At 62.8% G+C, this 57,671-nt stretch carries 47 protein-coding genes; 25 read left to right on the forward strand and 22 right to left on the reverse strand.

Annotation, left to right across the window (positions count from 1 at the left end; all coding sequences use genetic code 11):
• Together GM676_RS24260 and cspE are read right to left on the reverse strand one after the other, a co-directional pair.
• Positions 1–214, reverse strand: a 214-nt coding sequence (locus GM676_RS24260) for a GDP-mannose 4,6-dehydratase (RefSeq protein ID WP_155466746.1), incomplete at its 3' end; no start/stop codon positions are given.
• A gap of 181 nt (positions 215–395) precedes the next feature.
• A complete protein-coding gene (cspE, locus tag GM676_RS24265) occupies positions 396–599 on the reverse strand; it encodes a transcription antiterminator/RNA stability regulator CspE (protein WP_008446468.1) in 204 nt (67 codons plus the stop codon).
• Positions 600–923: 324 nt separating this feature from the next.
• Here cspE and clpS point away from each other — a divergent pair, with 324 nt between their 5' ends.
• The 7 genes from clpS to GM676_RS24300 all read left to right on the forward strand — a co-directional run bounded on the left by clpS (position 924) and on the right by GM676_RS24300 (position 15,562).
• Positions 924–1,226, forward strand: a complete 303-nt coding sequence (gene clpS, locus GM676_RS24270; protein ID WP_008446470.1) for an ATP-dependent Clp protease adapter ClpS — start codon at positions 924–926, stop codon at positions 1,224–1,226.
• A complete protein-coding gene (gene clpA / locus GM676_RS24275) occupies positions 1,223–3,529 on the forward strand; it encodes an ATP-dependent Clp protease ATP-binding subunit ClpA (protein WP_155466747.1) in 2,307 nt (768 codons plus the stop codon). Before clpS ends, clpA begins: the two co-directional genes overlap by 4 nt.
• Before the next feature lie 107 nt (positions 3,530–3,636).
• Positions 3,637–5,364 carry a hypothetical protein gene (locus tag GM676_RS24280; RefSeq protein WP_155466748.1) on the forward strand — a complete coding sequence of 576 codons (1,728 nt, stop codon included), beginning with the start codon at positions 3,637–3,639 and terminating at the stop codon, positions 5,362–5,364.
• A gap of 9 nt (positions 5,365–5,373) precedes the next feature.
• Positions 5,374–6,306: a hypothetical protein gene (locus tag GM676_RS24285; RefSeq protein WP_155466749.1), complete on the forward strand. Its 933-nt coding sequence runs from the start codon at positions 5,374–5,376 to the stop codon at positions 6,304–6,306.
• 63 nt (positions 6,307–6,369) lie between these two features.
• Positions 6,370–9,690: a S41 family peptidase gene (locus GM676_RS24290; RefSeq protein WP_170304355.1), complete on the forward strand. Its 3,321-nt coding sequence runs from the start codon at positions 6,370–6,372 to the stop codon at positions 9,688–9,690.
• 9 nt (positions 9,691–9,699) lie between these two features.
• Positions 9,700–13,011, forward strand: a complete 3,312-nt coding sequence (locus tag GM676_RS24295; RefSeq protein ID WP_155466750.1) for a S41 family peptidase — start codon at positions 9,700–9,702, stop codon at positions 13,009–13,011.
• Positions 13,012–13,126: 115 nt separating this feature from the next.
• Positions 13,127–15,562 (forward strand): FtsX-like permease family protein, encoded by a 2,436-nt coding sequence (locus GM676_RS24300; RefSeq protein WP_155466751.1) that lies wholly within the window; start codon positions 13,127–13,129, stop codon positions 15,560–15,562.
• On the opposite strand, the gene GM676_RS32995 is transcribed toward GM676_RS24300, so the two are convergent.
• The 6 genes from GM676_RS32995 to prpR form a co-directional block, all read right to left on the reverse strand.
• Positions 15,559–15,828, reverse strand: coding sequence for a helix-turn-helix domain-containing protein (locus GM676_RS32995; protein WP_155466752.1), 270 nt, complete (start codon positions 15,826–15,828; stop codon positions 15,559–15,561). The genes GM676_RS24300 and GM676_RS32995 overlap by 4 nt on opposite strands.
• Positions 15,809–16,093: a type II toxin-antitoxin system mRNA interferase toxin, RelE/StbE family gene (locus GM676_RS24310; protein ID WP_155466753.1), complete on the reverse strand. Its 285-nt coding sequence runs from the start codon at positions 16,091–16,093 to the stop codon at positions 15,809–15,811. Before GM676_RS24310 ends, GM676_RS32995 begins: the two co-directional genes overlap by 20 nt.
• A 77-nt stretch (positions 16,094–16,170) precedes the next feature.
• Positions 16,171–16,869, reverse strand: coding sequence for a LytR/AlgR family response regulator transcription factor (locus tag GM676_RS24315; protein WP_155466754.1), 699 nt, complete (start codon positions 16,867–16,869; stop codon positions 16,171–16,173).
• Complete coding sequence (locus GM676_RS24320; protein ID WP_155466755.1) at positions 16,869–17,903, reverse strand: sensor histidine kinase; 1,035 nt, start codon at positions 17,901–17,903, stop codon at positions 16,869–16,871. Before GM676_RS24320 ends, GM676_RS24315 begins: the two co-directional genes overlap by 1 nt.
• A gap of 3 nt (positions 17,904–17,906) precedes the next feature.
• Complete coding sequence (locus GM676_RS24325; RefSeq protein ID WP_155466756.1) at positions 17,907–18,770, reverse strand: alpha/beta fold hydrolase; 864 nt, start codon at positions 18,768–18,770, stop codon at positions 17,907–17,909.
• Positions 18,771–18,871: 101 nt separating this feature from the next.
• On the reverse strand, positions 18,872–20,578 hold the full coding sequence (prpR, locus tag GM676_RS24330) for a propionate catabolism operon regulatory protein PrpR (RefSeq protein WP_155466757.1): 1,707 nt from the start codon (positions 20,576–20,578) through the stop codon (positions 18,872–18,874).
• A 145-nt stretch (positions 20,579–20,723) separates the two neighbouring features.
• Here prpR and prpB point away from each other — a divergent pair, with 145 nt between their 5' ends.
• The 8 genes from prpB to GM676_RS24370 all read left to right on the forward strand — a co-directional run bounded on the left by prpB (position 20,724) and on the right by GM676_RS24370 (position 33,897).
• Complete coding sequence (prpB, locus tag GM676_RS24335) at positions 20,724–21,611, forward strand: methylisocitrate lyase (RefSeq protein WP_155466758.1); 888 nt, start codon at positions 20,724–20,726, stop codon at positions 21,609–21,611.
• A 14-nt stretch (positions 21,612–21,625) separates the two neighbouring features.
• Positions 21,626–22,774, forward strand: a complete 1,149-nt coding sequence (gene prpC / locus GM676_RS24340) for a bifunctional 2-methylcitrate synthase/citrate synthase (protein ID WP_155466759.1) — start codon at positions 21,626–21,628, stop codon at positions 22,772–22,774.
• Complete coding sequence (acnD, locus tag GM676_RS24345; RefSeq protein WP_155466760.1) at positions 22,771–25,368, forward strand: Fe/S-dependent 2-methylisocitrate dehydratase AcnD; 2,598 nt, start codon at positions 22,771–22,773, stop codon at positions 25,366–25,368. The genes prpC and acnD overlap by 4 nt, the downstream gene beginning before the upstream one ends.
• Positions 25,369–26,565: a 2-methylaconitate cis-trans isomerase PrpF gene (gene prpF / locus GM676_RS24350; RefSeq protein ID WP_155466761.1), complete on the forward strand. Its 1,197-nt coding sequence runs from the start codon at positions 25,369–25,371 to the stop codon at positions 26,563–26,565. It begins immediately after the preceding gene.
• A gap of 46 nt (positions 26,566–26,611) precedes the next feature.
• Complete coding sequence (locus tag GM676_RS24355; protein WP_155466762.1) at positions 26,612–28,483, forward strand: propionate--CoA ligase; 1,872 nt, start codon at positions 26,612–26,614, stop codon at positions 28,481–28,483.
• Between the two features lie 71 nt (positions 28,484–28,554).
• Positions 28,555–28,863: a DUF485 domain-containing protein gene (locus GM676_RS24360; RefSeq protein WP_155466763.1), complete on the forward strand. Its 309-nt coding sequence runs from the start codon at positions 28,555–28,557 to the stop codon at positions 28,861–28,863.
• Positions 28,860–30,524 (forward strand): cation acetate symporter, encoded by a 1,665-nt coding sequence (locus GM676_RS24365; protein ID WP_155466764.1) that lies wholly within the window; start codon positions 28,860–28,862, stop codon positions 30,522–30,524. The genes GM676_RS24360 and GM676_RS24365 overlap by 4 nt, the downstream gene beginning before the upstream one ends.
• A 133-nt stretch (positions 30,525–30,657) precedes the next feature.
• Positions 30,658–33,897, forward strand: coding sequence for a bifunctional diguanylate cyclase/phosphodiesterase (locus tag GM676_RS24370; RefSeq protein ID WP_371866357.1), 3,240 nt, complete (start codon positions 30,658–30,660; stop codon positions 33,895–33,897).
• Here the strand turns inward: GM676_RS24370 and xth are convergent.
• Positions 33,894–34,658 (reverse strand): exodeoxyribonuclease III, encoded by a 765-nt coding sequence (xth, locus tag GM676_RS24375; protein WP_155466787.1) that lies wholly within the window; start codon positions 34,656–34,658, stop codon positions 33,894–33,896. The genes GM676_RS24370 and xth overlap by 4 nt on opposite strands.
• Positions 34,659–35,051: 393 nt before the next feature.
• On the opposite strand from xth, the gene GM676_RS24380 reads away from it, so the two are divergent.
• The 3 genes from GM676_RS24380 to GM676_RS32830 all read left to right on the forward strand — a co-directional run bounded on the left by GM676_RS24380 (position 35,052) and on the right by GM676_RS32830 (position 37,855).
• Entirely contained in the window at positions 35,052–35,462 is a 411-nt protein-coding gene (locus GM676_RS24380) for a phiTE_015 family protein (protein WP_155466766.1), read from the forward strand.
• Positions 35,463–35,565: 103 nt separating this feature from the next.
• Positions 35,566–36,009, forward strand: a complete 444-nt coding sequence (locus GM676_RS24385) for a hypothetical protein (RefSeq protein WP_155466767.1) — start codon at positions 35,566–35,568, stop codon at positions 36,007–36,009.
• A 136-nt stretch (positions 36,010–36,145) separates the two neighbouring features.
• Complete coding sequence (locus GM676_RS32830; RefSeq protein ID WP_308936700.1) at positions 36,146–37,855, forward strand: methyl-accepting chemotaxis protein; 1,710 nt, start codon at positions 36,146–36,148, stop codon at positions 37,853–37,855.
• 6 nt (positions 37,856–37,861) lie between these two features.
• Here GM676_RS32830 and GM676_RS24395 read toward each other — a convergent pair whose 3' ends face one another.
• Complete coding sequence (locus GM676_RS24395; RefSeq protein ID WP_155466768.1) at positions 37,862–39,355, reverse strand: leucyl aminopeptidase; 1,494 nt, start codon at positions 39,353–39,355, stop codon at positions 37,862–37,864.
• 114 nt (positions 39,356–39,469) lie between these two features.
• Between GM676_RS24395 and lptF the strand changes: the two genes are divergently transcribed.
• Genes lptF through GM676_RS24410 form a run of 3 tightly spaced genes read left to right on the forward strand, consistent with a single transcriptional unit; the run spans position 39,470 to position 42,131 of the window.
• The gene (gene lptF / locus GM676_RS24400) at positions 39,470–40,576 is read left to right on the forward strand and encodes an LPS export ABC transporter permease LptF (protein ID WP_229262847.1); all 1,107 of its coding nucleotides are present in this window, start codon (positions 39,470–39,472) and stop codon (positions 40,574–40,576) included.
• Positions 40,573–41,742, forward strand: a complete 1,170-nt coding sequence (gene lptG / locus GM676_RS24405) for an LPS export ABC transporter permease LptG (protein ID WP_155466770.1) — start codon at positions 40,573–40,575, stop codon at positions 41,740–41,742. The genes lptF and lptG overlap by 4 nt, the downstream gene beginning before the upstream one ends.
• Positions 41,742–42,131, forward strand: a complete 390-nt coding sequence (locus GM676_RS24410; protein WP_155466771.1) for a sirohydrochlorin chelatase — start codon at positions 41,742–41,744, stop codon at positions 42,129–42,131. The genes lptG and GM676_RS24410 overlap by 1 nt, the downstream gene beginning before the upstream one ends.
• Here the strand turns inward: GM676_RS24410 and GM676_RS24415 are convergent.
• Entirely contained in the window at positions 42,108–42,599 is a 492-nt protein-coding gene (locus tag GM676_RS24415) for a lipocalin-like domain-containing protein (RefSeq protein WP_229262848.1), read from the reverse strand. The two genes, GM676_RS24410 and GM676_RS24415, sit on opposite strands and share 24 nt — an antisense overlap.
• A gap of 87 nt (positions 42,600–42,686) precedes the next feature.
• Here GM676_RS24415 and GM676_RS24420 point away from each other — a divergent pair, with 87 nt between their 5' ends.
• Complete coding sequence (locus GM676_RS24420; protein ID WP_155466773.1) at positions 42,687–43,538, forward strand: LysR family transcriptional regulator; 852 nt, start codon at positions 42,687–42,689, stop codon at positions 43,536–43,538.
• On the opposite strand, the gene GM676_RS24425 is transcribed toward GM676_RS24420, so the two are convergent.
• The 8 genes from GM676_RS24425 to GM676_RS24460 all read right to left on the reverse strand — a co-directional run bounded on the left by GM676_RS24425 (position 43,522) and on the right by GM676_RS24460 (position 51,109).
• Positions 43,522–44,289, reverse strand: a complete 768-nt coding sequence (locus tag GM676_RS24425) for a glutaminyl-peptide cyclotransferase (RefSeq protein ID WP_371866358.1) — start codon at positions 44,287–44,289, stop codon at positions 43,522–43,524. The genes GM676_RS24420 and GM676_RS24425 overlap by 17 nt on opposite strands.
• Positions 44,289–44,990 (reverse strand): hypothetical protein, encoded by a 702-nt coding sequence (locus GM676_RS24430; protein WP_155466774.1) that lies wholly within the window; start codon positions 44,988–44,990, stop codon positions 44,289–44,291. The genes GM676_RS24425 and GM676_RS24430 overlap by 1 nt, the downstream gene beginning before the upstream one ends.
• 80 nt (positions 44,991–45,070) lie before the next feature.
• A complete protein-coding gene (gene cobA / locus GM676_RS24435; RefSeq protein WP_155466775.1) occupies positions 45,071–45,790 on the reverse strand; it encodes a uroporphyrinogen-III C-methyltransferase in 720 nt (239 codons plus the stop codon).
• 70 nt (positions 45,791–45,860) lie between these two features.
• Positions 45,861–47,153, reverse strand: a complete 1,293-nt coding sequence (locus GM676_RS24440; protein WP_155466776.1) for a sulfate adenylyltransferase subunit 1 — start codon at positions 47,151–47,153, stop codon at positions 45,861–45,863.
• On the reverse strand, positions 47,153–48,082 hold the full coding sequence (cysD, locus tag GM676_RS24445) for a sulfate adenylyltransferase subunit CysD (RefSeq protein ID WP_155466777.1): 930 nt from the start codon (positions 48,080–48,082) through the stop codon (positions 47,153–47,155). The genes GM676_RS24440 and cysD overlap by 1 nt, the downstream gene beginning before the upstream one ends.
• Before the next feature lie 33 nt (positions 48,083–48,115).
• Entirely contained in the window at positions 48,116–48,832 is a 717-nt protein-coding gene (locus GM676_RS24450; RefSeq protein ID WP_155466778.1) for a phosphoadenylyl-sulfate reductase, read from the reverse strand.
• Between the two features lie 11 nt (positions 48,833–48,843).
• Positions 48,844–49,428, reverse strand: a complete 585-nt coding sequence (locus tag GM676_RS24455) for a DUF934 domain-containing protein (protein WP_211923285.1) — start codon at positions 49,426–49,428, stop codon at positions 48,844–48,846.
• Positions 49,415–51,109, reverse strand: coding sequence for a nitrite/sulfite reductase (locus GM676_RS24460; protein WP_155466780.1), 1,695 nt, complete (start codon positions 51,107–51,109; stop codon positions 49,415–49,417). The genes GM676_RS24455 and GM676_RS24460 overlap by 14 nt, the downstream gene beginning before the upstream one ends.
• A 153-nt stretch (positions 51,110–51,262) precedes the next feature.
• Between GM676_RS24460 and GM676_RS24465 the strand changes: the two genes are divergently transcribed.
• The 3 genes from GM676_RS24465 (at position 51,263) to GM676_RS24475 (ending at position 54,091) form a co-directional block, all read left to right on the forward strand.
• Positions 51,263–52,204, forward strand: a complete 942-nt coding sequence (locus GM676_RS24465) for a CysB family HTH-type transcriptional regulator (RefSeq protein ID WP_155466781.1) — start codon at positions 51,263–51,265, stop codon at positions 52,202–52,204.
• Positions 52,205–52,217: 13 nt separating this feature from the next.
• On the forward strand, positions 52,218–52,871 hold the full coding sequence (locus tag GM676_RS24470) for a class I SAM-dependent methyltransferase (RefSeq protein ID WP_155466782.1): 654 nt from the start codon (positions 52,218–52,220) through the stop codon (positions 52,869–52,871).
• Between the two features lie 134 nt (positions 52,872–53,005).
• Positions 53,006–54,091, forward strand: a complete 1,086-nt coding sequence (locus GM676_RS24475) for a porin (RefSeq protein WP_371866359.1) — start codon at positions 53,006–53,008, stop codon at positions 54,089–54,091.
• Here GM676_RS24475 and GM676_RS24480 read toward each other — a convergent pair.
• The 3 genes from GM676_RS24480 to GM676_RS24490 form a co-directional block, all read right to left on the reverse strand.
• A complete protein-coding gene (locus GM676_RS24480; protein WP_155466783.1) occupies positions 54,079–55,239 on the reverse strand; it encodes a PAS domain-containing sensor histidine kinase in 1,161 nt (386 codons plus the stop codon). The two genes, GM676_RS24475 and GM676_RS24480, sit on opposite strands and share 13 nt — an antisense overlap.
• Positions 55,240–55,308: 69 nt before the next feature.
• Positions 55,309–56,076, reverse strand: coding sequence for a LytR/AlgR family response regulator transcription factor (locus GM676_RS24485; RefSeq protein WP_155466784.1), 768 nt, complete (start codon positions 56,074–56,076; stop codon positions 55,309–55,311).
• Positions 56,077–56,119: 43 nt separating this feature from the next.
• Positions 56,120–57,439, reverse strand: a complete 1,320-nt coding sequence (locus GM676_RS24490) for a sensor histidine kinase (RefSeq protein WP_155466785.1) — start codon at positions 57,437–57,439, stop codon at positions 56,120–56,122.
• Between the last annotated feature and the right edge of the window lie 232 nt (positions 57,440–57,671).

The following is a 57,671-nucleotide window of genomic DNA, read 5'->3' on the forward strand; positions in this document are numbered from 1 at the left end:
TGTGCTGCTGGAACAGGGCCAGCACCTGCGCCTGGTCGCAGATGTCGCCGCGCACAAAGGTGTGGCGCGCGTCCTGCTTGAGCGAGGCCAGGTTGTTCAGATTGCCGGCATAGGTCAGCTTGTCGTAATTCAGCACAGTTTCCTCGGACTGCGCCAACCAGTCGAGGACAAAGTTGGAGCCGATGAAGCCGGCGCCGCCTGTCACAAAGATCATTTGTTATTCCTGCATTAAAGTTGAATTAGTTGTAAGCCTGTGATTTTACGCTAAAGGAATCTTGCGCTGCACAAAAAAATCTTCAGTGCGAGGGGAGGTGAAATTGCAACAGGACAGACGCGGGGCAGGGACGAAAAAAAACCCCGCAGGGCGAGGTTTTTTACATCTGAGGCTTAAACAATTAAGCCGACTGGATGTTGGAAGCTTGCTTGCCTTTAGGGCCTTGCGTGACTTCGAACTGAACTTTTTGACCTTCTTTGAGGGTCTTAAAACCGTTCATGTTGATTGCGGAGAAGTGAGCGAACAAATCTTCGCCGCCGTCATCTGGAGTGATGAAGCCAAAACCTTTGGAATCATTGAACCACTTAACAGTACCAGTTGCCATAAAAAGAACTTTCAAAATTAAAACAGATCACACGAGCCATAAAAGCAAGAAGCTTCTTGCCCCTCTCCTCACGCCCACTTCTTATCAACATGTACATTTCTGCACGCAGCCGATAACGCATTGTTAGCGGACCAAATTTGAAAGTCAAGCAGATTTGTGGGCATTTTGCTACTTTTGAGACGATTGGCGAAAAAGCAACTCTTGATTTCGGGGAAAGGGGCGCCATCTGCGGCAAGTCCAGAAAGCGCGTAAGATGGAAAACAATTGGATATGTGCAGCGAAATGCACATTGCATCAACCCCGAAAGCATTAGAATATAAGCGTATGGCAACCAAGCATGACACCGAAACCCTCCTGGAGCGGCAAACGCTGAAACCGCCACCTCTGTACCAGGTGGCGTTGCTGAATGACGACTATACGCCCATGGAGTTTGTGGTCGCGATCATCCAGGAGTATTTCAACAAGGATCGCGAAACCGCGACGCAGATCATGCTCAGTGTGCACCGCTATGGCAAAGGCGTGTGCGGCGTGTTCTCGAAAGATATAGCCTGTACCAAAGTGGAGTTTGTTTTAACGCATGCGCGCAAGGCAGGCCACCCCCTGCAATGCGTGATGGAGGAAGTATGATTGCGCAGGAATTGGAAGTAAGTTTGCACATGGCGTTTGTCGAAGCCCGACAGGCGCGCCACGAATTCATCACGGTGGAGCACTTGCTGCTGGCCTTGCTGGACAACCCTTCGGCTGCCGAGGTGTTGCGTGCATGCGCCGTCAACATTGAAGATCTGCGCAAAACCCTGACCAATTTTATTGGTGATAACACCCCGACCGTGCCCGGCACGGGCGAGGTCGATACCCAGCCGACGCTCGGCTTCCAGCGCGTGATCCAGCGCGCCATCATGCACGTCCAGTCGGCTTCCAACGGCAAGAAGGAAGTGACCGGCGCCAATGTGCTGGTGGCCATCTTCGGTGAAAAAGATTCGCACGCGGTGTACTACCTGCACCAGCAGGGCGTGACCCGCCTCGACGTGGTCAATTTCATCTCGCACGGCGTGCGCAAGGATCAGCAGTCCGACGCCGCCAAGGCCTCGGAAGGCGTGGAAGAGGGCGCGCCGGCCGGCGAGGGCCAGAGCAAGGAAAGCCCGCTCGACCAGTTCACCCAGAACTTGAACAAGTCGGCCGCCGACGGCAAGATCGATCCGCTGATAGGCCGCGAAGAGGAAGTGGACCGCGTGATCCAGATCCTGTGCCGCCGCCGCAAGAACAATCCGCTGCTGGTGGGCGAAGCCGGGGTCGGCAAGACCGCCATCGCCGAAGGCCTGGCCTACCGCATCACCCAGGGCGACGTGCCGGAAATCCTGCAAAACGCCGTGGTCTACTCGCTGGACATGGGCGCGCTGCTGGCCGGCACCAAGTACCGCGGCGATTTCGAGCAGCGCCTGAAGGCGGTGCTGAAACAGCTCAAGGACAATCCGCACGGCATCCTGTTCATCGACGAGATCCACACCATCATCGGCGCCGGCTCGGCCTCGGGCGGCACGCTGGACGCGTCCAACCTGCTGAAACCGGCCCTGGCCAACGGCCAGCTGAAATGCGTGGGCGCGACCACCTACACCGAGTTCCGTGGCGTGTTCGAGAAGGATCACGCGCTGAGCCGCCGCTTCCAGAAAGTGGACGTCAATGAACCGACCGTCGAGCAGACCGTGCAGATCCTGCGCGGCCTGAAGTCGCGCTTCGAAGAGCACCACGGCGTGAAATACTCGTCGTCGGCGCTGTCGACCGCGGCCGAACTGGCTGCCCGCTTCATCAACGACCGCCATCTGCCGGACAAGGCCATCGACGTGATCGACGAGGCCGGCGCCGCCCAGCGCATCCTGCCGAAGTCGAAGCAGAAGAAAACCATCGGCAAGACCGAGATCGAGGACATCATCTCCAAGATCGCCCGCATCCCGCCGCAAACCGTCAACCAGGACGACCGCAGCAAGCTGCAAACCATCGACCGCGACCTGCGCAACGTGGTGTTCGGCCAGGACCCGGCGATCGAAGCGCTGGCCTCGGCCATCAAGATGGCGCGTGCCGGCCTGGGCAAGACCGACAAGCCGATCGGCTCCTTCCTGTTCTCCGGTCCTACCGGCGTCGGCAAGACCGAGGTGGCCAAGCAGCTGGCCTTCATCCTCGGCATCGAGCTGGTGCGCTTCGACATGTCGGAGTACATGGAGCGTCACGCCGTGTCGCGCCTGATCGGCGCGCCGCCGGGCTACGTTGGTTTCGACCAGGGCGGCCTGCTGACCGAGGCCATCACCAAGAAGCCGCACACCGTGCTGCTGCTGGATGAAATTGAAAAAGCCCATCCGGACATTTTCAACATCCTGCTGCAAGTGATGGACCACGGCACGCTGACCGACAACAACGGCCGCAAGGCGGACTTCCGCAACGTGATCATCATCATGACCACCAACGCGGGCGCCGAGAGCTTGCAGAAGTCGACTATTGGTTTCACCACCAGCAAGCAGGCTGGCGACGAGATGGGCGACATCAAGCGCATGTTCACGCCGGAGTTCCGCAACCGCCTCGACGCCATCATCAGCTTCCGCGCGCTGGACGAGGAAATCATCCTGCGCGTGGTCGACAAGTTCCTGATGCAGCTGGAAGAACAGCTGCACGAGAAGAAAGTCGAAGCGGTGTTCAGCGAAAAACTGCGTGCCTTCCTGGCGAAGAAAGGCTTCGACCCGCTGATGGGCGCGCGGCCGATGTCGCGCCTGATCCAGGACATGATCCGCAAGGCCCTGGCCGACGAGCTGCTGTTCGGCCGCCTGGTCACCGGCGGCAAGGTCATCGTCGATCTGGACGACAAGGACAACGTCAAGCTGGACTTCCCGGAACCGCCGGATGCGGCGCCGAGCCAGCCACCGGAAACCGTCGAAGTCGACTAAACCGAAAACCCGCCCCCGGCGGGTTTTTTTCTGATCCAGATCAATACCTCCGCACCGAGCCGGCGCAAGATAAACAGCGTTGGACCGTTATCAAAGCGGAGGCGGCGATGATCGATTATGTCGGCCACATGGCCGTGCTGGACGAACTGCATGCGCGACTGCGCCTGGCCAGCTACAGCAATCCGGACGAGCACAAGGCGCAGGCGCGCACGCTCGATGCGCTGGCGCAGGACGGCGACCTGGCCCGGCTCGGCGCGCTCACCGACCACCTGCTGGCGCACGCCGCCGGCGACGGCGCCGAGCTGGACATGCTGCAACAGGCCGCCGACCTGTGGCGCGACGGCCTGGACATCTACGACGACGTCGGCAAGGCCCGCGCGGCGCTGGAGTCCTCCCTGACCGATCCCGCGGCGCCGGACGCGCTCGGCAAATTCCAGCAAGCCAACGCGCTGCTGAGCGGGCTGGAGCAGCGTGCCAACCAGGTCATCACCGCCGCCATGGCCTTGCCGGCGCAAATGTCGCCGCCGCATTACCTGGGCCGCCATCCACGCCAGGCCGACAAGAAAACCCCCGACTGGAACTGGGGCGACCTGTTCCTGGCGCGCCGCACCGACGCTTTTGTCCGCAACATCGCCGCCAAAGCCGGGCATGACGGCGGCGCGCGCGCCTTCGCTTTTGGCGTGCTGGCCGGCTACGGCGGCAACGTGGCCGGCAGCGCCTTCCAGACGCGCACCGTGGGCGGTCCGCGCCGTGCCCATCCCTACCGCTATCGCCTGGCGCGCTACGCCGCCGGCGGCTGGCTGCAAGAGCATCGCGCCGATCTGCCGTCACTGAAAAAGCTGGCCCAGTTGCTGCGCTGGGGCGCGCCCGGCTTGCCGCCGCAACTGCCGGCCCAGATCGAACAACTGCTGCAAGACAGCTTGAGCGGCACCTACGATATGCGTGTCACCGCGCCGCTGCCGGACCTCAACGCCGGCTACCAGCGCATGCTGCGCCATATCGATCTGCTGGCCACGTTCGAGATGCCGCCGCTGCCCGCGCCCATGCTGCTGGCACTGGAAATCCGCAAGGCGGCCAAGCCCGATGCCTTCCCGCCGCTGGACACCGGCGTCAAGCCGGCCAGCAGTGGCGGTGCGCCGCCCGGCGGCGCGCCCTCCAAGTCGGACAGCGAGGAGACCAAGAGCAAAACCTGCTGGGCCGGCTTGCTGGTGGCCCTGATCGCCATCGGCATCGTCCTGCTGTGCATCTTCACGCTGGGCGCGGTATGCGGCGGCGGCTCGCCCAAGAAAGATCCCAGCTTCCCCGAGCCGCAGCCCGGCACCAACGGCCAGGCGCTGAGCGCCTTCGCCGCCACCGACGAAGCGGTGCACATCTGCGACGTGCTGGCGCAGTTGCAGATGTATCTGTGGCAGGGCTTTTCCGACGCGGCGGACTATCTGGCGGTGCTCGGCATCATCTACCCGAACGCGCTGCAACTGCTGCAACCGGTGCACGCGCAGTTCACCGTCATGCCGCCGTCGGCGCCATTCCCGCGCCGCGCCAGCGCCCAGCCGAACGCGGGCTACGAAACCGCGCCGCTTACGCCGGTTGAACATGTGGCGGGTGGGCCGCCGCCGCATCCGCCCCTGTCGACGCCGGACCATTACGTCACTGCGGCGGTACGCCTGGCCAACAACATCTGGGAACAGCTGGCGCGCGGCGACTTCGACAGTCCCAACCTCGACATGGATGCCGACCGCGACGCCGGCCACCATTGCTGGGACATCGCCACCGGCTCGATCAACGACGACCCGGTGCCGGAGGTCGCGCTGGCCTATCCGCAAACCGCCTTGTAAGGAGCCGCCATGGACCACGACGATGTCGACACCTCCCACCCGTGGCTGGTGATCCCGTACTTCAACGGCGACGAAGGCCGTGCCTCGCAGCGGCCGCTGACCAAGATCATGCCGCCGGTGACCAGCTGGCTCTGTCCGTCGATACACGTGCAGGGCGTCGACTACAGCACGCCGCCCGGCACCTACCTGCCGGACGAAGCGCTGCAAATTTCCGTCGATGTCGACAACCGCGGCGTGCCCAACGCGCTGGTGACAGTGCGGGTGTACTGGTCCGATCCGGCCACCGGCTTTGCCAGCCCACAGCTGATCCTGAGCGCCACCCGGCCGGTGCCGGGCCGCGCTGTCACCGGTCCCACGCATTTTCCGCCGATGATCTGGACGCCGGAGCAGGCCAGCATTCCCGCGCACTTCTGTCTGCTGGTGCACGCCAGCAGCACGCCGCCCGAGCCCGATCCCGGCCCATCCGCGCCATCGCCGATGAGCGACCGCCACTGGGCGCAGTACAACTTGCAATCGGCTATGCTCAGCGCGGCGGGCCAGCAGGCGTTTGTGTTCTGGGCCGGCAATCCGGCGTTGGAGCAGGGCGCTTATCTGGTCGAGGCGCGGCCGCTCGGCGAGGAGGCCTTGCGCAAGCTGGCGCGCGTGGTGCGTGCCGATCCGGTGCTGGCGCGGCCGCGGCAATTGACGCTGCACCGCGCCATCGCGCCCGCTGCCAATGGGCGTGAAGCGCGCGAGGCCAGCGTGGTGCTGGAACTGGAGCGCGGCCAGCGGCAGGCGCTGGTGCTGAGCGCGCAAGACTTGCATCTCGCACCGCAGCAATTCACCGCCGTCGAAGTGCTGCAAACGCGCATCGGGCAAGAGCGCGAGGGCGAGCCCACCGGCAGCCTGGGCGTGGTGCTGTACGGCCATGCGGAAACAGCCTGTCGAAAACGCCGGCGGTAGCTTTCTGTAAAGGGCAAGCTGTGCCAGAATTGTCGTTCCATTCGACACTACCGACACGGTCTCATGAAACTGTCCCACCCGCTTGCCCTGATGTTGATGTCCGCTGGCCTGCTGTCCTCCGCCGCCGCCGCCGATGCTTACTACCGATTCCCCGCCATCCGTGGCGACAATGTGGTCTTCACCGCCGAAGGCGATCTATGGCGCACCAGCGCCCACGGTGGCCAGGCGCAGCGCCTGACCACCCATCCCTCCGCTGAAACCAACGCCGCCATCTCGCACGACGGCCAGTGGGTGGCCTTCTCGGCTTCTTACGAAGGCGCGCAGGAAGCCTACGTGATGCCGCTGGCCGGCGGCCTGCCCAGGCGCATCACGTTTGAGAACGGCGCCGTGTCCGTGCTGGGCTGGAGCGCCCAGGGCGAGGTGCTGGTCAGCATGGCCAGCGGCACCGGACCGGGCCGCAGCTTTGTGATCGCCGCCATCAAGCCGAACGATCTGCAACGCCGCATCTTCCCGCTGGCCGACGCCAACGACGCCGCGCTCGACGACAGCGGCAAGACGCTGTACTTCACCCGCAACGGCCTGGCGCTGACCAACGATAACGTCAAGGGTTATCGCGGCGGCGCGCACGCGCAGCTGTGGCGCTACGACGTGAATGGCAATGCCGAAGCGGTGCGACTGCTGGCTTCCGACACCGGCAACAACAAGCGCCCCATGTGGTGGCAAGGCCGTCTCTACTTCATCAGCGACCGCGGCGGCTCGGACAATCTGTGGTCCATGGCCGCCGACGGCAGCGACGCGCGCCAACTGACGCAGCACACGGCATGGGGCGTGCGCAACGCCGCCGTCGGCGACGGCCGCATCGTCTACCAGCTGGGCGCCGATCTGCATGTGCTGGACCTGCAAGCCAACAGGGACGAGCAGCTTGCCGTCAGCCTCGTCTCCGACTTCGACCAGACCCGCACGCGCCAGATCCGCTCGCCGTTGGACAGCCTGACCAATGTGCAAATCGCCGGCAGGTCGGAGCGCATTGTGCTGACCGCGCGCGGCCGCGTGAGCGTGGCCGGCACCGGCGCGCAACGCCGCGTGGAGATCGCGATTCCGGAAGGCGCGCGCGCCCGCCAGGCCGTGTTCAGCCACGACGACAAAGCCATCTACGCCATCGTCGACAGCACCGGCGAAAACGAAATCTGGAAATTCGCCGCCGACGGTTCGGGCAAGGGCGAGCAGTTGACCAGGGACGGCAACAACCACCGCTGGGCCTTGTACCCGTCACCGGACGGCCGCTGGTTGGGCCACACCGATAAGAAGGGCCGCTTCTGGTTGCTGGACCTGGCCACCAAGGCCAACACGGTGATCGACGACGCCGGCAAATCGGGCCTGGGCGATTACGACGAAATCCAGTGGTCGCCCGACAGCAAAAACCTGGCGCTGGTGCGCGCCGCCAGCACCGAGCAGCGCAACCAGATCGGCCTTTACAACATCGACAGCAAACAGCTGGCCTTCGTCACCAGCGACCGTTACACCTCGCGCTCACCGGTGTTTTCACCGGACGGCAAATGGTTGTACTTCCTCTCGGCCCGCAACTTCCAGCTGGCCAACGGCTCGCCGTGGGGCGACCGCAATATGGGACCGGTGTTCGACAAGCGTACCGGCATCTACGCGCTGGCGCTGCAATCGGATAATCGCTTCCCCTTCAAGCCGGACGATGAACTGAGCAAGCCGGGCGACAAGCCGGCCGAAGGCGCGACCGAGCAGGCGGCCGAAAAAGCGGCGGAGAAGGCGGTCGCCAAGACGGCGCCGAAAGACGCGGCCAAGGCCACAGGCAAAGCCCTGCCGGCCGTCGTCTACGCCGGGCTGGCGGATCGTCTGTACGAAGTGCCGCTGGCCGCCGGTAACTACCTTGGTCTGCAAATGGACGACAAGCGCCTGTACTTCCTCGACGCCGACGGCAACGACGGCAAGGCCAATCTGAAAACGCTGGCCATCGCCAGCAACGGACCGCAACCCGAGACCTTTGCCACCGGCGTGCGCGAATACGATCTCTCGGCCGACAAGAAACATGTCTACTACCGCACTTTCGCCACCGGTCCGGGAGACATGCTGGTGGTGGATGCCGGCGCCAAGGCGCCAACGGATGTGAGCAAGGCCAAGGTCAAGGTGGACGACTGGACCTTCACCTCCAATCCACGCCTTGAGTGGAAGCAGATGTTCAACGACGCCTGGCGCATGCACCGCGACTTTCTGTACGACGTGAAGATGCGCGGCGCCGACTGGCCGGCCGTGCGCGCCAAATACGCGCCACTGGTGGACCGCGTCACCGATCGCGCGGAGCTGGACGATGTGCTGGGCATGATGATCAGCGAAGTGGGGGCGCTGCATTCGCAGATCCGTCCCGGCGACATCCGCCGTTCGCCGCCGGAAGGCACGCCGGCCGGCCTGGGCGCGCTGCTGTCGCGCACCGCCGAAGGCTATCGCGTGGACCACATCTACGCCAGCGAGCCGGAATTGCCATCGCAACGCGGCCCGCTGGCACAAGCGGGTGTGGACGTGAAAGAGGGTGACGTCATCACCGCCGTCAACGGCAAGCCGGTGCTGGAAGCGCGCGACATCGCCGACCTGCTGCTGAATCAAGCCGATAAACAAGTGCTGCTGCAAGTGAAGCGCAAGACCGAGACGCGTTCCGTGATCGTGCTGCCGGTGAATATGGCGAAGCAGGCCGCGCTGCGCTACAGCGACTGGGAGCAATCGCGCGCGCGCCAGGTGGAAGCTGCGTCGAAGGGCCGCATCGGCTATCTGCACCTGCGTGCCATGGGTCCGAGCGACATCGCTTCGTTCGCGCGCGACTTCTACGCGAATGTGAACCGCGAGGGGCTGATCATCGATGTCCGCCGCAACAATGGCGGCAATATCGACAGCTGGATCATCGAGAAGCTGCTGCGCAAGGCGTGGGCCTTCTGGGCGCCGCCGGGCGTGCAGCCGTCGGGGAATATGCAGAACACCTTCCGTGGCCATCTGGTGGTGCTGATCGACGAATACACCTACTCGGACGGCGAGACCTTCGCGGCCGGCATCAAGTCGCTGGGCCTGGCGCCACTGGTCGGCAAGCGCACCGCTGGCGCCGGCGTCTGGCTGAGCGATAACAATCGCCTCAGCGACAACGGCATGGCGCGCGTGGCGGAGATGGGACAGTTCAACACGCAGGACGGCCAGTGGCTGATCGAAGGCGTGGGCGTATCGCCGGACGTGGTGGTCGACAACCTGCCGCACGCCACTTATCAGGGACAAGACCATCAGCTCGAAACCGCCCTGCAACTGCTGGAAAAAACCTTAAAGGAAAAACCCATCAAGCCCTATCAACCGCAGGTGATCCCTGCACTGAAATAAGGAGGCTGTATGAAGCACGTGAGCGCGCGCGCCGTAGCTGGCGTTCTGCTGGCGCTGGGTGTTACCGCACCTGTACTGGCGCTGCCCAACACCAGCGATACCCGCATGTTGACCGAACCGGCATTGTCCGCGCAGCACCTGGCGTTTATCTACGCCGGCGATGTGTGGCTGGCCAATGCCGACGGCAGTGCGCCGCGCCGCCTCACCGCCGATCCGGGGGAGAAATCGAATCCGATATTCTCGCCGGACGGGAAACTGATCGCCTACAGCGCGCAGGTCGACGGCAATACCGATGTCTATGTGCTGCCGATCGAAGGCGGCGTGCCCAGGCGCCTGACCTGGCATCCGGGCGCGGACGTGGCGCAGGCCTTTACGCCGGACGGCAAGGCGGTGATGTTCACGTCGCCGCGCGCGGCGTTCAATAACCGCTTCCGCAAGTTGTTCACCGTGCCGGTGGCCGGCGGCGTCGAGACCCAGCTGGAAGTGCCGAACGCTGCCCGCGCCGCATGGTCGCCGGATGGCAAGCAGATCGTCTACAACCCGTTCTCGCCGGCCTTCCTGCAATGGAAGCATTATCGCGGTGGCACGCACTCCATCCTGTGGTTGTTCAATCGCGGCGACCAGTCGGCGGTGACTATTCCGCAGCCTGCCGGCGGTTCCAACGATGTCGATCCGGCCTGGATCGGCGACACCATCTACTTCCGTTCCGACCGCGATGGCGAATTCAATCTGTACGCCTACGACGTCAAAACCAGGGTGGTGCGCGCGCTGACGCGGCATACGGACTTTCCGGTGCTGAACGTCTCGGCGTTCGGCAATCGCATCGTCTACGAGCAGGCAGGCTATCTGCATGCGCTGGATCTGGCCAGTGGTCAGGCGCACAAGCTGACCATCGGTGTGAATGCGGACTTGGGGCTGTCGCGCCCACGCTGGGTCAGCGGCGCCAAGTACATCCGCAATGCCTCGATCTCGCCATCCGGCGCGCGCGTGGCTTATGAATTCCGCGGCGAGATCGTCACCATCCCTGCGGATAAAGGCGATGTGCGCAACCTGACGCAGACGCCGGCGGCGCACGAACGCTCGCCGATATGGTCGCCCGACGGCCGCTCAGTGGCTTACTTCTCCGACGAATCCGGCGAGTACGCGCTGCACGTCCGCGCGCAGGATGGCAAAAGCGAGCCGCGAAAATACAAGTTGAACGGCTCCGGCTTCTATCTGAATCCTGTGTGGTCGCCGGACAGCAAGAAGATCGCCTACATCGATAATTCGTGGACACTGTATGTGATGGATGTCGCCTCGGGCGCGATCAGGAAAATCGCATCGGAACCGCTGTATGGCCCGCAAGTCACGCTGCAACCTGCATGGGCGCCGGACTCGCGCTGGGTTGCCTATACGCTCAATTCGATGACGTACACGCGCAGCGCCTACATCTACTCGCTGGAGCAGAACAAATCGTGGCAGGTGACGGACGGCTTGTCCGACGTGGCCGACCCAGTGTTCGACAAGAGCGGCAAGTACCTGTACTTCTTCGCCTCCACCAACGCCGGACCGACCAACAACTGGTTCTCTCAGCAGAATGAAGACAACCGCGTCACCCGCACCATCTGGATGGCGACCCTGCGGCGCGATCTGCCGTCGCCGCTCATTAAGGAAAGCGACGAGGAGAAGGGTGCGCCGCCAACGCCACCGAATCCGCCGGTGGCCGCCACACCGGCCAAGCCGGAAGCGCCCAAGGTCGATCCCAGGACCGGCCGTGACGACCCCAAAGTCACCGTCGCGCCAGTGGCGCCGATCAGCATCGACCTCGAAGGCATCGACACGCGCATCGTCGACCTGCCTGTACCTGCGGCCGGATTGTCCGACTTGCAGGCGGGCGAGGCCGGCCAGGTCTTCTTCCTGCGCGATACCGACGGCAAGAAAGCCATCCAGCGTTTCGATCTGAAGGACCGCAAGGCCGAAACGCTGCTGGCCGAAGCCGACCAATATGAGGTTTCGGCGGACGGCAAGAAGCTGCTGTACCGCGTGAAGGAAGCGTGGGCCATGGGCAGCGCCACCGCCAAGACGCTGACGCCAGGCGAAGGCAAGATCAAGGTGGAAGCCATCGAAGTGCGCGCCGAGCCGCGCGCGGAATGGACGCAGATCTTTAACGAGGCGTGGCGCATCAATCGCGATTACTTCTATGACCCCGGCATGCACGGCGCCGACTGGAACAAGATGCGCGCCAAGTACGCACAGTTCCTGCCGGAGCTGTCCAGCCGCGCCGATCTGAATCGCGTGATCCAGTGGCTGTGCAGCGAACTCGGTGTCGGCCACCATCGCGGTGCCGGCGGCGACTTCTTCACCGACGCCAAACCGGTGCCAGGTGGCCTGTTGGGCGCGGACTATGAAATCAGCGAGGGCCGCTACCGCTTCAAGAAAATCTACGGTGGCCTGAACTGGAACCCGGCCCTGCGCGCGCCGCTGACGGAACCGGGCCTCAACGTCAAGGCAGGTGAATACCTGCTGGCGGTGGACGGCAAGCAGTTGCGGGCGGAGACTAACCTGTACAGCGCTTTTGAAAACACCGCCAACAAGGCCATCGACATCACCGTCGGCCCGAATGCGGATGGCAGCAAGTCGCGCACCATCACCGTGGTACCGGTGGCGGCTGAAGACGCGCTGCGCAACCGCGACTGGATCGAGGGGAATATCCGCAAGGTGAATGCCGCCACCGGCGGCCGCGTGGCCTACGTCTACGTGCCGAATACCACGACGCTGGGCCATACCTACTTCAAGCGCTACTTCTTCCCGCAGGCCGACAAGGACGCCGTCATCATCGACGAGCGTTTCAACGGCGGCGGCAGCGTGGCCGATTATTATCTGGAGATTTTGCAGAAGAAGGAAATCGCCTGGTGGACCATGCGTTATGGCGCCGACATGAAAACGCCGTCCGCTTCGATCCAGGGTCCGCGCACCATGCTGATCGACGAAACCGCGGGCTCCGGCGGCGATCTGCTGCCGTGGATGTTCCGTCAAAACCAAATGGGCCCGCTGATCGGCAAGCGTACCTGGGGCGGGCTGGTTGGCATTCTGGGCTTCCCGGTACTGCTGGACGGCGGCACCATCACCGCGCCCAACCTGGCCTTCTGGACCCGCGACAAAGGCTGGGGCGTGGAGAACGAGGGCGTGGCGCCGGATATCGAAGTGGATCAGAATCCGGCGGATGTCATCGCCGGCCGCGATCCGCAGCTGGAGAAAGCGATTGAAGTCATCAAGGCCGAACTGGCGAAGAACCCGCCGGTGCGTCCTGCACATCCGGCCTTCCCGAACAAGGTCAAATGACTGAATGTCCGGAATTGAACACTGGCCGCGTTCAGTTCCGGACAAAGCAGGCCTGAAACCGCGTGGCATGGATGTTGCAGATTGGTGCGATAACTTCATCACAGGATTTTGAGACATGGATTTACGCATCGCCTGGCGCACGCTCATACAGCAACCTGCCTACACCCTGACGGCCATCCTTAGCCTGAGCATAGGTTTGGCGGCGAGTCTGCTGCTGCTGGGCTTCGTGCGCTACTCGCTGGAGTACGACAGCCACGTGCCGGAGGTGGGGCAGGTCTACGTGGTCAAGCACCATTTCAATGTGGAGCCGTCGTCGCCGCTGTTCGACATCGCACCGATGTTCCTGCGCGAGGTGGCGCTGAAGACGCCTGGCGTGATGGACGTCACCAGCTACATTCCCGCACGCCCTGAAGTCACGCCGCTGACGGTGCGCGCTGGCCGCAACCTGATGACGGTGCGCAGCCTGATCACGCTGCCGGGCTTCCCATCGCTGCTGGGCATGCGCGCCTTGCAAGGCGATGTGGCCTCGGCGCTGGAAAGGCCGGACCGTTTCGTGGTGACCGAGGCCGGCGCGTTGCGCCTGTTCGGCACGCGCGACGCGCTGGGCCGGACCATGGTGGCGGACGGGCACACGCTGCAAGTAGGCGCCGTGGTGCCATCGCCGCCGGCCAACACCACCATTCCGTTCGAGGTGCTGTTTGGCGTGAACAGCGCGGTGGTGGAGCCGGCCATCCGTCACGAGATGCTGACCGGCGAACATGGCTGGATGACCAAGATGTTGCTGCGCTTGCAGCCGGGCGCATCGCTGCCGGCCATCGTCGCGCAGTTGCAGCAGGCCGTTGACCAAGCGCCCAGCCTGAACCAGTTTCCGCCCGAAGTGCGCGAGCGCCTCGGCCAGCGCAAGGCCATCGAGCTGGCCATCTCGCCGCTGCGCGAGGCCTACTTCGACGACAAGATCGCCAACAGCTTTATCGCACTGCCGGGTGACCGCGCCAGTCCGCGCATCGTCACCGGGCTGGCGGTGCTGGCCGCGCTGATCCTGCTGCTGGCGGCGATCAACTACGTCAACCTGACCACCGTGCGCGTGCTGCGCCGCCAGCGCGAGATGGCGATGCGTAAAGTGCTGGGTGCCGGCGTGCCGCAAATCGTACTGCAATTCCTGCTGGAGTCCATGTTGCTGGCGCTGGCCGCCACCGCGCTTGGCCTGCTGCTGGCGTGGCTGGCGCTGCCGGTCTTCTCGCAGCTGGTGAATCGCCAGCTGGACGGCTTGTTCTCCGCGCAGAACATCGCGGCGGCGTTTGGCATTGGCGCGCTGCTGGGTGCCGCCACGGCGGCTTATCCGGCATGGATCGCGCTGCGCGTGCATCCAACGCAGGTGCTGGCTGGCCGGCCCGATGCCGAGTCGCGCGGCAGCATGCAATGGCGGCGCGCGCTGACCGTGATCCAGATCGGCACGGCGATGGGGCTGGCCAGTGTGACCATCGCCATCGCCTGGCAAACCGATTATGCAATGCGCGCCACGCCAGGTTTCGATCCGTCGCCGATCGTGGTGGTCGACATGCCGGGCCATATCCGTGATGCCGACAAAGCCAGGCGCCTGATCTCATCCCTGAAAGCGCAGCCGGGCGTGGCCGGTGTCGCTGTCTCGCAAGACCCGGTCGGGCGTCTCGACTGGATGTGGACGCGCATGCTCAAGCGTCCCGGCGGCGAAACCGCGTCGATGGAAATGAAAACCGTCAGCGCCAACTTCTTCGAACTGTATGGCATCGCGCCGGAGGCGGGACGCCTGTTCCAGTCGGCGATAGATAAAGACAACGACGCCACCGCGATGGTGCTGAATGCCGTCGCTGCACGTGCCCTGGGCTTCGCCAGCGCCGAGCAGGCGGTGGGGCAGACGGTAACTTTCACCGGATTCGACAACGCCATGATCAGCGCGCGCATCGTCGGCATCGCGCCGGAACTGCGCTTCCACTCCCTGCGCGAGACGCCGCCCGCCACCGCCTATGCATTGGGCGACCACGGCATGGTACTGAGCGTGCGTGCCGCCGGCGCGCCGGCGGAGGTGGAACGTGCGGCAAACGCGCTGTGGCCTCAATACTTTCCCGACGCGCTGCCCAAGATTTATCGCGCATCGGACGTACTGAAAGCGCACTACGCGGACGACGCCCGCATGGCGCGACTGCTGGCGCTGGCGACCGGCATCGCCCTGGCAATCGCCGCCTTCGGCACCTATGCCTTATCGGCCAATACCGTGCAACGCCGCGCCAGGGAAATCGTCCTGCGCAAACTGCACGGCGCGCGCCGCGCCGACATTGGCTTGTTGGTGATCCGCGAAATCGGCGCCATGACCCTGATCGCCGCAGCCATCAGCCTGCCGGTCGGACTGGTAGTGATCGAACGCCACCTGAGCGGCTACACAGAACACGCCCCCATCGGCTACTGGACCCTGGCCTTCGCACTGTTGCTCACATTGGCGACAGCCCTCATCGCCACCACCCGCCACACCTGGACCGCCATGCGCCTGCCTCCGGCGGAAGCGTTGAGAACTTAGTCTTCTACTTCCCACCCTGGAAAAACGAGGACAGCGGGATGAACACGTAGTACGCGGGCCAATAGTTTAGCCCTCTCAATATCAAGCGGGAGAGCGTCGTTCTCTATGGCTTGAAGTGTGGGCACGGGAATGTGGGTGATTTTGGCCAGCCGTCCGAGACTAATGTTTTGTAGTTTGCGTATGGCGTTAACAGACTCCCCAACGGAGATGTCAGTCCGTTTTTTTGCAGGCTGATAATCTTGGATATCAATGCTTTTTGTAGACATGAGCGTTCACCTCCACAACTTCAATCAACAATATATCGTCTAAGGCCTGATAAATCACGCGCCACTTTGGTCCTAAGCGAGAGGAACGGTAACCGTGCCAATTACCTTTCAGCGCCTCGTCATGATAGCCGTTTATTTTTTGCAGTCCGGGCGAGCCGGAGTGGCGCGCTATGTCCTTCCACGTCTCGTAACGACGGATAACGTCTTGAGGCGCGGAATCTCTTAACTGCTTCTCTGCTTTCCGGCTTTCGATAATTTGCCACATGCGCCATAGTGGTCATAGTCACTATAGCAGGTCAAACGGAGAGTGAAAGCGGGCTGAGGTGGCTCAACGTTGTCGCGTTATAGACTCGTCAGGACTTTGAACTGTGGGGCGCGGCGGCGGGAGACTTCGATGGCGAGCTGGTTGTGCAAGACGAGATCGAGACCGCCGGCATCGTTGGGTGCGGCCTGTTCGACGTGGTCGAGGTTTACGATGTGGCGGCGGCTGGCGCGGAAGAAGCGCTGCGGGTCCAGTTTTTCCTCCAGCTGGTTCAGGGAGCGCAGCATCAGTGGCTGTTGCTGGCCGAAGTAAACGCGCGTGTAGTTGCCCTCCGATTCGAACAGGCGGATGTCCTCCAGCGCCACGAACCAGCATCGCTCGCCGTCCTTGATGAACAGCTTCTTGCCTGCGCTTGAGGCGGTGGCGCGGTGGTGGCGCGCGGCGCAGCGTTGCAGGGCGGAGGCCATGCGCGCGGCCTGTATCGGTTTTTGCAGGTAGTCCAGCGCGTTCACTTCGAACGCTTGCAGCGCGTATTGATCGAAAGCGGTGGTGAAGATGACTTTCGGCGCATCCTCCAGCGCGGCCAGCATGTCGAAGCCGGAGCCGCCGGGCATCTGCACGTCGAGGAAAATCAGGTCGGGCTTGAGGGCGGCGATCTGTTGCACGCCATCGGCGGCGTTGACCGCTTCTCCCACAATCTGCACATCAGGATGCGCCGCCAGCAGGCGTCGCAGTTCAGCGCGCGCAAGGCGCTCGTCGTCGATCAGCAATGCGCGCATTACGCGGCCTCCGGCAAGGTGAGTGTGGCGCGTACCCAGCCACTGTTTTCAGATAAGTCCAGCTGCGCGTTCGCACCCAGCGCCAACGCCAGCCGCTTGCGCGTGTTCACCAGTCCAACCTTGGTGGAATTCGCAAACGGCACAATCGCACCCGGATTGGCGATTTCGATATGCACCGCGCCGTCATCCATGCGTTGCGCGCGGATGCGGATTTCGCTGCCGGTGGCGCTGGTCTCGACGCCGTACTTGACCGCGTTTTCCACCAGCGTTTGCAGCGACATCGGCGGAATGCGCACCTGCTCCAGACCCACACCGATTTCGACGCTGACCCGCATGCGTTCTTCAAAGCGGATCTTCTCGATGGCGAGATAGGCCTGCACTACCTCGATCTCCGCCGACAGCGGCACCGTGTCATGATGGCCCGATTGCAGCGCGTAGCGCATCACGCTCGCCAGTTGGTCGATCATCAGCGCGGCGGCATCCGGCTCTTCGTAGATCAGTGCACGCACGCTGTTCATGCTGTTGAAGAAGAAGTGTGGATTGACCTGCGCCTGCAAGGCGCGCAACTCCGCGTCCTTGGCGGCGACTTCCAGCCGCAGCGACTCGGCCTCCGCGCGATTGGCGCGGCGCAGCGACAGCACCGCCATGTAGAAGATATTCCACACCAGGTAAATCGCCCACCACGACAGCAGCGCCGAAGGCAGCCAGCTGTAGCCCTTCATCATGTGCGATGGGGTGAACATCAGGAAGCCAAGGTACTGCACGAAGGTATGGATCACACCTAAAGCCAGCACGCCGCATAGGACCAACTTCCAGCTGATACGCTGTCCGTTGAGCGTGCGGCGCTTGAGCAACTGGCGCCACACGCCGGAGATCACGATGCCGCTGCCGGCTCCCCACCACATCACCCAGATCAGGCCCGACGAGCGCATCGCGCCCATGGCGATGGCGAACAGGGGGAGGAAACCCCAGCCGGTCAACTGGAAGATCCAGTACCAGTTCAGGCGCGCGATGAAAGGGCGGTCGTGGTTCATGGCTTAGTTCAGGAAGTTATCAATGCGATCATACATCCAAGCCGGATCGTCGTACATGATGAAGTGACGCGCATTGTCGGCCATCTCCACTTTTGCGCCCTTGAGCTGCGCATATTGGCCGGTGTAGACGGAGGTGATGGCGGCTTTGGGCGCGAAGTCCTTGTAGGCGATCCAGGTGCCCAGCACCAGCGTTGGCGCCTTGATGCGGCTGATCTCCTGGCGCAGATCGGTGGCCGTCATGTCGGCCATCACGTCGATGACGGTGCGGCGGTCCGACAGGCCGCCACGGGCCAGCGCCTTGTCGATGTCTTCCTGGCGCGTGATCATGGTGCGCATCATCTTCATCTGCGCGGCTTTGAAGGTGGCGGCGTCCTGTGCCTGCATGTTGGCGCGCATGCTGGCGGCCATCTCCTTCAACTGGGCAGGCGTCACGCTTGGCACCTGCGCCGCGCCGAGCGCCGGCAGCGTGTCGACGATCACCAATTGACCCACTTGTTCGGGATGGTCGGCCGCCAGCTTCATGCCGAGGAAGCCGCCGAGGCTATGGCCGATGATCACAGGCTTGGTGAATCGATTGGCGCTGATGTAGTCGCTCAACTGCTGCTCGACGGCCGGCAGCAAAGGCTCCTCAATCGCGGGCTGGCCGGCGAAACCCGCCAGCGTCAGTACGTGGCACTGGTATTTGCCGCTGCCGCAGTAGTGCTTGACGGTGCCATCCCAGACGTCGCCGGACGAGCCAAGGCCCGGAATCAGGATGAGGGGGGCGCCCGTGCCGGTGACGTCGACCTTGAAGGCAGGATGTTCGGCAGCGGCGGCGTGGCCCAGCATGAAAGTGGCGGCAAATGCGGCGATGGCTTTGATCAGCATGGTGTTCTCCGTTGGTGAGTAAGTGAGACCATGCTATCGTCGCGTCGCGCCAGCGGCGACGGCTTTGGGATGAACGGTTTTTCCGCCGTGATGAGTGGTAGTCAGCCCTCGGCTTTCAGCTTGCGCCAGAGGGTGGTGCGGCTGATGCCGAGGTAGTCGGCGGCGGCGTCGCGGCGGCCACCGAAGCGGGCCAGCACGTCGGAGATGCGCTCGGCTGGCGCGCCGGAGGCAGGCCACGGCGCGGGTGTTTGCGCGGCGACCGCCCACGCGCCCGGCGGTGTGCTGTCGTAGCTCGAGCCGGGCCATGTGGCGGGCGCCGAGCCGGTGTGCGCTGGCGGGGCAGGGCGGGCGACCAGTTCGGGGGCGACGCTGAGGACGAAGGCGGGCGTCAGCGCTTGCAGCGGCTCGGCGGCGAGGAACAGCGCCAGGCGCTCCGTCAGGTTGCGTAGTTCGCGCACGTTGCCGGGCCAGTCGTAGCGTTGCAGCAGCGGCGCGCAGGCCGTCATCTCGGCGTGCAGGTTGGGATGCGGCCGCGCCCCCAATGATGCCAGCGCATTTTTCAGCGACCATTCGGCCAGCGGCAGCACATCTTCAACGCGCGCGCGCAACGGCGGCAGGGAGAGGCGCAGTACGGCCAGCCGGTAGAACAGATCGGCGCGGAAGCGGCCCTCGCGCACGCGCTGCTCCAGATCGCAATGCGTGGCGCTGATGATGCGCACATTGACCGGTATCGGCCGCGTGCCGCCCACCCTGACCACCTCACGCTCCTCCAGCACCCGCAGCAGGCGCGTTTGCAGCGTGAGCGGCATCTCGCCGATCTCGTCGAGGAACAGCGTGCCGTGATTGGCCGCTTCAAACAGCCCCGCGTGGCCGCCGCGCCGCGCACCTGTGAAGGCGCCTTCCTCATGACCGAACAGTTCCGATTCCAGCAGCGACTCCGCAATCGCGCCGCAGTTAACCGCCACGAACGGCCGGTTCTGGCCCAAGGTGCGCGGCGCCTCGCGGTGAATCGCCTGCGCGACCAGCTCCTTGCCGCAGCCGGTCTCACCCTGTATCAGCACAGTCGCTGGCGATTTCGCATACAGCACCACCGATTGCCGCACCGTCTCCATCGCCGCCGAATCGCCGCGCAGGTCATTGATGCCATGCTTGGCGCGCAGCGTGTCCGTCACCACCGCGCCGCGCGCGCGGCCGCGATTCGATTCCAGCTGCGTCAGGCGCGCCATCTCCAGCGCATCGTCAAACGCATGGCGGATCGAGGCGGCCGAGTACACGAACACGCCGGTCAGTCCCGCCTCCTCCGCCAGGTCGGTGATCAGGCCCGCGCCCACAATCGCCTTGATGCCGGCCGCTTTCAGATCGTTGATCTGCGCGCGCGCGTCTTCCTCGGTCACGTAAGTGCGTTGCGCCACGTCGAAGCCGAAGGTGCTGGAGAATTCGGCCAGCTCCGCCAGCCGATCCTGATAGGTGACGATGCCGATGCGGTCCGACACGCGCCGCGCCCGCGCCAGGGCCTGCATCACATCCAGCCCGCTGAATTTGGCGATCACCACCGGTACCGACAGGCGGCCTTTCAGATACGCGGCGTTGGAGCCGGCCGAAATCACCGCGTCGCAACGCTCGGTGGCGAGGCGCTCGCGGATATGCCTGGCCGCTTCGTCGAAACCGAGATTGATCGGCTCAATCGTGGCCAGGCTGTCGTATTCCAGCGTGATGTCGCGGAACAGATCGGACAGGCGCGACACGGAAACCGTCCAGATAACCGGCTTGTCGTTGGCGTCGAAAGGCAGGGGCGTGGAATGTCGCATGTTTCAATTATAGTTCAATTTCGTTTCAGTGTTTCAAAATGAAACACGGTGTGCGATGTAAGTGATTGATTTGTATAGCTTGACGTTCTGGCACAGGCCTTGCATTGGAGAGCCCAACTTCAACGCAACATCGAAAGGTCAGAACATGAGTCACTACTCCGCAGGCGCCGCGTTCCGCAAAGCCGTCCAGGAAGAATCCCCGCTGCAAGTCGTCGGCGCCATCAACGCCAACCACGCCTTGCTGGCCAAGCGCGCCGGCTTCAAGGCGATCTACCTGTCGGGCGGCGGCGTGGCGGCGGGTTCGCTTGGCCTGCCAGACCTCGGCATCTCCAATCTGGACGATGTGCTGACCGACGTGCGCCGTATCACCGACGTGTGCGGCCTGCCGCTGCTGGTCGACTCGGACACCGGCTTCGGCGCCTCCGCCTTCAATGTCGCCCGCACCGTCAAATCGCTGATCAAGTTCGGCGCCGCCGCCACCCACATCGAAGACCAGGTGGGCGCCAAGCGCTGCGGCCATCGTCCGGGCAAGGAAATCGTCAGCAAGGATGAGATGGTGGACCGTATCAAGGCCGCCGTCGACGCGCGCACCGACGACCAATTCGTTATCATGGCCCGCACCGACGCGCTGGCGGTGGAGGGCCTCGACGCGGCCATCGAACGCGCTGTCGCCTGTGTGGAAGCGGGGGCCGACATGATCTTCCCGGAAGCGATGATCACGCTCGATATGTACAAACAGTTTGCCGCCGCCGTCAAAGTGCCGGTGCTGGCCAATATCACCGAATTCGGTTCGACCCCGCTGTTCACCGTGGACGAATTGCGCAGCGCCGACGTTGGGCTGGTGCTGTATCCGTTGTCCGCCTTCCGCGCCATGAACAAGGCGGCGGAAAACGTCTACGGCGCCATTCGCCGCGATGGCACGCAGAAGAACGTGGTCGACACCATGCAGACCCGCGCCGAACTGTATGAGCGCATCAACTATCACGATTTCGAACAGAAGCTGGACGCACTGTTCGCCGCACAAAAGAAATAATAGGAGACACTAAAATGACCGAAGCCACCACCTTCAAACCAAAAAAATCCGTCGCCCTGTCCGGCGTCGCCGCTGGTAACACCGCGCTGTGCTCCGTCGGCAAAACCGGCAATGACCTGCACTACCGCGGCTACGACATCCTGGACGTGGCCACCACTTGCGAATTCGAAGAAATCGCCTACCTGCTGGTGCACGGCAAACTGCCTACCGCCTCCGAGCTGAAAGGCTACAAAGCCAAACTGAAATCCCTGCGCGGCCTGCCGCAAGCCGTGAAGTCGGCGCTGGAATCATTGCCCGCATCGGCCCACCCGATGGACGTGATGCGCACCGGCGTCTCCGTGCTGGGCTGCGTGCTGCCGGAAAAAGATGACCACAACACGCCCGGCGCGCGCGACATCGCCGACCGCCTGATGGCGTCCTTCGGCTCCATGCTGCTGTACTGGTACCACTACAGCCATAACGGCAAGCGCATCGAAGTGGAAACCGACGACGACTCGATCGGCGGCCACTTCCTGCACCTGCTGCACGGCGAGAAGCCGCGCGATTCGTGGGTGCGCGCGATGCACACCTCACTGATCCTGTACGCGGAACACGAATTCAACGCTTCCACCTTCACCAGCCGCGTGATCTCGGGCACCGGCTCCGACATCCACTCGGCCATCACCGGCGCGATTGGCGCGCTGCGCGGCCCGAAACACGGTGGCGCCAACGAAGTGGCGTTCGAAATCCAGAAGCGCTACGACAATCCGGACGAAGCCGAAGCTGATATCCGCAGCCGCGTCGCCAACAAGGAAGTGGTGATCGGCTTCGGCCACCCGGTGTATACCGTTTCCGATCCACGCAACGTCGTCATTAAAGAAGTGGCACGCCAGCTGTCCGAAGAAGCCGGCTCCACCAAAATGTACGATATCGCCGAGCGTCTGGAATCGGTGATGTGGGAAATCAAAAAGATGTTCCCGAACCTGGACTGGTTCTCGGCCGTGTCCTACCACATGATGGGTGTGCCGACGGCGATGTTCACGCCGCTGTTCGTCATCTCGCGCACCTCCGGCTGGTCGGCGCACATCATCGAACAGCGCATCGACAACAAGATCATTCGCCCAAGCGCCAACTACGTCGGCCCGGAGGACCTGAAATTCGTCCCGATCAAGGACCGCAAATGAACACCAATTTCCGCAAGCCCTTGCCGGGCACCCAACTGGACTACTTCGACGCGCGTGAAGCCGTCGACGCCATCCAGCCAGGCGCCTGGGCCAAACTGCCATACACCTCGCGCGTACTGGCGGAAAACCTGGTGCGCCGCTGCGATCCGGCCATGCTGAACGCCTCGCTGTCGCAGCTGATCGAGCGTAAGCGCGATCTGGACTTCCCATGGTTCCCGGCGCGCGTGGTGTGCCACGACATTCTGGGCCAGACCGCGCTGGTCGATCTGGCCGGCCTGCGCGACGCCATTGCCGACCAGGGCGGCGATCCGTCGCTGGTCAATCCGGTGGTGCCGACGCAGCTGGTGGTGGATCACTCGCTGGCGGTGGAATGCGGCGGCTTCGATCCCGACGCCTTCGACAAGAACCGCGCCATCGAAGACCGCCGCAACGAAGACCGCTTCCACTTCATCGACTGGACCAAGAAGGCATTCCAGAACGTGGACGTGATCCCACCGGGGAATGGCATCCTGCACCAGATTAATCTGGAGCGCATGTCGCCGGTGATTCAAGTGACGGACGACGTGGCTTATCCGGACACGCTGGTCGGCACCGACTCGCACACGCCGATGGTCGATGCGCTGGGCGTGATCGCCATCGGCGTCGGCGGGCTGGAAGCGGAGACCGTGATGCTGGGCCGTGCCTCGTGGATGCGTCTTCCGGACATCATCGGCGTTGAGCTGAGTGGCAGGCCGCAGCCGGGCATCACCGCCACCGACATCGTGCTGGCGCTGACCGAATTCCTGCGCAAGGAAAAAGTGGTATCGGCCTATCTGGAGTTCTACGGCGAAGGCGCGACCGCGCTGACGCTGGGCGACCGCGCCACCATCTCCAACATGGCACCCGAATTCGGTGCCACCGCCGCGATGTTCTCCATCGACGGGCAAACCATCAAGTACCTCAAGCTGACCGGCCGCGATGACGCGCTGGTGGAACTGGTCGAAAACTACGCGAAGCACACCGGCCTGTGGTCGGACAGCCTGAAGACCGCGGAATACGAGCGCGTACTGATGTTCGACCTGTCCACCGTGGTGCGCAACATCGCCGGCCCATCCAATCCGCACAAGCGCGTGGCCACCACCGATCTGGCGGCGCGCGGCATCTCGGGTGTGGTGGAAAATGAACCGGGCAAGATGCCGGATGGCGCGGTCATCATTGCCGCCATCACCAGCTGCACCAATACCAATAACCCGCGCAACATGATCGCCGCCGGTCTGCTGGCGCGTAACGCCAACAAGGCCGGCCTGCTGCGCAAGCCGTGGGTCAAGTCCTCGCTGGCGCCGGGCTCGAAAGCCGTCACGCTGTATCTGGAAGAAGCGGGCCTGATGCCGGAACTGGAAAAGTTGGGCTTTGGCGTGGTGGCCTATGCCTGCACCTCGTGCAACGGCATGTCCGGTGCGCTGGATCCGGTGATCCAGCAGGAGGTAGTGGAGCGCGACCTGTACGCCACCGCCGTCCTGTCGGGAAACCGCAACTTCGACGGCCGTATCCATCCCTACGCCAAGCAGGCCTTCCTGGCCTCGCCGCCGCTGGTGGTGGCTTACGCCATCGCCGGCACCATCCGCTTCGATATCGAGAAGGATGTGCTGGGACACGATGCCAGCGGCAAAGCCATCACGCTGAAAGACCTGTGGCCGAGCGATGAAGAGATCGACGCCATCGTCGCTTCGTCGGTGAAGCCGGATCACTTCCGCAAAGTCTACATTCCGATGTTCGCGCGCAGCGAAGATAGCGGCGAGCGCGCCGCGCCGCTGTACGACTGGCGTCCGCAATCGACTTATATCCGCCGTCCGCCATACTGGGAGGGAGCGCTGGCAGGCGAGCGCACGCTGAAAGGCATGCGTCCGCTGGCGCTGCTGGGCGATAACATCACCACCGACCATCTGTCGCCGTCGAACGCGATCATGATGAATTCCGCCGCCGGCGAGTATCTGCACAAAATGGGCCTGCCGGAAGAGGACTTCAACTCCTATGCCACCCATCGCGGCGACCACCTGACCGCGCAGCGCGCCACCTTCGCCAATCCAACGTTGAAAAACGAAATGGTGCGCGACGCGGACGGCAATGTGAAAGCCGGTTCGCTGGCGCGCGTGGAGCCGGAAGGCAAAATCACCCGCATGTGGGAAGCTATCGAAACGTATATGGACCGCAAGCAGCCACTGATCGTGATCGCCGGCGCCGACTATGGTCAGGGCTCGTCGCGCGACTGGGCGGCCAAGGGCGTGCGCCTGGCGGGTGTGGAGGCGATTGTGGCGGAAGGCTTTGAGCGCATCCACCGCACCAACCTGGTGGGCATGGGCGTGCTGCCGTTGGAGTTCAAGCCGGGTGTGAATCGTCTGACGCTGGCGCTGGACGGCACCGAGACCTACGACGTGATCGGCGCACGCGCACCGCGCGCCACGTTGACGCTGGTGATCCACCGCCGCAATGGCGAGCGACTGGAGGTGCCGGTGACCTGCCGCCTCGACTCGTCGGAAGACGTGTCGATCTACGAAGCGGGCGGCGTGCTGCAACGCTTCGCGCAGGACTTCCTCGAATCGGCAAAGGCAGCTTAAATGACGCACAAACCACAAATCAAAATTCCCGCCACCTATATGCGTGGCGGCACCAGCAAGGGTGTGTTCTTCCGCTTGCAGGATCTGCCGGAAGCGGCGCAGCAGCCGGGCGCCGCGCGCGATCAACTGCTGCTGCGCGTGATCGGCAGCCCGGACCCCTACGGCAAGCAGATCGACGGCATGGGCGGCGCCACCTCCAGCACCAGCAAGACTGTGATCCTGGCGAAGAGCACGCGCCCCGGCCACGATGTCGACTACCTGTTCGGCCAAGTCTCCATCGACCAGGCCTTCATCGACTGGAGCGGCAACTGCGGCAACCTGTCGGCAGCGGTGGGGGCGTTCGCCATCAGCGGCGGGCTGGTTGATCCGGCCCGCGTGCCGCGCGATGGCGTGGCGGTGGTGCGTGTGTGGCAGGCCAATATCGGCAAGACCATCATCGCCCATATCCCGATGACCAACGGCGAGGTGCAGGAGACCGGCGATTTTGAACTGGATGGCGTGACCTTCCCGGCAACCGAAGTGCAACTGGAGTTCATGGACCCGGCGGCGGAGGAAGAAGGCGCAGACGCGAATGTGTCAAATTCCATGTTCCCTACCGGCCAACCGGTGGACGACCTGGAGGTCCCCGGCGTCGGCACGTTGAAGGCGACCATGATCAACGCCGGCATTCCGACCATCTTCATCAACGCCGACGCCATCGGCTATACCGGCACCGAGCTGCAAGACGCCATCAACAGTGACGCCAGGGCGCTGGCGATGTTCGAAACCATCCGCGCACATGGCGCGCTGCGCATGGGTCTCATCAAGGACTTGAGCGAGGCGGCCACACGCCAGCACACGCCCAAGGTGGCGTTTGTGGCGCCGCCGAAATCGTACACCGCGTCCAGCGGCAAGCCGGTGGCTGCGGAGGATATCGACTTGCTGGTGCGCGCGCTTTCGATGGGCAAGCTGCATCACGCCATGATGGGCACGGCCGCTGTCGCCATCGGCACCGCCGCCGCGATTCCGGGCACGCTGGTGAATCTGGCGGCGGGCGGCGGTGAACGCGGCGCGGTGCGCTTCGGCCATCCGTCCGGCACCTTGCGGGTCGGCGCCGAGGCGGTGCGACGGAACGGAGAATGGAGCGTGACAAAAGCGGTAATGAGCCGCAGCGCGCGAGTACTGATGGAAGGCTGGGTGCGCGTACCGGTTAATTGAGTTGGCGCCTGCCGCCGGAACGACGGGGGTAACCTTTGGAGGAGACATGAAGTACGCTGATTTTTATCTGCGCTCTATCGTCACGCCTGAACAATTCTGGCAGGACGAAGCTGCGCTCATTGATTGGAACACGCCGTTCACCCAGGTACTGGATTATTCAAATCCACCATTTGCCCGCTGGTTCGTGGGTGGACGGACCAACCTCTGTCACAACGCGGTGGACCGCTGGTGCTTGCCCGGCGGGCAGGGCGACCAGCCCGCGCTGATCGCCATCTCCACCGAAACCAACACGGAGCGCAGCTACTCCTTCAACGAACTGCGCGCGGAAGTGCAGCGCTGGGCGGCCATGATGCAGTCGCTCGGCGTACGCAAGGGCGAGCGCGTGCTGATCTACATGCCGATGATCGCCGAAGCCGCATTCGCCATGCTGGCCTGCGCGCGCATTGGCGCGGTGCACTCGGTGGTGTTCGGCGGCTTTGCCGCCAACAGCCTTGCCAGCCGCATCGACGACGCCAAGCCGGTGCTGATAGTCTCGGCCGATGCCGGCTCGCGCAACGGCAAGGCGATTCCCTACAAGCCGCTGCTGGACGAGGCGATCGGACTGGCCTCGGCCAAGCCGGCGCGCGTGCTGCTGGTGGATCGCGGCCTGGCGCCGATGAATCGCGTCGAGGGCCGCGACGTCGACTACGCCGCGCTGCGCGCATCGCATTTGGCGGCGCAGGTGCCGGTGGCGTGGCTGGAATCGAACGAACCTTCGTACATTCTGTACACCTCCGGCACCACCGGCAAGCCGAAAGGCGTGCAGCGCGATGTCGGCGGCTATGCGGTGGCGCTGGCGGCGTCGATGAAACACAACTTCTGCGGCCGCGCCGGCGAAACCTTTTTCGCTACCTCCGACATTGGCTGGGTGGTAGGGCACTCTTACATCGTCTACGGCCCGCTGATCGCGGGCATGGCGACCATCATGTACGAGGGCTTGCCAATCTGTCCCGATCCCGGCATCTGGTGGCGCATCGTCGAGAAGTACAAGGTCACACGCATGTTCTCGGCGCCGACCGCCATCCGCGTGCTGCGCAAGCAGCCACCGGAGTTCATGCGCAAGCATGACAAATCGTCCTTGAAGGCGCTGTATCTGGCCGGCGAGCCGCTGGATGAAACCACCTCCAGCTGGATCGCCGGTGAGCTCGGCGTGCCGGTCATCGACAACTACTGGCAGACCGAAACTGGCTGGCCGATCCTCTCCATCGCCAAAGGCATCGAAGACGCGCCGACAAAACTCGGCAGCCCTGGCGTGGCGATGTATGGCTACAAGGTCAGGCTGGTGAACGAAACCACCGGCACGGAATGCGCGACCAATGAAAAAGGCGTGGTGATGATCGAAGGTCCGCTGCCGCCGGGTTGCATGCAAACCGTGTACGGCAACGACCAGCGCTTTGTCGACACCTACTGGACGCAACATGGCGGCAAAATGCTGTATTCGACCTTCGACTGGGGCGTGCGCGATGGGGATGGCTATTACTTCATCCTTGGTCGCACCGACGATGTGATCAATGTCGCCGGCCATCGGCTCGGCACGCGCGAGATCGAGGAGTCCATCACCAGCCATCCCAACGTCTCCGAAGTGGCGGTGGTGGGCGTGGAGGACAAGATCAAGGGGCAGGTGGCGGTGGCCTTCGCGATCCTGAAAGATGCCAGCGCGGCCACCAGCGAGCAGGACATCATGGCGGTGGTGGACCGCCAGCTTGGCGCGGTGGCGCGGCCGGCGCGCGTGTACTTCGTTACGCAACTGCCGAAGACGCGTTCCGGCAAGCTGCTGCGCCGCTCCATCCAGGCGATCTGCGAAGGCCGCAATCCCGGCGACCTCACCTCGATTGAAGATCCATCGTCCCTGCAGCAGATACAACGTGCGTTGATGTAAGGCGCCGGTAAGGCTGCTCTTCTATGCTGGGCACAAGCTCGGATAGAAGAGCGCTTTAACGGAGACACACAATGCAAGACGATCTGGTTCAAAAGATCAAACACGATCCCAATTATCAGCAGTTGGTGCGCCAGCGCTCCCGCTTCGGCTGGATACTCACCGCGCTCATGATGGTGGTCTATTACGGCTACATCCTGCTGATCGCATTCGACAAAGAATTCCTCGCCAAAAAAACCGGCGACGGTGTCATGACCTGGGGCATGCCGATCGGCTTGTTCGTGATCGTGTTTACCGTGCTGGTGACCGGCGTCTACGTCCGCCGCGCCAATAGCCGCTACGACGAGCTGACCCAAGCCATCCACGACAAGGTGAAAGCATGAACGCCATCAAACGCAACGCCGCGGCATTGATGCTGATGGCCGCCAGCGGCGCCGCTTTCGCGGCAGGCGGCGACCTTGGTCAGGCCGTCAAACAGCCCACCAACTGGACCGCGATCATCATGTTCGCCGTGTTCGTGGTGTTCACACTGTTCGTCACCAAATGGGCTGCGGCCAAGACGCGCTCCGCCGCCGACTTCTACACCGCCGGTGGCGGCATCACCGGCTTCCAGAACGGTCTGGCGATCGCGGGCGACTTCATGTCGGCCGCTTCCTTCCTCGGCATCTCCGCATCGGTATTCCTTAACGGTTACGATGGCCTGATCTACGCCATCGGCTTCCTGGTCGGCTGGCCCGTCATCACCTTCCTGATGGCGGAACGCCTGCGTAATCTGGGCCGCTTCACGTTTGCCGACGTGGCGGCGTATCGCTTCAAGCAAGAACCTATCCGCATCTTCTCCGCCTCCGGCACGCTGGTGGTGGTGGCGTTCTACCTGATCGCGCAGATGGTGGGGGCGGGCCAGCTGATTAAACTGCTGTTCGGCCTTGAATACTGGGTCGCCGTGGTGCTGGTCGGTACGCTGATGATGATCTACGTGCTGTTCGGCGGCATGACCGCCACCACCTGGGTGCAGATCATCAAGGCCGTGATGCTGCTGGGCGGCGCCAGCTTCATGGCGATTGCCGTGCTGGCGCAGTTCAATTTCAGCCCCGAGGCGCTGTTCGCCAAGTCGGTGGAACTGCACGCCAACAAGGAAGCCATCATGGGCCCTGGCACCTTCATCAAGGACCCCGTCTCCGCGATCTCGTTCGGCATGGCGCTGATGTTCGGCACCGCCGGCCTGCCGCACATCCTGATGCGCTTCTTCACCGTGCCAAGCGCGAAGGAAGCGCGCAAGTCGGTGTTCTGGGCCACCACCTGGATCGCTTACTTCTACATCCTGACCTTCATCATCGGTTTCGGCGCCATTGTTTTGGTCAGCACCAATCCGGAGTTCAAGGACGCTGCGGGCAAGCTCCTGGGCGGTAACAACATGGCGGCGGTGCACCTGGCCAAAGCTGTTGGCGGCAACGTCTTCCTCGGCTTTATCTCGGCGGTGGCGTTTGCGACCATCCTGGCTGTGGTGGCCGGCCTGACCCTGTCCGGCGCGTCGGCCGTGTCGCACGACCTGTATGCCACTGTCATCAAGAAGGGCAAGGCGCCAGCCGGCAGCGAGCTGAAAGTATCGAAGATCACCACCATCATCCTCGGCATCGTCGCCGTGGTGCTGGGCATCGTGTTCGAGAAGCAGAACATCGCCTTCATGGTGTCGCTGGCGTTTGCGATCGCGGCGTCGGCCAACTTCCCGGTGCTGTTCATGTCCGTGCTGTGGAAGGACTGCACCACGCGCGGCGCCACCATCGGCGGCTTTGTCGGCCTGATTACCGCCGTGGGCCTGACGCTGGTGTCGAAGTCGGTGTGGGTGGATGTGCTGGGCCACGGCAGCGCGCTGTTCCCGTATGCCTCGCCGGCCATCTTCTCGATGCCGCTGGCCTTCGTCTGCATCGTGGTGTTCTCGTTGCTGGACAAGAGCGGCCGCGCGCGCATAGACCGCGCCGGCTATGAAGCGCAGCAGATGCGTTCCGAGACCGGCATCGGCGCTGCCGGCGCCACAGCGCACTGATAAAAAAAGCAAGTGATACGACAATGCCCGGTTCGCCGGGCATTGTCGTTTTTAGGAGCGCGCGCAAACGGGTTTGATGGCGGTGGCCAGTAATGTGGTTTATCATCTGCCAACTATGCTGCCCAGGTATCAAGTGCCCACCAATTCCGACTTCGTAGCCGACGCGCTGGCGTTGATCGGCGTGCCCGCCTGCGCTTGCAGCGCGGATGGCGTCGTGCTGGCTGCGAATACCGCCTTGATAGCGTTGCTGGGCGCCGACCCTTGCGGCCGTCCGGTGGGCGACCTGTTCGCACGCCATGTGCGTGCCGCCAGCCTGGCCCACCTGCATGGCGCCGGGCGCTGGGACAGCTGCCTCACCTGCGCCGACGGCCAGTATGTATCGGTGCAAGCCTGGTCCAAGCCTTTGCCGCCGTCCGCCGATATCGATGGCCTGACCATCGTCTTCCACGACATCACCGAAGCCCAGCGCGATCAGCGGGCGCTGCGCAAGACACTGCTGGAGCAGCGCGCCATTCTTGAAAATGCGGCGGTCGGCATCCTGTTCAGCAAGGACGGCGTTATCCTCGAATGTAATATTCGCTGCGCTGAAATGCTGGGTTACAGCCGCCACGAACTGGAAGGCGCGTCCAGTGTCATCGTTTATCCGAGCGAGGCCGACTTCATCAAGCTGGGACAGGAGGCCGGGCCGAAGCTGGCGCAGGGCCTGTCCCACACCGCCGAGATCCAGGTGCGCCGCAAGGACGGCTCGTTGTTCTGGGCGCGCCTGTACGGCCGCGCCATCGATCCGATGCACACCGCCGACGGCAATATGTGGATCATGGAGGACATCAACGAGCACCGGCTGGACGAGGAAAAGCTGCGCCGCATGCTGCTGGAGCAGAAGGCGATTCTGGATAACGCCTCGGTGGGCATCCTGTTCACCCGTTCGCAACGCATGCAGAGCTGCAATCCGCGCATGGCGCAGATGTTCGGCTACGCGCCGGGCGAGATGGAAGGGCAGCCTTCGCTGATCCTGTTCAAATCGGAGCAGGACTACGAGGCGTTCGGGCAGGCGGCCGGGCCGCTGCTGGGCTCAGGCCAGCCGTTCGAGAAAGACGCGCACGAATTCAAGCGCAAGGATGGCAGCTTGTTCTGGTGCCGCGTGCGCGCCCGCGCGGTGGACGATGAGCATCGCGGCGGCGGCACCATCTGGATATTGGAAGACGTCACGCACTCGCGGCAAACGCAGATGGAGGTCGAGGCCATCATGACCAACGCCTCGATGAGCATCCTGTTCACCAAGAACCGTGTCATCACCCGCTACAACCGCGGCTTTGCCGAGATGTTCCGCTACACCGAAACCTCCGGCCTGGGTCTGCCCGGACGTGCGCTGTATCCATCGCAGGAAGCCTACGACAAGCTGGGGGGCGAGGCGTATCCCTTCCTCTCGATCGGCAAGCCGTTCCAGACCGAGATCGAGATGCGCCGCTCCGACGATACCACCTTGTGGGCGCAGCTGATCGGTTACGTGGTCAATCCCGAAGACCCGACCGCCGGCACCATCTGGGTGATCGAGGATCGCACCGAGCAAAAGCGCGCCGAGGAAGCGCTGCGCAATGCGCTGCTGGAGAACCAGGCGATCCTGGACAGCGCGGTGCTGGGCATCTCGGTGGTGGAGAATGGCCGCAACCTGCGCTGCAACCGCAAGATGGAAGAGCTGTTCGGATACGGGCCGGGCGAGATGAATCACCTCAGCGTGCAGGCCTTCTACGCCGACAAGGTGGCGTGGGAACAGGCGCGCGCCGAAACCGCGCGCGACTTCCGTGTCCGCCAGGTCAACGTCTCCGAGTATCAACTGGTGCGCAAGGATGGCAGCACCTTCTGGGCGCGCCTGTCCGGCCGGCCGTTCGACCTGGCCGAGGCCAATGGCCGTTCGGTATGGCTGGTGGATGACATCACCACGCGGCGCGAAGCGGCGGAAGCGGTGGCGCGCGCGCGTGATGAACTGGAACTGCGGGTGCAGGAGCGCACGGCCGAACTGGCGGGCGCCAACGCCCAGCTGCAAGGCGAAATCGTCGAGCGCCGTCAGGCCGAGGCGCGCGTGCACCACATGGCGTACCACGACAGCCTGACCGGCTTGCCGAACCGGGCGCTGTTGTCGGACCGGCTGGACCGCGCCATGCTGGCCGCGCAGCGCACCGAGCGCAAACTGGCGGTCATGTTCATCGACCTTGACCGCTTCAAGACCATCAACGATTCGCTCGGCCACATGATAGGTGACCAGCTGCTGAAGGAAGTGGCCAACCGCCTGTGCCGGGCGGTGCGCGCCAGCGATACCGTGGCCCGTTTGGGCGGTGATGAATTCGTGGTGCTGGTGCCGGGCATCCGCACCGCCGAAGAGGCCAGCCAGGTGGCCGAGAAGATCATCGAGGCGCTGTCCGAGAGCTTCCCGCTGGAGGGCCGCAATCTGCACATCACGCCATCGATTGGCATCAGCGTGTATCCGGACGACGGCGCCGACGTCGAAACGCTGATGCGCAATGCCGACGGCGCCATGTACCACGCCAAGGCCAGTGGCCGTAATAACTACCAGTTCTTCAAGGAGGCGATGAACCAGACGGCGGCGCGCCACTTCGAACTGGAGTCCAGCCTGCGCGGCGCGCTGGCGGCCAATGAATTTGAATTGTATTTCCAGCCCATCATGGACATCGGCACGCGCCGCCTGCACGCGATGGAAGTGCTGCTGCGCTGGCGGCGCGGCGGCAGCGAACTGGTGACGCCGGACCAGTTCATCCCCATCATCGAGGAAAACGGCATGATCGTCGGCATCGGCGAGTGGGTGATACGCCAGGCCTGCAAGCAAAGCATGCTGTGGCAAAGCCAGGGACTGGCGCCGGTGCCGCTGGCGGTCAACCTGTCGCCGCGCCAGTTCATGCATCGCGGGCTGGTGGAATCGATCCGCGGCATCCTCGACGACACCGCCATCGATCCGGCGCTGATCGAATTCGAAATCACGGAAACGGCGCTGATGGAGCACGGCGAGCAGACGCTGGAAATCCTCGGCCACATCAACGCCATGGGCATCCGCCTGTCGATCGACGATTTCGGCACCGGCTATTCCTCGCTGGCTTACCTCAAGCGTTTCCCGGTCAAGAAGATCAAGATCGACCGCGCCTTCATCAAGGATCTGGAAGACAGCGCGGAAGACCAGGCGATCGTCGCGGCCATCATCGCGCTGTCGGACAGCTTGCAGCTGTCGGTGGTGGCGGAGGGCGTGGAGACGGAAGGGCAGTACGCGCTATTGCAGCGCCACGGCTGCCAGTACGCGCAAGGCTATCTGTTCTCGCAGCCGGTGCCGCACGCCACGGCCCAGCTGCTGCTGCCGCGTTCTTAAGCGAAGGTGGCGATCACCGGCGTGTGATCCGACGGCTGTTCCCATTTGCGCGGCACACGGTCGATGATGCAGGCGGTGCAGCGCTGTTTCAGTGCATCCGACAGCAGCAGGTGATCGATGCGCAAGCCTTTGTTCAAACGGAAGCCCAGGCTGCGGTAGTCCCACCAGCTGAACGACTTGTCGGCCTGCTCGAACATGCGGAAGGCGTCGGTCAGGCCAATCTCCAGCAATCGCTTGAGCTGCGCGCGCTCTTCCGGCGACACATGCACCATGCCTTCCCACGCGGCCGGGTCGTGCACGTCGCGGTCTTCCGGCGCGATGTTGTAGTCGCCGACCACCGCCAGCTGCGGATATTGCGCCGCCTGTTCCTTGATCCAGTCGTGGAAGGCATTCAGCCACGCCATCTTGTATTCAAACTTTTCCGAGCCCACCGCCTGGCCGTTGGGTACGTAAGCGCACACAACGCGCACGCCATCGATGGTACCGGCAATGATGCGCTGCTGCGCGTCCTCAAACTTTGGATTGTTCTTGACGATATCGTGAATAGGCAGCCGGGAAATGATGGCCACGCCGTTGTAGGTCTTCTGGCCGGTGTAGGCAACGTGGTAACCGGCGGCCTCCAGTTCGGCCAGCGGAAACTTGTCGTCAGTTAATTTTGTTTCTTGAATTGCGAGCACATCGGTAGGGTTTTCCTCTAGCCACTTCATAACGTGCGGCAGTCTTACGTTCAAAGAGTTAACATTCCATGTGGCTAATTTCATACTTTCTTTCATGCTGGGTTCGGTAAAACGCATCTTACCGCATCCCCATTTAACCGACCTCATTGTCGACTTGTAAAGCTGTATGAAAAAACATGAAAAACCCTTTCGCTCACGGCTTCATGGGCCTAAAATGTTGCAAAATGTGTGAAATCAGAAAAAAATTGCCAATACTGTCTCATTGTTGTCAAAATAGAACCGAAAGGCAAGACAAAGTAACAAAATAGAAATATACTGATACAAATTAAGTGGAAAATTTTTGTTTCCACTTAGCAACTAAAAAATAGTCAACGTGGGGTCATTTATGTATTGCGAGGGCGCAATAAGTGATACTATACGGAAACAATAGTCTTTTTATAGTGAATGGCGCTTGGCGCATTTACAAAGGAACAGAAAATGCGATCTGCATTTGAAGCATGGGCACAGCGCGACGGTCACATTGTCCGACGCCGTGAAGACAAGCCGGATGAATATCTGGTCTTCGAAACGCAACGCCGCTGGGTGATCTGGCAGGCTGCACTGGAGCACGGCAAACCGCCGGGCGGCCGAAAGACCGCCGCGCAGAAGGAGGCCGCCGCCGCTGAAAAGCGCGCTGCCGAAGCGCTGCAACGCCCACCGGCCATCAATTCCGATGAAGCCGCGGTGCGCAACCAGGTGCTGAACGAAGTGCTGGATGCTTTCTCGTCGCTGGGCGGTGAGCGCGGCATGGACGACATCCTGAAGGTGGTGCAGGGCCTGAAAAAGAAACAGCAGGAGCAGGCCGAGACGCCAGCCGCTGTCAAGACTCCGGACCGCCACAACGCGTGATGCCGCAAGGCGTAAAGTGCAACGCTTTACGCCGCTTGATCAAGCGAATAAACCCGCCGGCGGGCTGTTACACTGGTCTGACTCCATTTTCCTGAGACAGACCATGTATTTCCGCCCCGCCTCCGCGGTCACCGCGCTCCTTGCCGTTCTGGCAGGCTGCGCTTCCCTTACAGAATCCACCGAGCAAAGCGTGCTGGTGCAAACCGTGCTCGATCACCGCGAGATCGCCGGGGTCGGTTGCGTGCTGTACAACGATGTGGGCAAATGGTTTGTCACCACGCCGGGCCGTGTCACGCTGCGCAAGAGCGCCGGCCCGCTGCGCATCGATTGCCAGAAGGCCGGCAAGGGCTGGGCCTATGAGAAGGTGGAGTCCAAGGTGGACGGTAATTTGTGGGGCAATCTGGCGCTGACGGCCGGCGTGGGCTACGTCATCGACAAGAATACCGGCGCGGGCTACGACTATCCGGCCACGCTGACCGTCGTCATGCATCCCGCGCAGGACAAGGAAGAAGGGCCGCCGCCGGCGCCCGGCGTGACCCTGTATTGACTTATCACCCCACGCGTTCGCCCGCCCCTCCCGCATTTCCCTACAAGGTGGTAGGAATTTCCCTATATTTCTATGAGGAAATTCTTGTTATTATTGGGAATGTTGTTTTTGATACTATCTTATTCATGAGGCGGGTATGCGTATTTCGGGTATGAAGGTGGTAACGCGGTTGGGCTTGGGATTTGGTTTGGTGGCGCTGCTGCTGGCCATCGTGACGCTGTTCGGCATCTACCGCATGGGGCGGATGCAGGAGCAGGTGACGGACATTGTCGATGTCAACAGCGTGCAGTCCAAGCTGCTGGCGAAAATGGATTTGACGGTGACCGAGCGCGCGCTGGCGTTGCGTAATCTGATCCTGCTGTCCGAGGAGCAGCAGGAGGAAATCCAGATCGAGTTCAAGCGCATCGTTGCGCAGAGCGAAAAGTACGAGCAGGCGCAAAACAAGCTGGGCGAGATGTTCGCCACCCAGCGCGGCACCTCGCCCGAGGAGATGGCGCTGTACGACAAAATCAAGCAGCAGGCGCAACTGGCCGCGCCCTTCGTCGCCAAGGCCAAGGCGCTGATCGAGGCGAAGAAAAACACCGAGGCCTATCAATTGCTGCGGTTTGAATTCCGGCCGGTGCAGAAAAAATGGTGGGAGTTGCTGCGCGAACTGGCCGCCATCGAGGAAACGCAAAACGTTGAGGGGGCGGCCGCCATCAAGCAATCCTATCAGCAGACCCGCTCGCTGATGCTGCTCCTCGGCGGACTGGCGCTGCTGTGCAGCGTGGTCGCGGCGGTGCTGATCACCCGCAGCCTGACCCGCCAGCTGGGCGGCGAACCGGGCTACGCCGCCGGCATCGCCACCCGCGTCGCCGCCGGCGACCTGAGCGTCGAGATCGATACCGCGCCGGACGACCGTTCAAGCGTGGTGTTCGCGATGAAGACCATGCGCGACGGCCTGGCCAACATGGTCGGCCAGGTGCACGACAGCGCCGGCGCCATCGAATCGGCCTCGGTGCAGATCGCGGCCGGCAACCTGGACCTGTCTTCCCGTACCGAGCAGCAGGCCGCCGCGCTGGAGGAAACTTCGTCGTCGATGGATGAATTGGCCTCCATCGTCAAGCAGAACGCCGACAGCGCGCGCCAGGCCAACGAGCTGGCCGCCTCGGCGTCGGCCATCGCGCTCAAGGGCGGCAGCGTGGTGGCGCAGGTGGTGGGCACCATGGGCTCGATCAACGAATCGGCTGGCAAAATCGGCAATATCATCGGCGTGATCGACGGCATTGCCTTCCAGACCAATATCCTGGCGTTGAACGCGGCGGTGGAGGCGGCGCGCGCCGGCGAGCAGGGGCGCGGCTTTGCCGTCGTCGCCACCGAGGTGCGCAACCTGGCCCAGCGCAGCGCTTCGGCGGCCCATGAAATCAAGGCCCTGATCGGCGATTCGATGGAGAAGGTCGAAATAGGCACGCGACTGGTCGACCAGGCCGGCGCCACGATGGACGACATCGTCGGCAGCATTCAGCGCGTTACCCATATCATGGAGGAGATCAGCTCGGCCACGCAGGAACAGAGCGCCGGCATCGATCAGGTCAGCCAGGCGCTGACCCAGATGGACCATGTGACCCAGCAGAACGCCGCGCTGGTCGAGGAGGCCAGCGCCGCCGCCGCGTCCTTGCAGGATCAGGCGAGCGGGCTGGTGGGGATGGTTGGCATGTTCAAGCTCGATGGCGCGCATGGCGGTACCGCCAGGACAGCGGTGGTGTCGCCGCTGGCGCGTCGCAAGACGCCGGCCGCGCCGGTCAGAATCACGGCGCCGGCGCGCCGGCGCGTGGCCGCCGGCGCCGAAGACTGGGAAGAGTTCTAACCGCGCTTACGCACGGTTGATCAGGAAGTTCGACAGCAGCGGCACCGGACGGCCGGTCGCGCCCTTGTTGCCGCCCGATTTCCACGCGGTGCCGGCGATATCCAGGTGCGCCCAGGTGTACTTGCGGGTGAAGTTCTCCAGGAACGCCGCCGCCGTGCACGACGCGCCGCCCGGCGTGCCGATGTTGGCCAGATCGGCGAAGTTGGACTTCAGCTGCTCGTTGTACTCCTCGCCGATCGGCAGGCGCCATGCGGTGTCGCTGGCGTTCTTGCCGGCGGCCAGAATCTCGTCGGCCAGTTTGTTGTGCGCTTCGTCGTCGCGGGTGAACAGGCCGCTCTTGTGGTGGCCCAGGGCGACGATGCAGGCGCCGGTCAGGGTGGCGATGTCGATCACGGCGGCCGGGTTGAAGCGCTCGGCGTAGGTCAGGGCGTCGCACAGAATCAGGCGGCCTTCGGCGTCGGTGTTCAGGATCTCGATGGTCAGGCCGTTCATCGAGGTGACGATGTCGCCCGGCTTGGTGGCGCGGCCCGACGGCATGTTCTCGCACGAGGCGATGATGCCGATCACGTTCAGCTTCAGATTCATCTCGCCGATGGCGCGGAAGGTGCCCAGCACCGAAGCGGCGCCGCCCATGTCGTACTTCATCTCGTCCATGCCAGGACCCGGCTTGAGCGAAATGCCGCCGGTGTCGAAGGTGATGCCTTTACCGACCAGCACCACCGGCGCGTCCTTGGCCTTGCCGCCCATGTGCTTGATGACGATGAATTTCGGCGGCTGCTCGCTGCCGTTGGTGACCGACAGGAAGCTGTTCATCTTCAGCGCTTCCAGCTGTTTGCGGTCCAGCACTTCGACGTCGAACTTGTAGTCCTTGCCCAGCTTCTTGGCGACGTTGGCCAGGTGGGTCGGGGTGCAGACGTTGGCCGAGGTGTTGCCCAGTTCCTTGGTCAGGTCCATGCCGTTGGCGATGGCCACGGCTTGCGCCAGCGCCAGCTTGGTGGCGGTGCTGCCTGGCACGGCCAGGGCGATCTTCTTCACGCCGGCCGCCGCCGGGTCCTTCTTGCTCTTTTGACCATCGGTGCGGAACACCGATTCATGGGCGCTTTGCACCACGTTGCGGATCGCCCAATTAACGTCGCGCTCTTTCACTTCGGTCATCGGCAGTGCGATAATAGCGTCGCTCGTGCCCAGGGTGGAGAAAGCCTTGAGTGCCGCGGCCACGCCGCCGGCGAAGCTTTTCTCGCTGACCGCGTCGTCGCTGCCCAGGCCCACCAGCAGCACGCGCTCGGCGGCGGCGCCTTTCAGGCCGCGCAGCAGCAGGGTGGTGCCGGTTTTGCCGGTGATGTCGCCGGACTTCAGCGCAGCCGTGATTTCACCAGCGCCGTCCAGCGCCTTGGCGGCTTGCGACAGCTTCTTGTTCTCGAAGACCGCGACCGCGATGACGCCGGCTTTGGCCGTAGCGATGGTGTTTTTTGTGTCGAATGCTTTTATGCTAAAGTCCATTTGATTCTCCGTGTCGTGTACGTACTTAAAACCTGTGGCCCATACAGCTTATATATGGGCCAAACTACCGAATTATAATCTTCAATGATCTTCCAACGCGCCCTACGACGTGAAATGGCCGCCACGGCCGGCGCCTCCTTCACGGTCCTGTTCAGCATCTGCGTTACCTGGACCCTGATCGCAGTCCTCGGCAAGGCCGCGGGCGGCAAGGTGGCGTCCAGCGACGTGATCGCGCTGATCGTGTTCGCAACGCTGAATTATCTGCCAACTATCCTCATCCTCACCAGCTTTATTTCAGTGCTGATGGTGGTGACGCGGACCTACCGCGATTCCGAGATGGTGGTGTGGTTCGCGTCCGGCCTGTCGCTGACGCGTTGGGTCGTCCCGGTTCTGACTTTTGGCCTGCCCATCGTGTTCCTGACCGGCGTGCTGAGTTTTGTCGCCACGCCATGGGCCAAGCAGAAAAGTTCGGAGTACGTGGAGCGCTTTGAAAAGCGCGAAGACCTGCAAAAAGTCTCGCCCGGCCAGTTCAAGGAATCGGCATCGGCCAACCGCATCTTCTTTGTGGAGGGTGTGGCCGGCAAATCGGCGGTGGTGCAGAACGTGTTCGTCAACACGGTCGACGAGAAGGGCACCGCCGTCATCGTCGCGCGCGAAGGCGTGATCAACACCGGGCCGAAAGGCGAGAAATACCTGGTGCTCAAAAACGGCCGCCGCTATCAGGGCGTGCCGGGCCAGGCCGACTTCCAGACCATGGAGTTCGAAAGCTACAGCATGCGCGTGACCAATCAGAATCAGGAACTGGATGGCGACCGCGATACCGACAGCACGCCCACCATGCAACTATTGAACGACACCAGCAACGCCGCGCGCGCCGAGCTGCTGTGGCGCGCCGCTTCGCCGCTTACCTGCCTGGTGCTGATCCTGCTGGCGATTCCGCTGGGCTTTGTGAATCCGCGCGCCGGCAGCTCGGCCAACCTGATCATCGCGCTGCTGATCTTCTTCAGCTATAACAACTTCGTCAAGCTGATCGAGGCCAGCGTCCGCCAGGGCAAGGCGGCGTTCGTGGTCTCGTGGTGGCCGCTGCACGTGGTGGCGCTGCTGCTGGTGTTTGGCCTGTTCGCATGGCGCCTGAACCTGAATCATCGTTATCACCCGTTGGCGTTGCTGGCCGCGCTCAAGCGCTCCCGCCACGCCAATAAGAAAGTCGTCCCGCAATGAAAATCCTGCAACGCTATTTCGCGGTCTCGATACTGCAAGCCGTGGCCTTTGTACTGGTGGCCTTCCTGGCGCTGCAAGCTTTCATGGACCTGACCGGCGAGCTGCCCAAGGTCGGCAAGAACGGCTACGCCATCCAGTACGCCTTCCTGTATGTGCTGGTGCAGCTGCCGGGCCACGTGTTTGAAGTGATGCCGCTGGCGGCGCTGATCGGCACCATCTACACCATGGCGCAATTCGCCGCCACCTCGGAATTCACCATCATGCGCGCGTCCAGCATGTCGACCCGCATGGTGGCCTGGATGCTGGCCAAGATCGGCCTGGTGCTGGTGATCCTGACCTTCATCGTCGGCGAACTGGTGGTGCCGCGCACCGCGCCGCTGGCGGAAAAAATCAAGCTGACCGCGCGCGGCGCGGCCATCTCCACCGAGTTCCGTTCCGGCTTGTGGACCAAGGATATCGTCAAGTCGGAAGGCATGACCGGTACCGTCATGGGCTCGCGCTTCTTCAACGTGCGCGAGGTGCGTCCGGACGGCACGCTGATCGATGTGAAGCTGTACGAATTCGACACCAACTTCCGCCTGCGTTCCATCACGCTGGCCAAGTCGGGCACCTTCCAAGGCAATAACAAGTGGCTGTTGAAGGATGTGACGGAAAACCTGTTCATCAATCCGCAGCTGCTCAAGCCGGACAGCCTGGCCAATCTGGAGAATAACTTCGCGCAGGAGTCGGGCCTGATCGAAACGCGCCGCAGCGAGAGCAAGGATCTGCTGTCCGAGATCACGCCGAAGATTTTGTCGGTCTCGCGTTCCGATCCGGAGCGCATGTCGGCCAACGAGCTGGCGGTGTACACCCGCCACCTGCAAGAGAACAAACAGGAGACCGAACGCTTCAAGATCGCGTTCTGGAAAAAGCTGTTCGATCCGCTGGCGATTTTTGTGTTGATGGCGCTGGCGCTGCCGTTCGGCTACCTGCACACGCGTAGCGGCGGCGTGAGCCTGAAGATCTTCCTCGGCATCATGCTGGGGGTGAGCTTCCTGCTGGTGAATACCTTGTTCTCGCACCTTGGCGTGCTGAGTACCTGGCCGGCGATCCTGACCGCGATCGCGCCGAGTTTATTGTTCCTGCTGCTGGCGATATGGGCCATGTGGTGGGTGGAGAGACACTGATGACGACACAACGCGCACTGGTTTTGTTTGCACACGGCGCCCGCGCCGCATCGTGGGCCGCACCGTTCGAGCGCCTGCGCGACCTGACGCGGGCGCGCGAGCCGCAGGTGCGGGTGGAGCTGGCTTTTCTGGAACTGATGTCGCCGCGCCTGCCTGAACTGGTGGCCGCGCTGACGGCCGATGGCATCAACGACATCACCGTGGTGCCGGTATTCCTGGGGCAGGGCGGCCATGTGCTGCGCGACCTGCCGGTGATGCTGGACGACCTGCGCGTGGCCTATCCGCAGGTCAGCGTCAAGGTGGTGGAAGCGGCGGGCGAAAACGCCGCCGTGCTGCAAGCGCTATCCGACTATTGCGTTGGCGCCTTATCTCAGCCTGCGCCAGACTGACAGCGGTACATGCCCGTCCGGCCGCGCCGGCACGCGATAGCTTAGTTCATCGCCTTTCAACGTATAGCGACGTTCCTGCCGCGTGCCTTCCCAGTTTGAAAACGCCGCGCTTTCAATGATGAAGGTCAGCGTGTGCGAAGGCTCGTCGATGGCCAACTGGCCGAAATGCGTGCTCGATCCTTCCACGGCGGCGCGGAATTCCTGCGCCGTGCCGCTCTTCTTGTCGCCGCCCGTGAAGCGTGGGCGTCCCCGCTGGTAGATCTGCACCGCATAGCGGCCGTTTGTATCGATCATCATCAGGCCGGCCGGCGCTTCGCCGTAGTCCGGCACGCGGCTGCCATCGGGCAGCAGACGGTCGGCCGCCACCAGCGTCCATGTGCCGGCCAGTGGAAAGGGCTGGGCAGCCAGTGCCGCCTGATGGGCTGGCACCCACATGAAGAGGCAAAACATACGGTTCAACAGTTTCATCGTCATCTCCTTAAAAAGATACGATAGCGCTGTTGCTGGCTGAACGAAATTCCCTAAATATGTGCATTTTGTGTGCATAATTGCACAATGAGCCAACCAGACTGGGACGACCTGCGCTTTTTCCTTGCCTTGCATGATGCCGGCACGCTGTCCGGCGCCGCGCGCGCGGTGGGCGTGGAGCACACCACGGTGGCGCGCCGTATCGACGCGCTGGAGACCGCGCTTGCCGTCAAACTGTTTGATCGCTTTCCCAAAGGATGGTCGCTTACCGCCGCAGGCCGCGCCCTCGTGCCGCATGCGCGCCAGATGGAGGACAATCTGCACGGATTGATGCGCGCGGCCAGCGGCGCGGCGGCGGTGCGAGGCAAGGTGCGCGTGTCGGCGCCGCCGGCATTGGCGTCCTGGTTGCTGGCGCCGCGCTTGCAACCGGCGCTGCATCGCCTGTCCGGCGTTGAGCTGGACTTGCGGGGAGAAACGCGCGAGACGGACCTGATGCGGCGCGAATCGGATATCGCGCTGCGCTACAACCGGCCCACCGCGCCCGGGTTGACGGTGCGCTCGCTGGCGACGGTGGCTTACCGGCTGTGTGCCAGCGAGGCATATCTGGCCCGGCGCGCGCCGGCGCAGTGGGAGTTTCTCGGCTATGACGAACTGCTGCAACACACGCCGCAGCATCTGTGGCTGGAAAAGGTGCGCGGCGAGCGCCGCTACTGCCTGCGGTCCAATGACCTGGGCACGCTGTTCCAGGCCGCTGTCGCTGGGTGCGGGGTGGCGGTGCTGCCGGATTATTTCCGCGCCGAAGCGCTGGTGGACATCCCCGCACCGGCCTGCCCGGTCAAGCGCAAGCTTTGGATCGTCATGCACGAGGACGTGCGCCGCGCGGCGCCGGTGCGTGCCGTCGCGGACGAGATCATCGCTTTGTTCACTTCCGGGGAATGATCTTTACCTCATAGATCTTCGGCCACAGTTTGCCGGTGACGAACAGGCGCTTGGCCGCGGCGTCGTAGGCGATGCCGTTCATGACGTTTTCGCCGTTGGGGCCTTTACCGGCTTCGGGGTATAGCTTGCCGAAGTCGATCCAGCCGGTGATCTTGCCGGTGGCGGGATCGATGCGCGCGATGGTGTTGGTGTGCCAGATGTTGGCGTAGATTTCGCCTTCCACCACTTCCAGCTCATTCAGCTGATCGACGGCGATGCCGTCGGCCGTGACTTTGATGCGGCGTACTTCGAGGAAGGTTTTCGGATCGAGGAAGCGCAGCGTGGAGGTGCCGTCGCTCATGATCAGCTCTTTGCCGTTCTGCGTCAGGCCCCAGCCTTCGCCGGGGTAGGCGAACTGGTTTTTCAATTCAAAGGTCTTCAGGTCGAACACAAAGCCGGTCTGGGTTTGCCACGTCAGACCCACCAGCGTGTCGCCCCATGCCGTCAGGCCTTCGCCGAAATACTGCGGCGGGATGTCTTTGCTTTGCAGGACTTTGCCTGTGGCCAGATCGACTTTGCGGATCGACGATTTGCCGTTCAGGCCTGTGCTCTCGTACAGGACACCGTCGCGGTACAGCAGGCCCTCGGTGAAGGCTTGCGTGTCGTGCGGGTAGCTGCGCACCACTTTGTAATCGTAGGTGGGCACCGCGGCCGAAGCCGCGGCGGATGTCAGGGAGGTGAAGAGGAGGGCTTGAGCGTAAATCTTGTTCACTATGCGGTCACCGAATTTTGTAGTTCAACCATGGCGTCCAGCGTGGTGCCGGGAGCGTCCAGCTCCGCCTGCACGCACGCGCGCGCTTCCGGCGACTGCACCAGCGACACGGCTTGCTGGCGCGCGATCGCCGCCGCAGCAGTATCGCCGCAGCCGTTCAGCAAGTCCAGCACCAATGCCACTTCGGTGGTGTAGTTGAATACATCGGCCAGCATTTCCGCCATGCCTTCGGTGGTCAGTACGTTGACCTTGTTCTTCAGTTCATTCAGCTGCATGGCCGCCAGCGCCAAGTGATGCTCGGGCTGCGGCAGGTAGCGGCGCGCCAGCGCATAGTCGCCGCAGGCCATGATGGAAGGCAGGGCGGCGCGGGCGTTTTGCTGCGCCTGCGCTTCCGGCAGGCTTTGAAACAGGTGGTAGGTGTTTTGCAGGTCGCCCAGCTTGTCGTTGATAACGCGGATGTCGTGGAACAGCTGGGGCGCGGACGGCAGTTCGGCCGTCAGGCGGTTGCGCAGCTCGACCAGCGCGTGGTGGGCCGGCAGGTATTCCTCCGCCAGCTTGGCCCATGCGGCCAGCACATAGGACAGGCGCAGCGAGGCCGCATCGGCGGCATCGAACAGGGCGATATATTCCCGCAGGGCGGCTTCAAAATTGCCCTCGGCGTGGGTTTGCCAGGCGCTTTCCAGTCTTTGAACAATGTCCATTACTACCTCGATTGGTGGGAATGGCTATTCTAATACCGAAAAATGGAACTCAGGCGCGGAGTTGCGTGACTATTGTCTTGCTAATCTCGCTGATGCTCGCGCGGGCGCATGGCTTCGCCGATCATCACCAGCACCGGGCCGTGCGGCGTGCCCAGGCCCTGCGTCAGCTGGGCGATGGTGATGCGCTGGATCTGCTGGTCGGCGCGGCTGACGTTTTCGATCACCACCACTGGCGTGTCCGCCGCGTGGCCGTGGGCCAGCAGGCGTTCGGCGGTGGCGATGGCTTCGCGGCCGCCCATGTACTGGATCAGGGTGTCGGTTTCCGGAATGGCGTCGTGGTCCGAGTGTTCCGGCGCGGTGGAGGAGGTGAAGAAGGCCACGCTGCGCGCCACGCCACGCTTGGTCAGCGGCTGCTTGGTGGCCGCCGCCGCGGCCAGCGCGGTGGTGATGCCGGGGACGATTTCGGCTTCGATGCCGGCCTCCTCCAGCGCGCGCAGCTCTTCGTCGGCGCGGCCGAACATCATCGGGTCGCCGCCTTTCAGGCGCACCACCAGCCTGGCGCGGCCGGCCGCATCAACCAGTTGTTGGTTGATGACTTGCTGCGCCACCGAGCGTTGGCCGCTGCGTTTGCCGACCGGGATCTTTTCCGCTTGCGGGCAAAGCTCCAGCATCTCGGGCGTTACCAGCGCATCGTGCAGCACGATATCGGCTTGCGCCAGCAGGCGCGCACCGCGCAGGGTGATGAGATCCTGGGCGCCGGGGCCGGCGCCGATCAAATATACTTTTCCGGGAGTGGCCATGGGGGGATTCTTTTGTCGGCTGTGGCACCGTCATCCCGGCCTGCGCCGGGATGACGGGGTGGGGTTGCTGTTACAGGCGAATCATACCAGCGGCCACAGTCTGGTGGGTCACTTCATCGATCAGGATAAAGGCGCCGGTGGCGCGGATGTCGCTGTAGGCATCGGCCGCCAAGGGCTGCTGCACGCTCAGCTCAATGGTGGCGATGTCGTTCAGCTTCAGGCCTTCGGCGCTGTGGCGCTGCTGGGTGTTGATGTCCAGCAGAGACTCGATCGTCTTCACCTTGGCGGAGGTCTGCCTGGTGCCATGCTTGATCCAGTACTTGCGGCGCACGTCCAGCGGCTCGTCCGACATCCAGCACACATCGGCCTTCAGCTGCTTGAGCTGCGTGGCCGGCTGGTCGGCGCTGGCCAGCAGGTCGCCGCGCGAGATGTCGAGATATTCGTCCAGCAGCAGGGTGATCGACTGGCCCACCACCGCCGACTGGTGCGAACCTTCCAGCGTCAGGATGTCTTTCACGGTCGCGCTCTGGCCCGAGGGCTGCACCACCAGCTTGTCGCCCACCGACACCTTGCCGGCTTCGATACGGCCCATGTAGCCGCGGAAGTCGTTGGCTTCGTGGCCGTTGTGGCGCGCCACCAGCTGTACCGGGAAGCGGAACGGTGCGTTGTGCGATTCGTCGTACACCGACAGCGATTCCAGCAGCTCGATCAGGGTCGGACCCTGGTACCAGTCGAGCTTCTCGCTCTTTTCCACCACGTTGTCGCCGGTGAGGGCGGACAGCGGAATCGGCGTGATGTCTTTCAGGCCCAGCGACGCGGCAAACTCGCCGTAGGCTTTGACGATGCGGTTGTAGATGTCCTGATCGTAGTTCACCAGGTCCATCTTGTTGACGGCCACGATCACGTGCTCGATTTGCAGCAGGTGGGCGATGGTCGAGTGGCGCTTGGTCTGGATCAGCAGGTCGACGCCGCCGTCTTCGCGCAGCTTCACCTTCGACACGTCCACCAGAATGATCACGGCGTCGGCGGTCGAGGCGCCGGTCACCATGTTGCGGGTGTACTGTTCGTGGCCCGGGGTGTCGGCGATGATGAACTTGCGCTTGGGCGTGGCGAAGTAGCGGTAGGCCACATCGATGGTGATGCCTTGTTCGCGTTCGGCTTCCAGGCCGTCGGTCAGCAGCGACAGGTCGACGGTGTCGCCCACGGTGCGCTTGTGCTTGGAGCGCGACATGGCGTCCAGCTGGTCGGCGAAGATGCCTTTGCTGTCGAACAGCAGGCGGCCGATCAGGGTGGACTTGCCGTCGTCGACGGAACCGGCGGTGATAAAGCGCAGCAGGCTTTGTTCGTTGGTATGCGTGGTCATTAGAAGTATCCTGCTTTTTTACGTTTTTCCATCGAGGCTTCGGACGTCTGGTCGTCCATGCGGGTGGCGCCGCGCTCGGTCACCTGGGTGATCGCGGTTTCAGCGATGATCTGTTCCACGGTTGCCGCGTCCGAGGACACAGGGCAGGTGCAGGAGATATCGCCCACGGTACGGAAGCGTACCACCTGCGTCTCGACGGTTTCGCCTTCGCGCGCCGGGGTCAGGTCGGTCAGCGGCACCAGCAGGCCGTTGCGCGGAATGACCTGGCGTTGGTGCGCGAAGTAGATCGGCGGCAGTTCCAGCTTTTCGCGGGCGATGTACTGCCACACATCCAGCTCGGTCCAGTTAGAGATCGGGAACACGCGCATGTTCTCGCCCGGGTGCACACGGGTGTTATACAGATCCCACAGCTCCGGGCGCTGCGACTTCGGGTCCCACTGGCCGAATTCATCGCGGAAGGAGAAGATGCGCTCCTTGGCGCGGGCCTTCTCTTCATCGCGGCGGGCGCCGCCGATGCAGGCGTCGAAGCCATGTTCGGCGATGGTTTCCAGCAGCGTCACCGCCTGCGCGGCGTTGCGCGAATCGGTCTGCGGATTACGCAGCCGCACGGTGCCCTTGCGGATCGATTCTTCCACCGAGCCGACGATCAGGCGTTCGCCCAGTTCGGCCACGCGCTTGTCGCGGAAGGTGATGACTTCTTCAAAATTGTGGCCGGTGTCGACGTGCACCAGCGGGAACGGGAATTTACCCGGACGGAAGGCCTTCTCCGCGATGCGCAGCAGGACCACCGAGTCCTTACCGCCCGAGAACAGCAGGGCAGGGTTGCTGCATTCGGCAGCGACTTCGCGCATGATGTGGATCGCTTCCGACTCCAGGGCATCAAGGTGGCGCGAATTCATGTGCGCGTTGTTATCTACTAAAGCGTTCATTTGATTAATCTCTTTCAAACCGCAGCTTAAAAATTAAGCAGCGACAGATTTAATGCGTATCAGTTTGCCGTCGACCACGTGCAGGCCGCACTCCTTCGACTCCGGATTCTCCCACCACCAGCGGCCGGCGCGGACATCTTCGCCCGGCTGGATGGCTCGGGTGCACGGCTCGCAGCCGATCGATGGATAACCCTGGTCATGCAGCGCATTGTACGGCACCTTGTTCTCGCGGATGTAGTTCCAGACGTCTTCCTCGGACCAATCGGCCAGCGGATTAAACTTGGTCATGAAATGGGCCGGATCGTCTTCCTCCACCATCAGCGACGAGCGGGTGGCGGCCTGCGCGCGGCGCTGGCCGGTAACCCAGGCCTTGTTGCCCGACAGGGCGCGGCCCAGCGGCTCGACCTTGCGGATGCGGCAGCATTCCTTGCGCATCTCGATGCTGTCGTAGAAGGCGTTCAGGCCATGCTGGGCGACGTAGGCTTCCACCGCCTCGGCCTGCGGCTTGAACAGCGCGATGTCGTAGCCGTAGTGGGCCTTCACCTTGTCCAGCATGTCCAGCGTTTCCTTGTGCAGGCGGCCGGTTTCAAGCGAGAAGATGCCGATGTCGTAGCCGCCCTTCAGAATCAGGTCGGTCAGCACCATGTCTTCGGCCGCCAGCGAGGAGGCGAAGACGGCGGGGCTAAAGTCGCTGGCGATGCGGGACAGCGTGGCGCGCGTGTCCGCAATCAGCTTGCTCAGGTCACTCATGACTACTCCAATCAAATGCCGGCGCCGTCGTTGTTGACCACGACCGGCGCGGGACGCGCGTGGCGGCGGAACAGCGGGACTTTCTGATCGACCGAAGCCTGGTAGGTTTCGGAGAAATCGGACAGGCCTTTCAGCGCGTCGTGCGGATCGCGGTCGGCGCGCACGGCGTAGGCGTCAAAGCCCACGCGCTGCATCGAGAACAGCTGGTCGCGCAGCACGTCGCCGATGGCGCGCAGTTCGCCGGTCCAGCCCAGGCGGGTGCGCAGGTTGTAGGCGATCGAATAGCCGCGGCCATCGGTGAATTTCGGGAAATCGACGGCGATCAGCGGGAACTGGTCCAGCAAGCCTTTCAGCGTTTCAGGGCGCTCGTCGGAGGCGATCCACACGGCGATCTCGCCGGCGGCGGTGCGCGCGGCCAGCACCTCGCGCTGCACCAGCCACAGGCTCAGTGGCACGATGAATTTGCCTTCCGGGACTGCCACGGTGGCCGGGTCGACCACCGGTGCGCCTTCCACCGGTTCGGCCAAGCGCAGCACCTGCCAATCGTCTGCTACTACTTCACGGCCCTTGATAATCAAATGCTTAGACATATTCATCCTCTCCAACCAGACGGCCGCCTTTTTCAGCGATCGGCGTGGCGTACACAAATTCCTTGAACGGGGCGACACCGATGCGCGCGACGCATTCGGCAAACGATTCATCCTCAAAACGATCACGCAGATAGACTTGCAGCAGGCGGTCGATCACTTCCGGCATTTGCAGCGCGGAGAACGACGGGCCGATGATCTTGCCGATGGCGGCGTTGTTGCCTTGCGCGCCGCCGATCGACACCTGATACCATTCGCTGCCGTCCTTGTCCACGCCCAGCACGCCGATGTTGCCGACGTGGTGGTGACCGCAGGCGTTGATGCAGCCGGAGATATTCAGCTCGATCTCGCCGATGTCGTGCTGGAAGTCGAGGTTATCGAAACGCTCGGCGATGGCGGCGGCGATCGGGATCGACTTGGCGTTGGCCAGCGAGCAGAAATCGCCGCCCGGGCAGCAGATCATGTCGTTCAGCAGGCCGATGTTCGGCGTCGCCAAGCCGTGCGCCTTGGCTTCCTGCCACAGGGCGAACAATTGCGACTGCTCGACGTCGGCCAGCACCACGTTCTGTTCGTGGGTGACGCGCAGTTCGCCGAAGCTGTAGCGGTCCGCCAGGTCGGCCATGAAGTCCATCTGCTCGGCGGTGGCGTCGCCCGGCGGCACGCCGGTTTTCTTCAGCGACAGCACCACGGCCGCGTAGCCCGGCACCTTGTGCGGCTTGACGTTGCGGTTGACCCAGTTGGCGAAGGCCTTGTTGCCGTCTTGCGCGGCCACCACGTCGCTGTCCTCCAGCGTCTTGTAGGCTGGCGGCTGGAAGTAGTCGATCACGCGCTGCATCTCTTCCACGGTCAGGGTTTCCGGACCGTCTTTCAGGTCGGCCCATTCTTCTTCCACCTGGCGCTTGAATTCTTCCACGCCCACGGCCTTCAGCAGGATCTTGATGCGGGCCTTGTACTTGTTGTCGCGGCGGCCGTGCTGGTTATACACGCGCATCACGGCTTCGGTGTAGGTCAGCAGGTGCTGCCATGGCAGGAAGTCGCGGATCACGCTGCCGATGATCGGCGTGCGGCCCATGCCGCCGCCGGCCATGAACTTGAAGCCGATCTCGCCGGCTTCGTTGCGCACCACGGTCAGACCGATGTCGTGGATGGCGATGGCGGCGCGGTCTTCCACGGCGCCGTTGATGGCGACCTTGAACTTGCGCGGCAGGGCGATGAATTCAGGGTGGAAGGTCGACCACTGGCGCAGCACTTCGGCGTACGGGCGCGGGTCGATGATCTCGTCGGCGGCCACGCCGGCGTACGGGTCGGAAGTGGTGTTGCGGATGCAGTTGCCGGAGGTCTGGATGGCGTGCATCTCCACCGAGGCCAGGTCGCTCAGGATGTCCGGGGTCTGTTCCAGCTCAATCCAGTTAAACTGTATGTTTTGACGGGTGGTGAAGTGACCATAGCCGCGGTCGTATTTGCGGGCGATGTGTGCGAACATACGCATTTGCTTACTTGCCAACAAACCGTAAGGCACGGCAATACGGAGCATGTAGGCGTGACGCTGCATGTACAGGCCGTTTTGCAGGCGCAGCGGCAGGAATTCGGCTTCGGTCAGCTCATCGGCCAGGCGACGGCGTACCTGGTCGCGGTATTGGGCGATGCGCTCACGGATGATGAGGTGGTCAAACTGGTCGTATTGATACATGTATATTCTTCCTGGATAGTCGCGGATTCCCCAAACTAGCGCTAATAGTAATAAACTTCGTCTTTATTCCAAACGACTTAGTCTTTATTTGCTTATATAAGGATTGGGCATAAGCTTGGAAGCTAATAATTTTAAGATGGGCCAAGACCTGCAATGAACCTTCACCAGTTGCGCTTTGTGCGCGAAGCCGTACGCCAGAACTACAACCTGACCGACGCCGCCAAGGCGCTATTTACCTCGCAGCCGGGCGTGTCCAAGGCGATTATCGAGCTGGAGGAGGAGTTGGGGGTCGATATCTTCACCCGTCACGGCAAGCGCATCCGCGGCTTGACCGAGCCGGGGCGGCTGGTGTTGGAGTCGGTAGAGCTGATTATGCAGGAAATCGACAGCCTCAAGCGCATCGGCAAGGAATACGCGGCCCAGGACAGCGGCAGTTTTACCATCGCCACCACACACACGCAGGCGCGCTACACCCTGCCCAAGGTGGTGCAGGCCTTCATGCAGAAGTTCCCCAAGGTGCGCTTGTCTTTATTGCAAGGCAACCCGCAGCAGATCGCCGAGATGGTGCAGCGCGACCAGGCCGACCTGTGCATCGCCACCGAATCGATCGCCGGCGTGACCGGTCTTGTCACTTTGCCATGCTACCAGTGGGAGCACGTGCTGGTGGTGCCGCCCGACCATCCGCTGCTGCGCAACAAGCAACCGACGCTGGAAGAGATCGCGGCTTTCCCCATCATCACGTATGATGGCGCCTTCGCCGGCCGCAGCAAGATCGACCACGCCTTCTCGCTGCGCGGACTGAAGCTGGACGTGCTGCTGGAAGCCATCGACGCCGACGTGATCAAGACTTATGTGGAGCTGGGCATGGGGATCGGTATCATTGCGGGCATGGCTTTCGACGCCGAGCGCGACAAGAACCTGCGCGCCATCCCGGTGGGCCACCTGTTCGGCATGAATGTGTCGCGGGTGGCGGTCAAGCAGGGCGCCTACCTGCGCAGCTATATTTACACCTTTATCGAACTGCTGGCTCCCACGCTCAACCGCAAGTTGATCGAGCAAGCCATGAGCGGCGAAAAAGATAATTACGAACTATAAAGAAAGCATCATCATGATTACCAACCAGTTGACACAATATTACGCCGTCAACGCGGACAACTACGACCAGGTGTACGCCCAGGAAGAGCGCTACGACGACTTGGACGACTTGCAGGAAATGGTCGCCGAGCTGTTCCAGGACCACAAAGTGCTGGAGCTGGGCTGCGGCACCGCCTACTGGACCGACCTGATCTCGGAAACGGCGGAATCGGTCCACGCCACCGATATTTCGCAGGAAATGCTGGACCTGGCCGAAACCCGCGGCCTGGATGAGGATGTCGTCACCTTTGGCCAAATGGATGCCTTCAACCTGCCGGACGGCCTGGAAGGCCAGTACACCGCCGTGTTCATCGGCAACCTGTGGTGCCACGTGCGCCGCGAAGACCAGGAAAAATACCTGAAAACCCTGCGCGCCAAGCTGGGCAAGGACATCCTGCTGGTCATCCTCGATGAATCTTATGTGGATGGTAACTCCACCGTGATCGCCCGCACCGACGCCGAGGGCAACACCTTCCAGCAGCTGGTAGCCGACGATGGCCAGCGCTACGAGATCATGAAGAACTACCTGACCGACAGCACCCTGCGCAAGCGTTTCGCCAACCATGCCAAGCAGATCCGCATCGAGCGGCTGGAGTACTACTACCTGCTGAGCTGCCGCCTCAAATAACTTGCAAACTTGATGTTCATTTACAACAAAACACGACAAATGGTTTTTGTCACATTGTTGAAGTAATTGATAGGCATGATTCCGGCCGTGGAATCAACACGCATTTTCTATCAACCTTAAGTAGAGAACATCAAGTGAAAAAACTTACTCTGGCAGCACTGATCATCGGCGGCTTCGCTGCACAAGCCCACGCTCAATCGAACGTAACGATCTACGGCCTGGTGGACGCCGGCATCGTTAGCGAGCGTGGCGGTGCGGCCGGCTCTCTGACCAAGGTCACCAGCGGTATCGGCGGCCAGTCGCGCATCGGCTTCAAGGGTACCGAAGACCTGGGCAGCGGCCTGTCGGCAATCTTCACCCTGGAAACCGGCTTCAAGGCGGACGATGGCTCGCTGGACAGCGCCAACACCATCTTCAACCGCCAGGCCTTCGTTGGCCTGAAAAGCAAAGACGCCGGCCAGCTGACCATCGGCCGTCAATACACCCCGCTGTACCTGGCACAAAGCCAGGTGGCTGACCCGTTCGGCGCCGGCTACGCTGGTTCGATCAAAAACCTGTTCCCATCGGCTGGTGCCAACACCCGCGTGAGCAACGCCCTGGTGTACTCGACCCCGGTAATGGAAGGCTTCAGCGCCGACGCCCTGTACGCGCTGGGTGAGCAAGCTGGCAGCACCACCGCCGGCCGTCAGTTCGGCTTTGGCCTGAACTTCGCCCAAGGCCCGCTGAACGCGCGCCTGGTCTACAACAACAAGAACAACGACACCGCCGCTGTCGGCACCACCCCGGCCAAGATCCAGGACACCGGCCGCACCACCATGTTTGCCGCCAACTACGACTTCCAGGTCGTCAAGGCTTACTTCGCCTACGGCGCCAACAAAGGCGTGAACAGCGCCCAGATCCCGGTGGCCAACGCCTACGGCTACACCGTGGCTCCCAAGCCTAGCCTGGACAGCAACGACCTGCTGATCGGCGCGCAAATCCCGGCCGGCAATGGCACCGTGATGGCGTCGTACATCCGCAAGAACGACAAGACCGTCAACAACCAGGACGCCGATCAGTGGGCGCTGGGCTACCTGTACTCGCTGTCGAAGCGTACCGGCGCCTACGTTGCTTACGCCAAGATCAAGAACAAGAACGGCGCCGGCTACACCGTTGGTAACAACAACGAAGCGGGTAGCGGCGACAAAGCCTTCAACCTGGGCATCCGTCACGCATTCTGATTGGTCTCCGGCAGCGGCAGGCGGATCATGATCCGCGTGCCGCCGTCGCTGAGGATGGCGATATCGCCATGCAGCGCCCAGACGCGTTCGCGCATCCCGATCAGGCCGAAGGACGAAGCTTTGTCCATATCCTTTTCGGCGATGCCGCGGCCGTCATCATGGATGGTCACGTGCAAGGCCCCGTCCTTGCGGTACAGCGACAATGCCACCTTGCGCGCCTCGGCGTGGCGGGTGATGTTGGTCATCGCTTCCTGCGCAATGCGGAAGATGGCGGTGCTGTAGGCGTCGTCCAGTATCAATTCCTCTTCATTGGCGTCCAATGTGCAAGCGATGGCGTTGCGCGACTCAAACTCGTGGCGCAAGCTCTCCAGCGCAAAATACAAACCGCCCTCATCCAGCGCACGCGGCCGCAGATTGCCGGCGATGCGGCGCAGCGAGGCGATGGCCGACATCAGCAATTCATCCATGCCTTTTTGCAGCTTGCGCGCGGCCGCGCTGTGGCCGCTGTGGCGTTGCAGCAGGGCCAGGTCGCCGCGCAGCGTGGCCAGCAGCTGGCCGAGGTCGTCGTGCAGTTCGCGCGCGATGTGCTTGCGCTCTTCCTCGCGGATGGTTTGCAGCGCCGCCGACAGTTCGCGTAGCTGCGAATACGATTGTTCCAGCTGCTCCTGCACCTGCTTGCGCTCGGTGATGTCGCGCAGGATGATGGTGTAGATGCGCTGGCCGTTCTCGCTCAGCGAGGAAATCGTCCCCTCCAGCGGGAAGTGCTGACCGTTGGCCTTGAGGCCGGTCACCGCGTAGTCGCTGGTGCGGCGGCCCTTGGTGCGCATGCGGATACCGGTGGCGCCGAAGTAGTGCGCCGCGCCGTTGGGCGCCTGCTGGCGCTGGTCGCGCGGCACATAGTGCTCCAGCGGCGCGCCCTGCATGGCTTGCGCGGTGGTGCCGAACATGGCGGCGGCGGAGGGATTCACCTGCAAGATGCGCTGGTGCTCGTCGGTGGAAATGATGGCGTCGGTGGCGTGCTGGATGATGCCGCGGCTACGCTTGGCGGTGGCGGCATTGCGGGCGCAGTGCCAGCCCATGCGCCAGGACAGGCGCGTGGCCGCGGCCAGCGCGGCGAGAAGGAGGAAGGTGTGTGTGTGGCGGCCCATGTGTGTCTCCATGCGGCCGGAGGGCCGCCTGGAGTCACACTAATTCAGAAGCCGGTGCGGGCTTTTGATTTACATCTGCTTAAACAGATGCAGGAAGCTGCGGCTGACTTCCAGCTTGTCGGAGCGGCCCTTGATCATCACCAGGTGGCGGCCGCGAATGTCGCGCGTCACGCCTTCGATGGCGTTGACGTTGACCAGCGTGGCGCGGTGGATTTGCCAGAACAGCGCCGGATCGAGCTCCTCGGCCAGGTCGCGCACCGGCTTGCGGATCAGGGCTTCATACTTTTCCGTCTGCACGCAGGTGTATTTCTCGTCCGAACGGAAGAACAGGATTTCCTCGACCGGAATCATGCGCAAGTCCTGGCCGATGCTGGCCTGTATCCATTGCAGGTGCTGCGGCTTGGGCGCGGCGATCTTCTCGGTCAGCTGGGCCAGCATGGCGGTCACGCTGGCGTTGACGTCGGTCGCGGCGGCCGGCTTGTTGAGGCGGGCCTTGAGACGGTCGACCGTCACTTGCAGGCGTTCCTGCTCGGGCGGTTTCAGCACGTAGTCGATGGCGCCCCGCTCGAAGGCCTCCACCGCGTAGGCGTCGTAGGCGGTCACGAACACGATGATGCTCTTGTTGCCGATGACCGAGGCGGCTTCCATGCCGGTCTTGCCCGGCATGCGGATGTCGAGGAAGGTGAAGTCCGGTTTGAGCTCGTCGACCAGCTGGATCGCTTCGTCGCCGTTCTTGGCTTCGCCGATAATGTCCAGCTCGGGCCAGACCTGGCCCAGGCGCATGCGCAACTGATCGCGCATTAAACGTTCGTCGTCTGCAATGATTGCTGTAGGCATCGTGTTCGGGTGTGAAGTTGGCTAAATAATAGTTTAAATAATTTTAACTTGATTTGGTCGCGAGCTGGTAGGGGACTTCGATGGTGACAATCACCCCGCTCGGGCTGTTGGCGGCGATCAGCAGCTGGCCCTGTTCGCCATGCAGCAGCTTCAGGCGCTCGCGGATATTGCTGAGGCCGAGCCCGGTGCCGTCGCTGGGCTTGGCGCCGAAGCCGAGACCGTTGTCGGTGACGATTACGCGCAGCTTGTTGTGGGCCACGTCGGCGTGCACTTTCAGGGTGCCGCCCTCGGGTTTGCCTTCGAGACCGTGCTTGATGGCGTTTTCCACCATCGATTGCAGCATCATGGGCGGGAAGGCGGCGGTGCGCAGGCCGTCGGGGATGTCGAAGTCCACGGTCAGGCGTTCTTCCATGCGCATTTTCAGCAGGTTCAGGTAAGCCTCGACCATGTCGGCCTCGCGGCCGAGATTGGTGATCAGGGCGTTGTCGCGCATTTGCGGCAGCACGGCGCGCAGGTACTTGATCAGGCTGCGCTGCATGGCCGAGGCGCGCGGCGGATCGGTTTCGATCAGGTGCTCGACCGAGGCCAGGGTGTTGAACAGGAAGTGCGGTTCCACTTGCGCCTGCATCATCTGCATTTTGGCTTCGCTGAGCTGGCGCTGCATGGATTCGCGCTCGGCGGTGGCGTTGGCGGTCTGGGTCTCCGCTTCGGCGCGCTTTTTACTGCCCATCAGGAACTTGGTGCCGAACAGGGCCAGCACCAGCAGGGTGATGAAGCTCTTGAACCAGGTGGAGGCCTGGCCATGGTAGCGGGCCACCTTCTGCTCGGCGGCGTCGTCCACCGCCTCCTCGATGGCGTTGGACAGCTCCTCGCCAATTTGCGGCGGCAGGTCGATGTGGACTTCCTCGCCCGGCAGCGAGGGCAGGGCAGGCACGGAAGCGGCGCCTTGCTTGCCGGACTTGGCGGGAGCGGCTGGCGCTTCCGGAGCCTCCGGCGCGGCCGGTGCCGCCGGAGCTTCAGGCGCCTCTGGCGCGGCGGAAGGCGGCGTGGCGTCCTCGGTGTTCTTGTTGCGGATCTTGCCGCGCGGGTTGAAGTGGATGCCGCTGTCGTCGATCAGAATATTGGTGTCGCCGCTTTTGCGCTTCTGCATATTGTGCGAGCTGCGGTCGATATTGTCCTGGACCGGGCTGGACGAGAACAGCTCGTCTTGCAGGATAGAGCCGGCAGCCAGCATCAGGGCGGCAAACACCAGGAACTTCCACCACGACAGCTGGGTGACCCAGGTAACGATCGCATCAAAGCCGCGATGCAGCGTGCTGCCGGCGGTTTTCAGGGTGTCTTGCACTTTAGGCGTAGGGAACATGAACGGCTTTCACACTTAACATGATGCAAGTGTAACGAAGCCTGCCCGCGCGCACCATGCGATTGCGACAGTCTGCAAAAATCGGGGACCAGACGGTATTTTCAAAAGGAAGGTCTTGCCAAACCGGCGAACGGTTTGCTATAGTTCGGTCCCTCGCGAAACAGCGCATGCAAATGTGAAGTAAAAACGAGGGGTTGACGAGATAAACGAAACACTTCATAATCTCGCTTCT

This window comes from Duganella radicis, from assembly GCF_009720825.1.
GTDB classification, from domain to species: Bacteria; Pseudomonadota; Gammaproteobacteria; order Burkholderiales; family Burkholderiaceae_D; genus Rugamonas; species Rugamonas radicis.

Excerpts from the sequence above, each read along its gene's own strand:
- cspE (WP_008446468.1), bottom strand. The coding sequence starts at position 599 with ATGGCAACTGGTACTGTTAAGTGGTTCAATGATTCCAAAGGTTTTGGC.
- clpS (WP_008446470.1), top strand. The coding sequence starts at position 924 with ATGGCAACCAAGCATGACACCGAAACCCTCCTGGAGCGGCAAACGCTG.
- clpA (WP_155466747.1), top strand. The coding sequence starts at position 1,223 with ATGATTGCGCAGGAATTGGAAGTAAGTTTGCACATGGCGTTTGTCGAA.
- GM676_RS24280 (WP_155466748.1), top strand. The coding sequence starts at position 3,637 with ATGATCGATTATGTCGGCCACATGGCCGTGCTGGACGAACTGCATGCG.
- GM676_RS24285 (WP_155466749.1), top strand. The coding sequence starts at position 5,374 with ATGGACCACGACGATGTCGACACCTCCCACCCGTGGCTGGTGATCCCG.
- GM676_RS24290 (WP_170304355.1), top strand. The coding sequence starts at position 6,370 with ATGAAACTGTCCCACCCGCTTGCCCTGATGTTGATGTCCGCTGGCCTG.
- GM676_RS24295 (WP_155466750.1), top strand. The coding sequence starts at position 9,700 with ATGAAGCACGTGAGCGCGCGCGCCGTAGCTGGCGTTCTGCTGGCGCTG.
- GM676_RS24300 (WP_155466751.1), top strand. The coding sequence starts at position 13,127 with ATGGATTTACGCATCGCCTGGCGCACGCTCATACAGCAACCTGCCTAC.
- GM676_RS32995 (WP_155466752.1), bottom strand. The coding sequence starts at position 15,828 with ATGTCTACAAAAAGCATTGATATCCAAGATTATCAGCCTGCAAAAAAA.
- GM676_RS24310 (WP_155466753.1), bottom strand. The coding sequence starts at position 16,093 with ATGTGGCAAATTATCGAAAGCCGGAAAGCAGAGAAGCAGTTAAGAGAT.
- GM676_RS24315 (WP_155466754.1), bottom strand. The coding sequence starts at position 16,869 with ATGCGCGCATTGCTGATCGACGACGAGCGCCTTGCGCGCGCTGAACTG.
- GM676_RS24320 (WP_155466755.1), bottom strand. The coding sequence starts at position 17,903 with ATGAACCACGACCGCCCTTTCATCGCGCGCCTGAACTGGTACTGGATC.
- GM676_RS24325 (WP_155466756.1), bottom strand. The coding sequence starts at position 18,770 with ATGCTGATCAAAGCCATCGCCGCATTTGCCGCCACTTTCATGCTGGGC.
- prpR (WP_155466757.1), bottom strand. The coding sequence starts at position 20,578 with ATGCGACATTCCACGCCCCTGCCTTTCGACGCCAACGACAAGCCGGTT.
- prpB (WP_155466758.1), top strand. The coding sequence starts at position 20,724 with ATGAGTCACTACTCCGCAGGCGCCGCGTTCCGCAAAGCCGTCCAGGAA.
- prpC (WP_155466759.1), top strand. The coding sequence starts at position 21,626 with ATGACCGAAGCCACCACCTTCAAACCAAAAAAATCCGTCGCCCTGTCC.
- acnD (WP_155466760.1), top strand. The coding sequence starts at position 22,771 with ATGAACACCAATTTCCGCAAGCCCTTGCCGGGCACCCAACTGGACTAC.
- prpF (WP_155466761.1), top strand. The coding sequence starts at position 25,369 with ATGACGCACAAACCACAAATCAAAATTCCCGCCACCTATATGCGTGGC.
- GM676_RS24355 (WP_155466762.1), top strand. The coding sequence starts at position 26,612 with ATGAAGTACGCTGATTTTTATCTGCGCTCTATCGTCACGCCTGAACAA.
- GM676_RS24360 (WP_155466763.1), top strand. The coding sequence starts at position 28,555 with ATGCAAGACGATCTGGTTCAAAAGATCAAACACGATCCCAATTATCAG.
- GM676_RS24365 (WP_155466764.1), top strand. The coding sequence starts at position 28,860 with ATGAACGCCATCAAACGCAACGCCGCGGCATTGATGCTGATGGCCGCC.
- xth (WP_155466787.1), bottom strand. The coding sequence starts at position 34,658 with ATGAAATTAGCCACATGGAATGTTAACTCTTTGAACGTAAGACTGCCG.
- GM676_RS24380 (WP_155466766.1), top strand. The coding sequence starts at position 35,052 with ATGCGATCTGCATTTGAAGCATGGGCACAGCGCGACGGTCACATTGTC.
- GM676_RS24385 (WP_155466767.1), top strand. The coding sequence starts at position 35,566 with ATGTATTTCCGCCCCGCCTCCGCGGTCACCGCGCTCCTTGCCGTTCTG.
- GM676_RS32830 (WP_308936700.1), top strand. The coding sequence starts at position 36,146 with ATGCGTATTTCGGGTATGAAGGTGGTAACGCGGTTGGGCTTGGGATTT.
- GM676_RS24395 (WP_155466768.1), bottom strand. The coding sequence starts at position 39,355 with ATGGACTTTAGCATAAAAGCATTCGACACAAAAAACACCATCGCTACG.
- lptF (WP_229262847.1), top strand. The coding sequence starts at position 39,470 with ATGGCCGCCACGGCCGGCGCCTCCTTCACGGTCCTGTTCAGCATCTGC.
- lptG (WP_155466770.1), top strand. The coding sequence starts at position 40,573 with ATGAAAATCCTGCAACGCTATTTCGCGGTCTCGATACTGCAAGCCGTG.
- GM676_RS24410 (WP_155466771.1), top strand. The coding sequence starts at position 41,742 with ATGACGACACAACGCGCACTGGTTTTGTTTGCACACGGCGCCCGCGCC.
- GM676_RS24415 (WP_229262848.1), bottom strand. The coding sequence starts at position 42,599 with ATGAAACTGTTGAACCGTATGTTTTGCCTCTTCATGTGGGTGCCAGCC.
- GM676_RS24420 (WP_155466773.1), top strand. The coding sequence starts at position 42,687 with ATGAGCCAACCAGACTGGGACGACCTGCGCTTTTTCCTTGCCTTGCAT.
- GM676_RS24430 (WP_155466774.1), bottom strand. The coding sequence starts at position 44,990 with ATGGACATTGTTCAAAGACTGGAAAGCGCCTGGCAAACCCACGCCGAG.
- cobA (WP_155466775.1), bottom strand. The coding sequence starts at position 45,790 with ATGGCCACTCCCGGAAAAGTATATTTGATCGGCGCCGGCCCCGGCGCC.
- GM676_RS24440 (WP_155466776.1), bottom strand. The coding sequence starts at position 47,153 with ATGACCACGCATACCAACGAACAAAGCCTGCTGCGCTTTATCACCGCC.
- cysD (WP_155466777.1), bottom strand. The coding sequence starts at position 48,082 with ATGAACGCTTTAGTAGATAACAACGCGCACATGAATTCGCGCCACCTT.
- GM676_RS24450 (WP_155466778.1), bottom strand. The coding sequence starts at position 48,832 with ATGAGTGACCTGAGCAAGCTGATTGCGGACACGCGCGCCACGCTGTCC.
- GM676_RS24455 (WP_211923285.1), bottom strand. The coding sequence starts at position 49,428 with ATGAATATGTCTAAGCATTTGATTATCAAGGGCCGTGAAGTAGTAGCA.
- GM676_RS24460 (WP_155466780.1), bottom strand. The coding sequence starts at position 51,109 with ATGTATCAATACGACCAGTTTGACCACCTCATCATCCGTGAGCGCATC.
- GM676_RS24465 (WP_155466781.1), top strand. The coding sequence starts at position 51,263 with ATGAACCTTCACCAGTTGCGCTTTGTGCGCGAAGCCGTACGCCAGAAC.
- GM676_RS24470 (WP_155466782.1), top strand. The coding sequence starts at position 52,218 with ATGATTACCAACCAGTTGACACAATATTACGCCGTCAACGCGGACAAC.
- GM676_RS24480 (WP_155466783.1), bottom strand. The coding sequence starts at position 55,239 with ATGGGCCGCCACACACACACCTTCCTCCTTCTCGCCGCGCTGGCCGCG.
- GM676_RS24485 (WP_155466784.1), bottom strand. The coding sequence starts at position 56,076 with ATGCCTACAGCAATCATTGCAGACGACGAACGTTTAATGCGCGATCAG.
- GM676_RS24490 (WP_155466785.1), bottom strand. The coding sequence starts at position 57,439 with ATGTTCCCTACGCCTAAAGTGCAAGACACCCTGAAAACCGCCGGCAGC.